Below are 56,950 nucleotides of genomic sequence, written 5' to 3' on the forward strand. Positions count from 1 at the left end.
GGCGTGCCCGAGCTCTCCGCGATGGGCGGGGCCAACAAGCTCGACCCGTGCCGCCTGCGCTTCGCGCGCATCGAGGACACCGTCAACTGCCCGCTCGCGCGCGTCATGCGGAAAGAGTGCCGCCGCCGCGGCATCCGGGGCCTGCGCGTGCTCTTCTCTGACGAGAAGCCCGTCCGCATGGAGCGCATCTCCGACGAGCGCTGGCGCGAGGAGGGGTCGCTCCTGGGCACGATGAGCTACCTGCCGCCCATCATGGGCCAGATGATCGCGAGCCGCGTGATCCGCGACCTTCTGGGCTGGGCGTAGCGCGGCGCGCGAGGTCGCCCTCGCCCGCGGGCCCTACTCGGCCGGATAGACCGTCCGGCCGAACTCGTATGCCTCCTCGAGGTGTGCGGTCTTATCGATCTGGGGGCCGCCGTCGGTGTCACCGCAGCCGCCGGCGAGTAGCATGCCCCTGTCGCGGTAGCCGATGTAGTTGACGACGCACTGGCGGTAGTAGCCAACGGCCAGCTCAAACGTCCAGAAGAAGTCGTCCGCGGCGGTCATGAGCAGGGCGCAGTCGCGCACGTCGTACTTCTCGTAGCGGCCGTGCGGCGGGTTGGGGTCGGGCTGTGCCAGGCAGTAGAAGCGCTCGATGAACGCCTTCATGCGCGCCGGGAGGGTCCAGTAGTAGAGCGGCGACGCAAGCACCAGCAGGTCCGCGGCGAGCACCTTGGGCGCGATGTCGTTGAAGGCGTCCCTCTGCACGCACGGCTTGCCGTAGCGGCACGCGTTGCAGCCCAGGCAGCCGCGGACCTCGTTCTTGACGAGCGAGACCACCTCGACCGCATGGCCCGCGTCGCGCGCGCCTGCGCAGAAGCGCTCCACGAGCTGGGAGGTGTTGCCGCGCGGGCGGCCGCCTCCCTGAATGACCAGGATGTTCTTCATATCCGACACCTCTCCCGCAATCTGCCGCACGTTCTTCTCGCCCCATGATACACAGCGCCATGCGGGCGGGATGCAGACGCTCTGGCGAGAAGGACCGTCCGCGAGCCGCCCTCGCACCGGATGTGGGCAGCTCGCGGTCGCTTTCCCGCCCGAGTTCATCCGGAACCCGCACCTATGTCAGGATGACGTGACGGCCAGAAGAGAGGAGCCCCCATGTCCGACGCCACAATCCGCCCCGTGACCGACCGTACGCCCGAGCTCGTGTCGCAGCTCGCACGGGTGTGGGAGCGCTCCGTGCGCTCCACGCACGCGTTTCTCACCGAGGAGGGCATCGCAGAGATCAGGCCCTTCGTCCCGCAGGCGATCCAGGGCGTGGGCGCGCTCGCCGTTGCCGAGAGGGACGGCGCTCTCATAGGCTTCATGGGCGTGGAGGACGGGCGCCTGGAAATGCTCTTCCTCGACCCGGACGCGCGCGGGCAGGGGCTCGGCCGCGCGCTTCTCTCCCACGGCATCGAGCGCCTGGGCGTCACCGAGCTCACCGTCAACGAGCAGAACCCCCAGGCCGTGGGCTTCTACGAGCACATGGGCTTCTCGACCTGCCACCGGGCGGAGACCGACGAGGAGGGCTGCCCCTGCCCGCTGCTCTACATGCGACTCGGGAGGTAGGACAGAGGGCGCAAGGCGACGCCGATGGCGGACGGCGAGCGCTACCCCTCCCTGACGACGAGCTCCAGCACGTCCGGCCGGGCGTAGTGCCCCACCGCGTCGTGCTCCATCTTGCACGCGGCCGGCAGGCTCATGTCCAGATCGGCGTAGGCGATCGTCTCCTCGTCCCAGACGGGCTCCGTCACGTAGTGCCCATAGGGGTCGATGACGCAGCTGCCCCCGCGGCACACCGTCTCTGGCAGCCGGGAGATCGCGTCCTCCTCGTGGAGGCCCGAGGGGTAGGAGGAGCGCCGGACGATCATGTCCGCGTTGATCACGTAGCACTTTCCCTCGATCGCGATGTGCTGGACGGTTGCCTGCCACTCGGGGTTGTCGTTGGTGTTGGGCGCCAGATAGATGGTGACGCCTCTCTGATAGAGCGCGACCCGGGCGAGGGGCATGTAGCTCTCCCAGCAGATCAGACCGCCCATGGGGCCCCACGGCGTCTCCGAGATGGGAAAGTAGCCGCGGTTGGCGTCTCCCCAGACGGTCCGCTCGGAGCCGGTGGGCTTCAGCTTGCGGTGGACCTTGTGGGAGCCGTCCGGCTCGAAGACCACGTTGCTGTTGTAGAGCGTCCCGCTGACCGCGTCGCGCTCGGAGAACCCCAGGCTGATGTAGGCACCGGTCCTTCTCGCCCGCTCGGCGAGCGCGTCGAACTCCGGCCCTCCCTCGATGACGGAGGCGTCGTAGTAGCGCTTCCAGTCCCTCCTCCCGTCCTCCGTCCGCTTGCCCATGCTGAAGCCGAAGCTCATCCCAATTGGGTAGCCGGGGATGAAGAGCTCGGGGAAGACGATGAGGTCCGGGCGCCGGGGCGCCGCCTCGTCGATGAGCCGCAGCGCCTTGGCGAGCGAGGCCTTCTTGTCGAACATGACCGGCTCCGCCTGCACCAGGGCGACCTTGCACGCTTCCTTGACGTCCTTCATGGGGATCCCTTCGACGTGGCTTCACCGCATTGTATGCCACCACGTCCTCGGGCGCAGAAGGGCCAGAAATCGGCGAGAAGAACCTCCGCCTGCCCGCTTGACACGACACAAAGAGCGCTCATAATGGGGGCAGAAAATCCAAGCGGATTTTTCCGGATGCCGCCATCATCTTTTCGCCGCTCACCTGCCTCGGGCAGATGGGCGGTTTTTCTATATTGGCGGGTCCGGCGGGAGAAGGGACATGGCATGGCAAGCGACCTCATCGACCTCATCAAGACGCGCAGGAGCGTGCGCAGCTACAAGGCGGACCCCGTCCCCCAGGAGCTGCTCGATACCGTACTTGAGGCGGGCACCTACGCGCCCACGGGCGGCGGGCACCAGTCTCCGGTGATCGTTGCGGTGACGAGCCCCGAGACCCGCGAGCGCCTGCGCGCACTCAACGCCGCCGTCATGGGCAAGGACACCGACCCGTACTACGGCGCGCCGGCCATCGTGGTGGTGCTCGCCGACGGCGAGCGCGGCACCTTCGTGGAGGACGGCTCCTGCGTGCTCGAGAACCTCATGCTCGCGGCGCACGCCGTGGGCCTCTCTAGCTGCTGGATCCACCGCGAGCGCGAGATCTTCGACAGCGAGGAGGGCAAGGAGCTCCTCAAGGAGTGGGGCCTGCCCGAGACGCTGCGCGGCGTAGGCTCCATCGCGCTGGGCTACGCCGACGGCCCCGAGCCCGCCGCCGCCCCGCGCAAGGACGGCTACGTGCTGCTCGTGTAGTACCTGGCCACCTGCACGATGCCGGGCGGCGCGTGAGCGAGGCGATGCGATTCCGCTCACGCGCCGCCCCCAACGGTTCTTCTCGACACCCCAGCTTACGGGTTGTAGAGAATCATGTGCAGGGACACCATCTCGTCGCCAGCGTTCCAGAGCGTTGAGAGCGTCGGGTTGCCCTCCCCGCGCTCGATCTGCGCGAGCATGCTCTTGCTCACGCCGCTCAGCTTGGACAGCCGCTCCAGGCTGAGCCCCTCGCGCTCGCGCAGGGCCCTGACGTTGTGGGCGACGATCTGGCTCATCGGATCCACGTTCTTCTCACCCACCCATTGACCTATATAGTGTACAAGCAGGACTTCGTCTCGCTGAACCTCGCGTGGATCGAGAAGTACTTCAAGGTCGAGCCGCAGGACGTGCACATGCTGGAGGACGTCGAGGACTTCCGGCGCCGCGGCGCCGAGGCGTTCTTTGCTGCGGAGGGAAACAAGGCCATCGCCACGTGCATGGTGACGCCGGTCGGCGATGGCGTGTGGGAGATATGCAAGCTCGCCTGCGACGAGCGCCACCAGGGGAAGGGCGTCGGTAGCGCCGTGCTCGAGGCCTGTCAGGCCTATGTCCGCGAACACGGTGCGCGCCGGCTCATGCTCGTGACGAACACGGTCCTTGCCGCCGCCGTGCATCTGTACCGCAAGCACGGCTTCCGTGAGGTACCCATCACCAACCCCGAGTACGAGCGCGTCAACATCCAGCTGGGGCGGGATGCCTAATGCCTCCTACTATATCGACGCCGCAGCCACATCGAGACGGGCAAGGTCTTCTGCCGTGAGGCCGATGTCGGCCGCACCGGCGTTCTCGCGGATGCGCTCCTCCTTGCGCGAGCCCGGGATGGGCACCACGCGCACGTCCTTGTCCATCATGTAGGCGAGCGAGACCTGCGCCCGCGTAGCGTCGTGCGCCCGCGCCACCTCTTCGACCGCCTGGATGAGCGGGGCGTACGTGCGGAAGCCCTCCTCGGTGAACTGCGGCATGTGGCTACGGAAGTCCTCCGCCTCGAACGTTGACGCCGCGCTGTATGCGCCGCTCAGCAGGCCTTTGGAGAGCGGACAGGCGGAGACGTAGGTGATGCCGAGCTCCTCAACCACGGGGAACAGGGCCTCGTCGTGAGTGTCCGTAAGGTTATAGAGGTTCTGCACCGCCGAGACGGGGCACACGGCGTGCGCGCGGCGCAACGCGTCCTCCCCCACCATGGAGAGGCCCCACGCCCGAACCTTCCCCTCTCGGATGAGGTCGGCGACGGTCTCGGCCACCACCTCCACGGGCACGCGCGGGTCGAGGCGATGCTGATAGTAGAGGTCGATGTGATCGGTGCGCAGGCGACGCAGGCTCGACTCCACCGACTCGCGGATCGTGGAGGGCGCGCTGTCGCAGGCGAGGCCGTCGCAGATGAACTGCACGCCAAACTTGGTGGCGATGACCGCCTGGTCGCGCACGGGCTCGAGGGCCTCGCCCACGACGTCCTCGTTGCAGGCGAGCGCACCGTCCCCGTACACCCCGTTGTAGCACTGCACCGTATCGAAGAAGGTGTACCCGGCGTCTACCGCCGCCCTGATGAGCCGGACGGCCTCGGCGCGCTCGACGGGCCTGCCCGCAGCGTGCGTGAGTCCCATGCAGCCGTACCCGATGGACGAGACGCTGATGCCGGTCTTTCCGAGCTCCTGGTAACGCATCAGTTGCCCTCCTTCGCCCAGCGTTCGATCTTCTCGCGAGACCGCGTCACCTCGCCGCCGATGATCGAGAGGCCCGCGCCGACCTCAGCGCCCGTGCAGAGCCGACGGATGTCCCCCTCGCTTCTGCCCATGCCGCTTCCCTCGTTGGTGCAGAGCGGGCGGATGGTCTTGCCGGTGAAGTCAAAGCGCTCGAGGAAGGTCCACACCGCCATGGGCATGGTGCCCCAGTAGTTGGGGTAGGCGAGATACACGGTGTCGTATGCGTCAAGGCCTTCGGGATAGGTGGCGAGCGCAGGGCGCGCGTCGGTCTCGAGGTTGCGCTTGGCCTCCTCGATACAGACCATGTGGTCGTCGGAATAGGGCTCCGCCTGCTCGATCTCGAAGACGTCCGCGCCGGTGAGCTCTTGGAGCATCTCCGCCGCCACCTTGGTGTTTCCCACCTCGATCCTACGAATCTCGCCACCCACGTAGTTCTCGCCCGCACGCGAGTAGAACGCGATCAGCTCATGTGCCATAGATCTCTTCCTTCCTTTCAGATGCCCGCCGAAACGCTAGCGCGCGGGGCATCGACCAGATACCAGGCCTTCTCGCGGCGTCTGAAGCAGTGGGTGACGCGCATGCGGTACACGCCGCGCGCGCCGTACGCCCGGACGTCGAGAGCCGCCACGTAGGAGACCTTTGCCTCATCGCCCGCAACATCGATTCTCGGGTGCTCCACACGGATGGCGTAGTAGGCGAGCGCGCCGCTCGTCACGTCTGCTATGAACTCATCGCGCGATTGCCTCAGGCCGCTCATGTGGGTGAACGTCGCGCCCGAATCGATGATCCGCTCCAAGGCGCCCCCATCGGCGTCAACCATCGCCTGGCAGTACTCGGCGACACGAGCGAGCAGCGCCCGCCCGTCGGCGTCAAGCTCGTCAAAACCCTCGTCGAGCACCTCGACATCCGGGTATGCCGCGAGATCGGACGGCGCAAGGCCGCCATGGTCGCCTCGCCTCGTCATTGGGCGCCCCCCTCGAAAAACGCGGTGCAGCGGCGCAGGTGGTCGATGACCTCGAGGTGCTGCGGGCAGGCGCGCTCGCACTGGCCGCAGGCCACGCAGTCGGATGCGCGACCGGCGCCCGGAGCGGAGACGGCGCGGTCGTAGGCGGCTCGGGCCTCCTCAGCCTGGCCGTTGCCCAACCGTAGGTTCATCGCCGAGAAGATCTCGGGGATGGGGATGTGGCGCGGGCAGCCCTCCGCGCAGTAGTGACACGCCGTGCACGGGATGGTGGAGGAGTTGCCCAAGATGCGCTGCGCCTGCTGAATCACGCGGCGCTCCTCCTCGTCGAGCGGCTGGAAGTCGCGCATGTAGGAGAGGTTGTCCTTCATCTGCGCCACGTTGGACATGCCGGAGAGCACCGTGAGCACACCCGGCAGCGACGCCACGAAGCGGATGGCCCACGACGCGTACGACATGCGCGGTCTGCAAGCGTCCATGAGACGGCGAACCTCCTCCGGCGGGTTCGCCAGGTTGCCGCCCTTGACGGGCTCCATGACCACGATGGGCTTGCCATGGGCGCGGGCCACCTCGTAGTTGGCGCGGCTCTTGACGCTCGGGTTCTCCCAGTCCGCGTAGTTCAGCTGCAGCTGCACGAAGTCCACGTCAGGGTGCTCGGTGAGCAGCCGCTCAAGCAGGTCGGGTCCGCCGTGGAACGAGAAGCCAAGGCGACGAATCAAGCCCTACCGCTTTTTCTCGGCCACGAAGTCCCAGAGGTGGAAGCGATCATACTTCTGATAGTTGTTGTCCATGAGCGCGTGGAGCAGGTAGTAGTCGAAGTAGCCCGTGCGCTCGAGCGAGGTGTCGAACTGCCGCTTCGCGGCCTTCTCGGTGGGTGCCATGAGAAACGCGTTGAGCTTGGTGGCCAGCGTGTAGGACGCGCGCGGGTAGCGCTCGACGAGCGCCTTGCGGATGGCGGCCTCGCTGCCCGCATACACGAACGCCGTGTCGAAGTAGGTGAAGCCCGCCTCCATGAACAGGTCGACCATCTGCTTGACCTGCTCGACGTCGGTCAGGGGTCCCTTGTGCGGCAGGCGCATGAGGCCAAAGCCCAGCTTGCCGGTCTTTTCCATGGGGGTGTGGCTCGCGTCCATGATCGACCTCCTGTGATTTGCCAACGTGACCGCCGGGACGGACGGCGCTCCCGCCTTCAGCCTCTCATCACAACCGGCATAGTTCAATGGTCGATATTCCCAGTTTGGGCGCATATGCCACGCTTTTCGGGAAACCGTCGCGTTTCATGGGCCAAAAGGTGCCATGGGTCAAAAGGTGCCTGACCCCTTTTGACCCACGCAGCGGCCGCAGTCGGAGCAGCCGTTGCAGATGAGGCGCTGCCCGCACGTCTCGCAGCGCTCGCGGAAGCTTGGCCGGTAGAGCTCCTCCTCCGGAATCGGCAGGCCGAGCGCGTCGTGCAGGCGCCACTCGATCGGACGGCCCGCGAAGCTCATGCCGGACTTGAACGCCTGCTCGGACTGGAGTCGGTGGCTGCGCAGGTGATAGGTCCGCCCGTCCTTCACAAAGACCGTGCCCGTCTCGGTGAACGCGAACGTCACGTCATGAGCGCGACACTGCGCAGCGAGCAGGCGCACCCAGTCGAAGTCGCACGGGCGCGCGCCGTCGTAGTTCTCGCCGCCGCAGATGACCTGCTCGATGCCGCAGCCGCGCACGTCGTCCCCGCCGTGCTCGCCAAGCCTCAGGTACTTCTCGATGTCCACCCGCCCGATGAGCGGCGCGCACATGATGCCCTTGTGCCTGGCCGGCGTGGCAAGCAGCAGCGCAGTCCGCTCGTCGGCGCGCCGCTGGTTCTCGCAGGTGACGTTGAGCATGACGTTGTCCCAACCCTCGCCCCAGTCGTCCGGCAGGCACGCGGCAAAGCGCTCCGGCCGCTTGGTGAGCAGCCAGAACCGCACGTCAGGACGCTGGCGCATGACGTCCCAGGCCTCGTCGCGCCAGGGGTCCGCCTCCTCCACGAAGAAGTCCGAGGTCATGCACACGCGAATGAGCTCGCCGGGGCGCACCTTGAGCGAACCGTTGCGCGAACGGGACAGCGGGTAGCGAAACCCCGCCTTGTTGCGCCGCACGACGGAGCCGTCGAGCCCGCGCCAGCGGTCCATCGTGAACATGTAGCAGTTGGCGCAGCCCTCGCTCGCCTTGCGGCACCCGTGCCACGGGTTCCAGATGTCGCGCACGCGCGCGGCCCCCTCTCGACGTTGCGTCCGCCGCAGCGAGGGTAGCATACACCCCTCGCGCGACAGAACAGGGCGGTACGGAGGCCGCGAGGCGCGTCCGAGCCTAGTAGAGTGCGGCGTCGCCGAGCTGCATCAGGTAGCGCAAAACGACCTGAGCTGCGGTCCTGCCGGGCGCCCGCGCCACCTCAACGAGCACCGGCTCCCTCATGATCTCGGCGTCACCGTGCCCAAAGGGATACCAGCCCTCCAGCGTCACGTCGCCCAGGCCGATGCGCCCGAGCTCCTGCCGCAGCTCGTGCTGGTTCCAATACGGGTTGAGCTCCACCTGCAGCACCGCGAGCCTGATGGTGGCCACGGCCATGATCTCCTCGATCTTGCGCACCGGGAAGTTGGAGAGGCCGATCGAGCGCACCTTGCCCGCACGCACGGCGCCCTCGAGCACGGGCCACGCCTCGACGTAGGCGCCATAGGGCTGGTGAAGCAGCAGCAGGTCAAGATAGTCGGTACCCAGGCGCTCAAGGGTCGCGTCGATGTCCGGACCGGTCTGCCCGGCGGGATAGCTCTGCGGAAAGAGCTTGGAGGTGATGAACAGGTCTGCGCGCGGAACGCCCGACGCGGCGAGCGCCCTGCCAAGCGTCACCTCGTTGAAGTAGGCGTTCGCCGTGTCGAAGTGGCGATACCCCGTCTCGATCGCCACGGGGACGAGGCGGCTCATCTCGTCCTCGTTCATCATGTACATGCCGCATCCGAGCTGCGGGATGACATGACCGTCGTTCATGGTAATCGTTGCCGAGAGGCCCGCAGAGCCCGATCTTCACGACCGACGCGCCCTACCTGGAGGCACGGGCGCCCGGCCGCGCCATCATTGGGCGCACTTCACGTTCTGGCTCGCCGCACGGGCCGATTCCTGCGGCGAGGCGCGCCAGCTCTTTTCGACTGGGCCCAGTCGCGGTAAGCCCGCGCGATGGGGCGTCAGGCCGTGTGCCCGCAAAGGACGGCGAGGTCCATGCGGTCGAAGGCAAGGGTATGATACTTACATTTTGGAAGGCGCTAAGGAGCCATCATGACCGACCGCTGCATATCCGACGAGTGCCTGGGCGAGACGGGCTTCTCGTACACCCTCTCGCTCATCAACGGCAAGTACAAGATGACCGTGCTCTACGCCCTCATGGAGTTTGGCGTGGTGCGCTTCAACGAGCTGCAGCGCTACATCGGCACCGTCTCGTACAAGACGCTTTCCTCCACACTCAAGCAGCTGGAGGCCGACGGGCTCATCCACCGCGAGGAGTACCCGCAGATCCCGCCAAAGGTGGAGTACAGTCTCACCGAGCGCGGCCGCTCGCTCGTACCGGTGCTCGACCTCATGTGCGAGTGGGGCGACGAGCATCGCGCGGGCGCGCCAGAGAGGGGCGTGGGGTGAGCCAGAGGTCGCCTCTATAACGAGGCCGCCCCGAAGTGACAGCGCCTGAGAGGAGGCATCGTGGGCTGTGGTTCCGTCGTTCGTCGCACGCTCATGTGCCGCGACCACGAGGACGTCGCGCTTCTCTCGCTTTCCACAGGGTAAGCACCTTACCTTACGGCCAGTACTAGCCATGGGCGAGCCGAAGTCGGATACTGCGCATAACGGCCCTACGACGAGAGGAGAGCACATGAAGAGGAGCCTGGGCGACGCGGGCGAGCTGTTCCCGCAGTCGGTGTTCATCATCGCTAGCTACGACGAGAGCGGCGTGCCCAACGCCATGAACGCGGCGTGGGCCGGCGAGTGCACCCGCCACGAGATCTGCTTCAACATCGGCGACCACAAGACCACGGAGAACATCGTCAGGAAGGGCGCCTTCACCGTAGCGCCGGCCGACGCCGACAACGTGGTGACGGCGGACTACTTCGGCATCGCCACCGGCAACGAGGTCAACAAGGCCGAGAAGAGCGGGCTCACCTTCACCCGCTCCGAGCACGTGGACGCGCCCGTGATCGAGGAGTACCCGCTCACGATGGAGTGCGAGGTCACCGCCATCGACGGCGACGAGCACGGCGCGCGCATCGTGGGTCGCGTGGTAAACGTGCTCGTGGACGAGGAAATCCTCGGCGTGGACGGCAAGGTCGACTTTGGGAAGTGGCGGCCACTCGTCTACGACGCCGCGCACATGACCTACCGCGTGGTGGGCGAGGAGGTCGGCCGCGCCTGGAACGTGGGCAAGCCGCTCGTGTAGGCAGTGAGACAGACGGTTCGCGCGGTAAGATGGAACAAGAGTACCCACCCTCTCGTCCCGCATTGTTTCGCGTCGTCTTCACGAACATGGACCTGGTTTTGTACCAGTGGGCCGCTCTCGACTGCCAGCAGCCCGACGCGCGAGGAGGAGCTCCCAGGCACCCGCCACGTCAACGCAGGGCACCGGGGAGCGGCGCGCAAGCTGTGCGTCATAGGTGACCACGTAATCCACGTCCGCGCGATAGGCCGACCCAAGCAGCAGGTCGTCCTCAAGGTTGTCGTGGACGGGCTTAAGCGTGAACGCCTGCAGAACCTCGGGGTGTTCCGTCGGAACGATGAACGAGCTCTCGAGCACCATCCTCACGCAGTCCCAGGCGGTCTCGCGCGCCGGCATCATGCTCGTCATCCGCAGCCAACCTGTCACCCGCATCAAGCTCCTCCTGCCCGTGCATACGCTCAAGAACATCGGGAACCCGCCCCTGAACGCTCAGGCACTCCCAAAGCGCGCGAACTATTCGCGAGGGCGTGCAGCCGCACGCCTCCAGCACGGCGTCACCGGCGCGCTTGACCGAACGGTCGAGGCGCACGTTCATCTGCGTCGCTTCCGTGGCACCCCCTCGCTATACGGTTTAAAATCGTATACAGCGTAATGCGAGAGCCATCATCGCAGCGTACGGGCGAGAAGGACCACGAGCAGCGCGGCGCACGCGAGCGCGGGAGCCGTGCCCAGAAGCGACGCCAGCCCCACGACAACGAGCGCGAGCACGGAGAACGCAAAGCCGGTCACGAGCACCGATCCCAGCCGCACGGGCGCCGCAGGATCGTCGAGCCCACACGACAGGGCAAGAAGGACGTCGAGCGCGCAGCAAAGAAGGACCACGGTCACCGGGTCAGCCCCCACCGCGGCCGCCGTGACCCCGCCAACAGCCCCGCTCGCCGCGAGCGTCACCACGAGCGCGGGCAGCGCATCGAGCACCAGCAGCTCAAGACGGCCGAACGGCAGCAGGGAGCGCACGAGGCGATTGCGACAGTCCTCCCGGAAGACATGCCCAAGCTCGAGCGGCTCGCACAGGGAGAGGCACGCGCAGACGAGCCAGCAGAGCGTCACGCCCGCGCCAGGTCGCAGCGTCATGACGAGCGCACCCATGGGCACCAGGAAACCGCCCACCGAGAACAGCCCCAGGAGCGCCGAGGGGCGCCGCGCGAGCGACGCGAGCGCGTGGGAGACGGGCGCCAGGCGTCCGGGCCGGAAGCGCCAGGTCCTTCTCGGCCGGCGGTGCCTCTGCGCGCGGCGACGGCGGCACGCCTCCTTGTAGGCGCCGGCGTCCGCGAGGGCGAGGAAGCGCATCGACCGACGCGCGGCGTAGAGCTCGTTGTCATCGATGACGAAGGCCATGTCGGCGTAGCAGGACTTGTTGCCGGCCATGCCCAGAAGCAGCAGGTCGGCGAGAAGGACGACGACCACGGAATAGACGCCAAGGGACAGTGCCCGGGGCAGCAGCGCGGCGAGCGGCGCGGCTGCGAGCAGAAGCGCCAGGCCCGAGGCCGCCACGATCACGTAAGCCACGACGGTGGCCGCACGGCGACGGTGCGGCTCGGCAACCGAGCGGGACAGCGCGGTGTCGAGCGCAAAGAGCCGCGCGGCCAGCATGAGGGCGGCACACATGGCGGCCCAGAGACCCAGGTGGGCGGAGGCAATCTCGCCGAGCAGGGCCCCACCGAGCGCGGAGACCAGCGCGATGACCGGCAGGTCGCGCAGGAGCCGCACGACGAAGAGCTCCTCGGGGCGCACGACGCGCGCGAGCCAGGTGATGTCCGGAGCGGTCAGGCGCAGCGGGGTCTCGCGCAGGTCGGAGACGCCCCACGCCACGAGGCCCGCCGCGGGCGCGAGCACGAGCAGGAGGTGCGCCAGCCGCGCGGAGACCGCGACGCCCAGGCCCTCGCGCAGCTGCCCTGCCAGGTCAAGGATCTGCGCGAACGAGAGCACGAGCGACACGGCAACGAAAATGAGCAGGTAGAGCTGGTAGGCGCGGTCGAGAAGGTCGCGCTCCTCGTCTATGTCCGCCCCGGCGGCAAAGAGCAGAAAGCGAGCGCTCGCACGCACGTGGCGCCGCTCCAGGCGGACGAGCGCGCGCAGGCCGCCGCTGCGGGCACCGCCGCCCACCTCAGGACTCCCTCGTGAGCGCACCGTCACGCAGCGCGAACGAGACGTCCGGCGCGAGCCCCGGCACGTCGTGATGGCAGCTCAGGAGCACCGCCGTGCCCATGTGCGCCGCGGCGGCAAGCTCCTGGGAGAGCGTGAGCGAGGCCTCGTGATCGAGCGGGCCGTGCGGCTCGTCGAGCAGCAGCACGCGCGGGCGCAGCGTGAGGGCGAGCACCAGGGCAAGCTTCTCGCGCATGCCGCGGGAGTATGCCGAGGGCGGCAGGCGCTCCTGACCAGCAAGCCCAAAGCGCTCGAGCAGACGCTCGGCGCGCGGCTGGGCGTCCTCAGCGTGGTTGGCCGCGAAAACGAGCTCCAGGTGCTCGATGGCAGTAAGGTCGTCGTAGAAGGCGGGGACGTCGGGCACGAAGGAGAGCGTCCCGGGTACCAGGCGCGTGCGCCCCGTGAAGGGCTCGCCGGCCACCAGAATCTCCCCCGCGTCCGGCTCGAGCCAGCCCGCAAGACAGCGGAAGAGCGTGGACTTGCCCGCGCCATTGGGGCCGGTCAGAAAGGCCACCTGCCCCGCCGCGAGGGAGAAGGACACGCCCTCCCACACCGGCACGTCACCGTACCCAAAGCAGAGGTCCCGCACCTCGAGCGCCGCGTCCTCCACGTGAGCCCCCCTCTCGTCAGATGCGGAGATGATACTCCCTCGCCACCCGACGTCAAGCCGACATGCCTCCAGCGTCATCCCCTCGGTCCGAGCGAGAGCCGACATGCGGCGACCCCCAGGCTCTTCTCGCCCAGCGACTTCTGCGCGCAGCGCAGTGAGCTGGGGAGAAGCGCCTGGGGGTCGCCCCGGCGCAGGAGGGCCTACGCGAAGTCCGCGATCTGCGCCTTCAGCTGCTCGATCGTGGCCGTGAGCTCGGCGGCCTGCGCGCGCTTCTTCTCGATGACCGCGGGCGCCGCCTTGGCGACGAAGCCCTCGTTGGCGAGGGTCCGCTCCACGCCCGCGAGGTCCTTCTCGGCCTTGGCGAGCTCCTTGGCGAGGCGCGCGGACTCGGCGGCCAGGTCAACGAGGTCGCCCACGTGGACGAAGATCTCCAGCCCGCCGTCGGCCACGGAGACGCAGCCCGCGGGCTTCTCGGCGCCGTCCCCGGCCGCGAAGGCGCCCACGTGGCCCACGGAGCGCACGAAGCCCTCCTGGCCGGCGAGCACCGCGGCCTCGTCGGCGCCGCAGCGCACGGTGACGTCGAGCTCGGCGCGGGGCGACAGGCGGTAGCGGGCGCGCGTGGAGCGCACGCAGGAGATGACGCGCTTGGCAAGCTCGAAGTCCTTCTCGGCGCGCTCGTTCACGAACTCGGCGAAGCGCTCGGGCTCCGGCCAGGCGGCCACCATGAGGAACTCGGCGGAGTGGTCGTCCAGGCCGGACGCGGGCAGGGCGTCCCACACGCTCTCGGTCACGAACGGCATCACGGGGTGGAGCAGCCTCATGCAGGTGTCGAGCACAAAGACGAGGTTGCGCTGGACCTGCAGGCGCTCCTCAGGCGCGCCGTCAAGCAGGCGGCTCTTGCAGAGCTCGATGTACCAGTCGCAGACGTCGCCCCAGAAGAAGCTCTGGATCTCGCGCGCGTAGTCGCCGAAGGCGTAGGTCTCCAGCTGCTCGGTCGCGTGCGCGACGGCGCGCGCCAGACGGCTGAGCATCCACGCGTCCTCGGGCGTCACGGCGGCCGGGGCGCCCGGCTCATAGCCCTCGAGGTTCATCTGCACGAAGCGGCTCGCGTTCCAGATCTTGGTCACGAAGCCGCGGGCCTGCTCGGTGCGCGGGCTGTCGATCAGCTTGTGGGTCTTCTTGTCGATGTTGGCGTCGAACTTGACGTCCTGGTTGTTGGTGATGAGCGTGAGGAGGTTGTAGCGCATGGCGTCCGCGCCGTACTTCTCCATGAGCTCCATCGGGTCCACGCCGTTGCCCTTGGACTTGGACATGCGGCTGCCGTCCTTGGCAAGGATCGTGGCGTAGATGTAGACGTCGTGGAAGGGCACCTCGTCGGTGAAGTAGAGCGAGCTCATGATCATGCGCGCCACCCAGAGGGCGATGATGTCGCGCGCGGTCACGAGGACCTTGGTGGGGTGGTGGCCCTCCATCTGATCGGGGTGGTCCGGCCAGCCCTGCGTGGCGAAGGTCCACAGCTGGCTCGAGAACCAGGTGTCCAGCACGTCCTCGTCCTGGCGCACGTGGTGCCCGCCGCACGTGGGGCACACGTCGGTGTCCTCCATGAGGGCGTCCTCCCAGCCGCAGTCCTCGCAGTAGAAGACCGGGATGCGGTGGCCCCACCAGAGCTGGCGGGAGATGCACCAGTCCTTGAGGTTGTCCATCCAGGTGAGGTAGGTCTGGGTCCAGCGCTCGGGGTGGAACGTGACCTCGCCCGACTTCACGACTTCGGTCGCGCGGTCCTTGAGCTTGTCCACGGCCACGAACCACTGCTCGGAGAGCCAGGGCTCGAGCGCGGTGTTGCAGCGGTAGCAGTGCATGACGGAGTGGTCGAGCTCCTCGACCTTCTCGAGCAGGCCGTGCTCCTCGAACCACGCCACCACGGCCTCGCGGCACTGGTCGCGGCTCATGCCGGAGAACTCGCCGTAGCCCTCGACCACGACCGCGTGCTCGTCGAAGATGTTGATCTGCTCGAGGTCGTGGGCCTGGCCCATCGCGTAGTCGTTGGGGTCGTGCGCGGGCGTGACCTTGACGAAGCCCGTGCCAAAGCCGGCGTCCACGTGCCAGTCGGAGAAAATCGGGATCTCGCGGTCCACGATGGGCAGGCGCACCATCTTGCCCACGAGCCGGGCCTTCTCGGGGTCCTGCGGGGAGACGGCCACGCCCGTGTCGCCGAGCATGGTCTCGGGGCGCGTGGTGGCCACCGTGATGTGGTCGATGCCGTCCACGGGCTCCACGAGCGGGTACTGGAGGTACCAGAGGTGGCCCTTCTCGTCCTGGTACTCGGCCTCGTCGTCCGAGATGGCGGTGCAGCAGGAGGGGCACCAGTTGACGATGCGCTTGCCGCGATAGATGAGGCCGTCGTGGTACCAGTCGCAGAAGACCTTGCGCACGGCGCGGCTGAACTCGGGGCTCATGGTGAACTTCTCGTCGGAGAAGTCGATCGAGCAGCCCATGCGCTTGATCTGGCTGACGATGGTTCCGCCGTACTCACGCGTCCAGTCCCAGCAGGCGTCGAGGAACTTCTCGCGCCCGATCTCCAGGCGGGAGACGCCCTCGCTCTTGAGCTTCTTGTCCACCTTGGTCTGCGTGGCGATGCCCGCGTGGTCGGTGCCCAGAATCCAGCGCGTGGAGCGGCCGCGCATGCGGCTGTAGCGCACGTAGGTGTCCTGGATGGAGTCGTCCATTGCATGGCCCATGTGCAGGATGCCCGTCACGTTGGGCGGCGGGATGACGACGGTGCAGTCCCCCACCCCCTTGGAGCGCTGGTAGCAGCCGGCGCTCATCCAGCGCTCGATGAGCTCGGGCTCGGCGGTTGCGGGGTCGTAGTTCTTGGGCATCTCTTCCACGGGGCGTCCTCTCCCGGTCGCGTGCATATCAGCCTTACAGGATAGCACGCGGGGGTGCGCCCGGGCGACGGCGGGCGCGCGGCGGGTGCCCTGCGCTGCGGGGACGCCCGCCCGACGCTTGCGCGGTCGGGCGCGGGAGGTATCATCGCGAGGAGGAGGGCGCGCATGTGGACTGACGCACACTGCCATCTGGGATGGTTTTCCGACCCCGCCGCCGTGGCGCGCGAGGCGGCCGAGAAGGACCTCACGCTTCTCGCCGTCACGGTGACGCCGGCGGAGTACCTCGCGCGCCGGGGCGCGCTCGCGGGCGAGAAGAACGTGGCGCTCGCGGCGGGCCTCCACCCGTGGTGGGTGCGCGCCGCCTCCGACGCCGACGCGCTCTGCGAGCTGCTGCCGGAAACGCGCTGGGTCGGCGAGGTGGGGCTCGACCGCACGCCGCGCCATGCGGCGACGTGGGAGGCGCAGCTCGCGGCCTTCGAGCGCGTCTGCCGGGCCTGCGCCGAGACGAGCGCTCCCGATGCCCCCAAGGTCCTCTCGGTGCACGCGGTCCGCTCGGCCGGGGAGGTGCTGGACGCGCTCGAGCGGACGGGCGCGGCCGAGGGCTGCCGCTGCGTGCTGCACTGGTTCTCCGGCTCGTCGGACGAGCTCTGGCGCGCGGTGCGCCTGGGCTGCCTCTTCTCGCTCGGCGAGCGGGCGCTCGCGACGCGCCGCGGGCGCGAGTACGCCCGGGTCCTGCCCGCGGAGCGCCTGCTCGTGGAGACGGACCTCCCCGAGGCCGCCGGATCTTTCGCGGGCGCCCCCGACATCGTGGCCTCGCTCGGGCGCACCGTCGCCGCCATGGCCGCGGTACGCGGCATGGACCCCTGCGACCTGCGCGTTCTTCTCGCCTCGAACGCCGCCGCCCTGGGCGTGCCGCCCGAGCCCTGACAAACGACCCGGACACCTTTGTCAGGTCATGGTAGAGTTGACGGAGCGAACCAGCCGACCTGACGGGAAGGCCCATGAGACCACTCCGCAAGACGACGCGCGTGAGGAACCCGCACGTCAAGAACCCCATTTCCTCGACCATGCTTGCGAGCACGTCGGGGGAGCTCGACCTGCCGCTGACCGACGTCGTCATCGTCTTCGCGTGCAGCGAGAACTTCGTCCCCTACCTCTCCGTCGCGACGCAGTCGATCATCGAGAACGCGAGCCCGGAGCGCCGCTATGACATCGTGGTGCTCACGAGAAACATCTCCCCGGCGAGCATGATCACGCTCACGCGCCAGGCGACCTCGGAGAACGTGGGCATCGGCTTTCTTGACGTCGACGCCGCGCTCGGCGACATCAAGCTCCCCCATCACGGCCACTTCAGGCCCGAGACCTACTTCCGCCTGCTCGCCCCGCAGCTCCTTCCCAATGTGGACAAGGCCATCTACCTGGACTCCGACCTCATCGTCGACGACGACGTCGCCAAGCTCTTCGACACTGACGTCACCGGCTACCCGCTCGCCGCCACGCGCGACGCGGACACGATCGGCCAGATCGAGGGCTACGACGCATCCGTGGGGCCCTACCTGAGAGACGAGCTCGGCATGGACGACCCGCACGACTACTTCCAGGCGGGCGTCATCCTGATGAACCTCGCGGAGCTGCGCCGCACCGTCCCGCCCGAGCGCTTCCTCGCGCTCTCGACCGATCGCATGTGGCGCTGGCTCGACCAGGACGTGCTCAACAAGGTGGTGAACGGCCACTACGTGCGCGTGCACATGCGCTGGAACTACCTCATGGACTGGCAGCACCTGCGCCGCACCCACATCGTGGCCAACGCGCCTGCCGACGTGCGCGCGGAGTATGCCGAGGCGGCCGCGGACCCCGCGATCGTCCACTTTGCCGGGCCGGACAACCGCCCCTGGCTCTACCCCGACGCGGACGGCGCCGACCTCTTCTGGCGCTACGCGATGCACTCCCCCTACCTCGACGAGATACGCGGGCAGCTCGAGGAGTCGCGCGCCTCGGCGGCGGGCCTCGCCAAGCGGCTGCAGGTCATCCTGCTCTACAAGGGCATCATGCCGGCCTTTGACAAGACGTGCCCCGCCGGGTCCAAGCGTCGCAGCGCCATCATCAAGACCTACATGCGCCTCGGCGGCGCCAATCTGTAAGTTGGGGACAGTCCCCAACTTACAGAAACTATTTATGTGAATTGGGGACTGTTCCCAACTTACAGGCGGGCCCGGAGGTTGCTCCGGGCCCGCCTTGTTTGAGTCTGTGGGGAGTGGGCTTACGCCACGCGGTGCTTGCCGTGGGCGGTGGTCACGATCCTCGGTGACTCCCCGCCGCCGACGGACTCCTTGGTGACGATCACCTTGGTGATGTCGAGGTCGCTCGGCAGGTCGAACATCGTGTCCTGGAGCGTCGCCTCGCAGATGGCGCGCAGGCCGCGGGCGCCCGTGCCGCGGGCGATGGCCTGGCGGGCGATCTCCTCGAGCGCCTCGTCCTCGAAGACCAGCTCCACGCCCTCGAGCTCGAACATGCGGCGATACTGCTTGACGAGGGCGTTTCGGGGCTGCGTGAGGATGCTCACGAGGTCGGACTCGGTGAGCTCGCGCGTGGCGGTAATCACGGGGATGCGGCCGAGGAACTCGGGGATCATGCCGAACTTGTGCAGGTCCTGCGGCATGACCTGCTCCATCAGGTAGTCCTCGTCCTTCTCGGCGTTGCGGCCGACCTCGGCGGCAAAGCCGATGCCCTTCTTGCCGATGCGGTCGGCCACGATCTTGTCGAGTCCCACGAAGGCGCCGCCGCAGATGAAGAGGATGTTCGTGGTGTCGATGCGGATGAGCTCCTGCTGGGGGTGCTTGCGGCCGCCCTGCGGGGGCACGCTCGCCTCGGTCCCCTCGAGAATCTTGAGGAGGGCCTGCTGGACGCCCTCGCCGGAGACGTCGCGCGTGATGGAGAGGTTCTCGGCCTTGCGGGCGATCTTGTCGATCTCGTCCACGTAGACGATGCCCACCTGCGCGCGCTCCACGTCGCCGTCGGCGGCGGTGATGAGCTTGAGCAGGATGTTCTCCACGTCCTCGCCCACGTAGCCGGCCTCGGTGAGGGTGGTGGCGTCGGCGATGGCGAAGGGCACCTCGAGGAAGCGCGCGAGCGTCTGCGCGAGCAGCGTCTTGCCCGTGCCCGTGGGGCCCAGCAGCAAGATGTTGCTCTTGGCGATCTCGACCTCCTCCTCGCCCTCGGCTACCTCGTCGTTGCCGGAGAGGATGCGGCGGTAGTGGTTGTAGACGGCCACGCTCATGGCGCGCTTGGCCTGCTCCTGGCCCATGACGTACTGGGAGAGCTCGTCGTAGATCTCGTGCGGGGTGGGGAGGTTCTTGATCGGCGCCTGCTCGGGCGCCTCCTCGACGGCATCGGCCGCCTCGACGTCCACCTCGTCGATCATCTCGGTGCAGGCGTGCACGCACTCGTCGCAGATGAAGACGCCGCCCGGGCCGGCGATGAGCTTGCTCACCTGGCTGCGGCTCTTCCCGCAGAACGAGCAGTGCATCTCGTTGGAGAAGCCGGGGCCTCCCTGATCAAAGCTAGGCATCGAGCTACTCCTGGGTCTGGTCGGCGCGGGACGTGATGACCTTGTCGACGAGGCCGTAGGCGCAGGCCTCGGCGGCGCGCATGTAGTTGTCGCGCTCGGTGTCGGCGTTGATCTTCTCGATGGGCTGGCCCGTCGCCTCGGAGAGGATCTCGTTCAGGCGCTGGCGGATCCAGCGGGTCTCGTCGGCCACGATCTGGATGTCGGTCTGCTGGCCGGAGACGCCGGAGCTCGGCTGGTGGATGAGCACCATCGAGTTGGGGAGCGCAAGACGCTTGCCCTTGGCGCCGCACGCGAGGATGGCGGCGCCCATGGAGGCGGCCATGCCCACGCAGATGGTGGAGACGTCGGGCTTGATGAAGTTCATCGTGTCGATGATGCCCAGGCCTGCGTAGACGTCGCCGCCCGGGGAATCCACGTAGAGGGCGATGTCCTTGTCAGGGTCCTGGCTCTCGAGGTGCAGGAGCTGCGCGATCACGAGGTTCGCCGAGTCGCGCGTGACCTCCTCGCCGAGAAACACGATGCGGTCGTTGAGCAGGCGGGAGTAAATGTCGTAGCTGCGCTCGCCGCGCGGGGTCTGCTCGACCACGTACGGGATGAGCGGGATGTTGGTGGGATGGTGCATGCGGTCTCCGTTTCTTGTAGAAGGCCCCGGACGAGGCGCGCTCGCCCGGGGCACTTCGGTGCCTGATGAGCGGGACTACTCGGCGTCGGCGGCCTCGTCGTCCTTCTCGCCCGCGGCAGCGCGCTCGGCGACCTCGTCCACGACGTTCACCTTGGCGTTCTCGACGAGCCAGTCGAGGGCCTTGGTGCGGCGAATGGAGTCGCGGATGGCCGGGAGGCGGCCCTCCTCGCGCCACTGCTTGACGGAGGCGTCGACGTCCTCCACGCCGGCGCGCTCGAACTCGGCGCGGACGTCGTCCTCGGTGGCCTCGAGGCCGAGCTTGGCGGCCACGGCGTCGAGGGCGAGCGACTGGCGGGCGCGCTCCTCGGCCTGGACGCGCAGATCGGCGATGAAGTCGTCGGACTTCAGGCCGCGGGCGCGCAGGAACATGTCGAGGGAGACGTTCTGGCGCTGGAGCTGGGAGAGGAACTCGGAGGCGAGCTCGTTGAAGATCTCGTTCTGGTAGGCCTCGGGCACGGTCTCGAGCTTGAGCAGCTTGCCCATGGCCTCGACGACGCGGTCCTCCTTGAGGTTGGGGATCGTGGTCTTCTTGTCGCCCTCGATCTCCTCCTTGACGGCGGCGCGGAACGCCGCGACGTCGTCGAAGCCGAACTTCTTGGCGACCTCGTCGTCGAGCTCGGGGGTGACGGCCTTCTTGATGCCGTTGAGCTTCACCTTGACGGAGAAGGTGTGGGAGTGCTCCTCGCCCTCGTGGACGTGGGTGTGCGTCCACTCGATGGCCTTCTCCTCGCCCTTCTTCATCCCGACGATGCCCTCCTGGAGCTGCTCGGGGACCTGCTGGCCGTCGAGCGAGAGCAGGCGGTTGGTGCCGGCGAGGTGGCCGGCGCCCTCGACGTTCTCGATGTCAACGGAGACCACGTCGCCGGGCTCGACGGCGCGGTCCTCCTCGACGTCCTCGTAGGTCACCTGGTAGGTGAGGAGCTGGTTGATCTGCCAGTCGATCTCGGCCTCGGTGGCCTCCTCGGGCGGAAGGTTGATCTCGGGGGCGTCATAGCTCTCGAGCTCGCAGGCCGGGCGCACGCCGATGGTAGCGGAGACGACGTAGTCGGTGCCCTGGGCGGCGAGCTCGGGGTCGGCGCCCTCCGGGCCAAAGCTCACGCGGCCGACGGGGGTGACGTCGAGCTCCTCGAGCATCATGGGCTCGACGGCGCCGAGCAGGTCGTTGGTCGCCTGGGCGAGCACGGCCTCGCGGCCGATGATGCCGTCGATCACCGGGCGCGGCGCGTGACCGCGGCGGAAGCCCTGGAAGTTGTACTTCTTGGCGATGTCCTTGTAGGTCTTGGCGATGGCCTTGTCGACATCGGCAGCCGGGACGGTGACCGTGGCGGCCATCTTGTCGTCGATCGGCTTCTCAGCGGTGACGGTGATCTTCAACGTTCCTCCAGTGTCTCGTGCGGGCGGGCTTGCCCCGCCGTGCGTGCCGTTTGTGCTGGTGCGGGCGAAAGGACTCGAACCTTCACGGGGTCTCCCCCACTGGAACCTAAATCCAGCGTGTCTACCAGTTCCACCACGCCCGCAGCTTGCACAGCCTTATGAATATACCAAACTTCTAGAGGATACCCACGTCTTGGCAGATATTTCACGTCAGGCCTGCGGGTTGCCGTGCGAGGAACCGTGCGAAGGGGACAGTCACTTTTGCACACGCGCCTGTGCAAAAGTGACTGTCCCCTTCGCACGCCAACGCGGGGCCGTCAGCCCTTCTCGCCGTCCACGTAGTAGCTGGCCTGGGCGTTCCACAGGCTCGCATAGAGACCGCCGGCTGCAAGAAGGTCCTCGTGGGAGCCCGCTTCCGCGATCCGCCCGCCGTCGAAGACGACGATTCGGTCGCAGAAGCGGCAGCTGCTCATGCGGTGCGAGATGTAGACGGCCGTGCGGCCCTCGACCATGCGGTCGAACCCCTCGTAGACCTCGGCCTCGCTGATGGGGTCGAGCGCGGCCGTCGGCTCGTCCAGGATGACGAGCGGCGCGTCCTTGTAGAGCGCGCGGGCGAGCGCAAGCTTCTGCGCCTCGCCGCCGGAGATCATCACGCCGTCGCCGAGGTCCTTGTAGAGGAGGGTGTCGAGCCCCTGCGGCAAGGCCCGCACCAGCTCGGCCGCCCCCGCCTGCGCAAGCGCCGCCCACATCCGCTCGTCGTCGCGCGCGTAGCCCGCCGCCAGGTTCTCCCACACCGGGAAGGCGAAGAGCCTGAAGTCCTGGAAGACCACGGCAAAGAGGTCGCGGTACTCGTCCTCGTCGTACTTGCGGATGTCCACGCCGTTCAGCGTGATCCGCCCCTCCGTGGGGTCGTAGAGGCGAACAAGCAGCTTGATGAAGGTGGTCTTGCCCGCGCCGTTGGGCCCCACCACGGCCAGCCTGTGCAGGGTGTCCAGCTTGAGGCTCACGTCGCGCAGCGCCCAGGAGCTCGTGCCCGGGTAGCGGAAGCTCACGTGCTCGAAGGCAAGCTCGAAGAGCCCGTCGTCGCGCTTCTCCACCGGGATGGTCCCGTGCGGGCGCGGGTCCTCCATGTCCATGAGGTCGAGAAAGACGCCCAGGTATCCGCAGCACTCCCGCAGGCGGGCGCTCTTCTCGCAGAGCGTCGCGTAGGCCCCTCCGAACTGCGCGAGCGCGCCCGCGTAGGTGGTGAACGACCCCACGGTGATGGCCCCGGCCAGCACCTTCACCGCGACGATCGCGTATGAGGCCACCACGAAGACCGCGCTCAGCGCGCCCGTCCCCACGTCGAGGCGACGCGTGGAGGTGAACCAGCGGTCGTAGAAGCCGATCGAGGCGCGGGTGTTCTCCTCGAGGTTGCGCATGAGCATGCCGCGCATGTCGTAGATGCGCGCGACCTTGGGCACGCGCCGGTCCTCAAGCACCAGGCCGAGCAGGTACGTGAGGCGGTTCTCGACCGAGGCGTAGTCTTTCGTGAAGCCCCGCATGACGCGCCCGCGCAGCCGCCCCAGCGCGCCGTTGCCCGCGACCGCCCACCCGAGCGCGGCCAAGAGGAGCAGCGCGGAGACCGCCGGCGAGGCCGCTGCCGAGAGCGACGCGCCGGCGCGGCCCGGGGCCAGACAGAGCGCCACCACCAGGCCCACGCACGCGAGCATGTTGAGCAGCGCGCACAGGGCGTCGCGGTAGAACCCGGCCACCGCCCCGAGGTTGCCCTGCATGGACGCCGTGCGCTCCACGTAGGCGATACGCTCGGAGATCTTGGGGTCCTCCATCGTCTCGTAGCTCAGGCTCATGGCCTTCTCGCGCAGCATCACGGTGAACTCGCGCATGACGCGCATGGAGCCCACGGTGGCGCGCCGCTCGCACCGGGCGCGCACGCACGAGGCGAGAAACGCGCAGGCCACGATGCATGCCGCCATGACCGCGCTCACGCGCGCGCTTCCTGCCGCGAGTGCGTCGACGAGGCGGGCCGTGAGGATGAGGGAGGCGTAGAGGGCCCCCACCCGCACCGTCGCGTCCACGAGCATGACGGGGATGAGCGCGCGGTCGATCCGGTGCACCACGCCGAGCAGGCGAAGGCCCGTGCGATGGAACGCCAGGGGCTCGCGGATCCTATCGAGCATCGCGCTCGCCTCCCTTCTCGCCGTGCGCCGCGTCCTTCTCGCCAAGCGCCGCGCCCAACTCGCCGTCCTCGTAGTAGCGGGCCTGGGTCTCGAACATGCGGGCGTAGGCGCCGCCCGCGGCCATGAGCTCGTCGTGCGTGCCCTCCTCCACCACGCGCCCTCCCTCCATGAACACCACGCGCTCGCAGAAGCGCGTGGACGAGAGGCGGTGTGAGATGAAGACGCTCGTCTTGCCGTGGGTGAGCTCGTCGTAGCGCTCGTACATCTGGCGCTCGGCGAGCGGGTCCAGGGCGGCGGTCGGCTCGTCGAGAAGGACCACCGGCGCGTCCTTGTAGAGCGCGCGGGCGAGCATGAGCCGCTGGGTCTCGCCGCCGGAGAGGCTCACCCCCTCGGGGTCCACGTCCTGCCCGAGGCGGGTGTCCGCGCCGTGGGGCAGGCCGTCGACCTTCTCGGCCAGGTCGGCGCGCTCGAGGCTCTCCGCGAGGCGCCCCTCGTCCACGGAGGCGGGGTCGTCCGCGCAGGTCACGTTGTCCGCAACGGAAAACGAGAACGGGAAGCAGTCCTGGAAGACGACCGAGAGCTCCCGCCAGAGCGCGCGCCGCTCGATCGCCGAGACGTCCTGACCGTCCAGGTAGACCGCACCCGAGCTCGGCCGGTACAGTCCGCACGCGAGCTTCACGAGCGTGGTCTTGCCCGCGCCGTTGACGCCCACCAGCGCGACCTTCTCGCCCGCGCGGATGGTGAGGGTCAGGTCGTGTACGGCGTCGGTCCTCCCGTCGTAGGAGAAGCAGACGTGGTCGAAGCGGATCTCGTGCGCGTGGCCGGGGCGGGCGACGCCCTCGCCGCCGCGGCTCGGCTCGCAGTCCGCGTGGAAGTCGCGGTAGGCCCCCACGTGGCGGGCGTTCTGCGTGAGCGACGTCAGGCCCTCGAACGCCGCCTGCATCCAGGTGCCAAAGCCGCTCACCATGCCCACCATGAGCAGGAACGCCGGGAGGTCGAGCGCGCCCGAGAGGAGCCGCGCGATGAGCAGCGCGTAGGCCGCGGCGTCGCGCGCGAGGGCGAGCGCGACCGCGAGGTAGCCCGAGCGCTCGAAGGCGCGGTACTCCACGTCGCGCAGGGCGAGGTCGCGCTCGATCACGTCGGCGAAGGCGCGGGAGAACCACGCGGCCATGCGATAGAGGCGGATGTCCTTGCCGTTCTCGGGCGAGATGGTCTGCCGGCGCAGGTAGGAGAACTCCTCGCTCGTCTGGAACTCGGGGCCCATGACCTCGAAGCTCCTGTTGGAGGCCCAGGCGTTGCCCGCGACGGCGCCTGCCGTGAGCAGCGTGATGAGGGCGAGAAGCCCGGGCGCCCCCGAGCCGATGACCGCCCCGTAGGCCACCATGCCGGCCGCGCCCGTGACGAGGCCGCGCAGGCTGAGCAGCACCTGGCCGACGCCTATGCTCATGTCCTGGAAGAAGGCCATATCGGCGGCCTGCATCTTCTTGTTCGCCTCGTCGCTCTCTATGAAACGGTAGTCGGCGGCGAGGGCGTCGCGGCACATGTCGAGCCCGCCCCAGATGCGCGCGAGCGAGTCGTTCCAGGAGGCGCGGCGGTCGGCCCAGGTCCTGAGCACGCCGAGCGCCTGGATGAGGGCCGCGGAGACGGCCACGAGCGCAAGCGACGCGAGCGGGTCCCAGCCGGACGTGAGCGCGGCCACAACGACGCTCGGCAGGGCGGCCGCCAGGAACGGCTGCGCCACCCCGAGCGCCACGTCGAGCACAAAGACCCCCACGGCGCGGGCGCCGGCGTGGCGCCTCATCAGGCGCAGGGCGAAGAGGGCGTTGCTCGCCGCGGACCAGCGCCGCGTCGGCTCCACCGCGTTGACGTCAGTCATCTGCACAACGAATCAAATCCCCTCTGTACGATCGCCACGCTAGCCCGAGCCGGGCGCACGGAACCCGCCGCCAAAGCGTGCGCGCAGCTCGGGACGGGCGAGAAGAACCGGCGGGCCGTCAGCCCTTCTCGCCGCCCACGTAGTAGCTGGCCTGGGCGTTCCACAGGCTCGCGTAGAGGCCGCCCGCGGCGAGAAGCCCCTCGTGGCCGCCGCGCTCCACCACGCGCCCGCCGTCGAAGACGATGATGTCGTCGCAGAAGCGGCAGCTGCTCATGCGGTGCGAGATGTAGATCGCGGTCTTGCCGGCAACCATCCGGTCGAACCCGGCGTAGACCTCGGCCTCGCTGATGGGGTCGAGCGCGGCGGTTGGCTCGTCCAGGATCACGAGCGGCGCGTCCTTGTAGAGCGCGCGGGCGAGCGCGAGCTTCTGAGCCTGGCCGCCGGAAGGCGCGATGCCCGGGCCCAGGTCGTTGTAGAGGCGGGTCTCGAGCCCCTCCGGCCATGCGCGCACGAAGCCGGCGTCGACCCGCTCGAGCGCCTCCCAGAGCCGCACGTCGTCGCGCGGGTAGCCCGCCGCCAGGTTCTCCCACACCGGGAAGGCGAAGAGCCTGAAGTCCTGGAAGACTACCGCCATGAGGTCGCGGTACTCGTCCTCATCGTACTTCTCGATGTCGATGCCGTTGAGCGTGATGCGCCCGAACGTGGGTCGATACAGGCGGCACAGCAGCTTGATGAAGGTGCTCTTGCCCGCGCCATTGGGGCCCACCACGGCCATCTTGCGCCTCATGCCCAGCTTGAGCGTGACGTCATGCAGAATCTCCTCGGAGCTGCCGGGATACGAGAAGCTCACGTGCTCGAAGGCGAGCTCGTACTCGCCGTCGTCGCGCTTCTCGGGCGGGATGGAGCCGCGCTCGCTTGCCTCGGGCATGTCGAGAATGGCCAGGAACTCCTCGAGGTAGCTGCAGTGCTCGCGCAGGTCGTTGTTGCGGCTCACGAGGTTGGACCAGGCGGTCCCCAGTTGCGCGAGGGCGCCCGCGTACTGCGTGAACGCGCCGATGGAGATGGCGCCGGCGAGCACCTTCACGGCGACGATCAGGTAGGACGCCACGATGAAGGCGCCGTTGATGCCCGTGGACGCCACAGCCACGCGGCGGTTGCCCGCGCGCCAGCGGTCGTAGAAGCCCACGCTCGCGCGGTTGGTCTGGTCGAAGGCACCCATGAGCATGTCGCGCATGCCGAAGACGCGCTCCACCTTGCCGTCGGCGCGCTCGCCCGCGACGAGGTCCATGAAGTAGACCATCCGGCGCTCCCACGCCCCATCCTGCGCCGAGAAGCGCTCGGTGATGCGGCGGCTGAGCGCGGAGACGGCGGCCTGGCCGCGCACGAGCAGCGCCACCGCGCAGGCGAGAAGGACCGCGGATGCCGCCGGGCTCGCCAGCGCTGCGAGCACGCCCTCTCCGCCCGCGGCCGGGGCGGCCGCGACGAGGCCCACCATGAGCGCGAGGCAGGCCACGAGCGACAGCGCGCTCTCGAGCAGGGCGCGGTAAGCGGCCGGGATCATGGAGAGGCCGCCCTTGATGCGCACCGTCTGGTCGAGCGCGGCGACGCGGCCCTGGAAGGCGGGGCTCGAGAGGGTCTCGTAGTCCAGGCGCAGCGCCTTCTTGCGCGTGAGCAGCTGGAAGGCCAGCCAGCTCACCCAGGCGCCGTCGTTGCGGTGGTACTCGCAGACGCGCTCCACCACGCCGGCCGCGGCCGACACCGCCACGATGGCCGCCGCCGACGCCACGCTCGCGCGCCAGTCGAGCGCGATGAGCGAGTTCACGAGAAGCGCCGTGAGGAAGAGGTTGGCGTAGATCGCCGCCACGCGGGTCACGGCGTCAACCACGAGCGCGGGCACGAGCGCCCGGTCGAGCCCGTGCAGGATCTTGAGCAGGCGAAGCCCCGTCCGGTGGAACGCCAGGGGCTCGCGGGTCCTATCGAGCATCGCCGTCTCCCTCCCCGGCGTGCAAAAGTGCCTGTCCCTTTTGAACGCCGTCCTCGTAGTAGCGGGCCTGGGTCTCGAACATGCGGGCGTAGGCGCCGCCCGCGGCCATGAGCTCGTCGTGGGTGCCGTCCTCGGCGAGCCGTCCGCCCTCCAGGTACAGCACGCGCCCGCAGAAGCGCGTGGACGCGAGGCGGTGCGAGATGAAGACGCTCGTGCAGCCCTCGGTGAGCTCGTCGTAGCGCTCGTACATGCGCGCCTCGGCGATGGGGTCGAGCGCGGCAGTGGGCTCGTCCAGAATCACGACCGGGGCGCCCTTGTAGAGCGCGCGGGCCAGCATGAGGCGCTGGGTCTCGCCGCCGGAGAGCGTCACGCCCTCGTCGTCAATGTCCTGGCCCAGGTAGGTGGCCAGGCCCTGCGGCAGCGAGCGCGCCTTGTCGAGCAGGTCGGCCTGCGAGAGCGCCGCCACCAGGCGCCCGTCGTCGCCACCCGCGGCGTCCCAGGCGCAGGCCACGTTGTCGGCCAGCGGTATCGACAAGACCGCGGGGTCCTGGAACACCACGGCGAGCTCGGCGAACAGGGCTCGCCGGTCGAGCTCGCGCACGTCCACGCCGTCGATCGTGACTCGCCCGGAGGTGGGTTCGATCAGGCCGCACGCAAGCTTCACGAGCGTGGTCTTGCCCGCACCGTTAGGCCCCACGAGCGCGACCTTCTCGCCCGCGCGGATCGTGAGGGTGAGGTCGGAGAGCGCGCTCCTCTCGCCGTCGTAGGAGAAGCTCACGTGGTCGAAGGCGATCTCGTGGGCGCGCCCCGCCGTGGGCAGCGCGGCCACGGGACGCGGCCTCGGCTCGCAGGCGCGCTGGAAGGCGCGGAACCCGCCCACCTGCGCGCTCTTCTGCACCAGCAGGGCGAGCGCGCCGAAGAGCCCTCCCATCCAGGTGCCAAAGCCGGCGACCATCCCCACGAGCAGAAGGAAGGCGGGCAGGTCGATCGCGCCCGAGAAGAGCTGGGCCACGAGCACCGCGTAGGCCACGGCGTCGCGCACGAGCGAGGAGGCCACGGACACGAGGCCCGCCACCTCCTGGTCGCGCCACTCCCCGCCCCAGGCGGCACGCACGCGCGCGGCCGCGGCGTCAAGCTCGGCGGACATGATGCCGCGCATGCGGTAGATCTTCACGTCCTTGGCGCTTCTCGGCGAGAGGGCCTCGCCGATGAGGTGGTCGTACTGCTCCAGCGAGCGCATCTCCGCCTCCTGGCGCGCCGGGGCGCGGCGCTGCAGGACCACCGTGGCCGCCACGGCCGGCACCGACACCGCCACGAGGAAGGCAAGGAGCGCCGGGCGGCCCCAGCCGATGACGCATGCGTAGACCACCACGCCGCCGAGGTTGGTGGCCAGGTCAAAGAGCGCGGTGAGCGTCGCCTGCGAGCCGCTGTCCGGGCCGTTGAAGAAGCAGGCCTGCGCCACGCCCTTGCCCTGCCTGGCGTCCTCGGTCTGCAGGTAGTCGTAGTCCGCGGCGAGAAGCGCGTCGAGGTAGGCGCTGTAGAGCGCAGATCGGGTGTTGCTGCACGCGCCTGAGCGCTGGTTGGCCGTCCACGCCTGAAGGACGCGTGCGAGCTGATAGGCCGCCACGTAGGCGGCGAGAAGCCCGAGCGCGGCCGGCGCGGGCATGCCGCTCGCCAGGACGCCCACCACGAAGCTCGGCAGCGCCGCCCCCAGGAAGGGCAGCGCCACGCCGAGCGCGACGTCGGCCGCACACGCCGCCACCGCGCCCCAGCCAAGGCCGCGGCGCATGGCGCGCAGCACGTAGGCGACGTTTGACGCCGTAGAGAAGCTCTTGCTCATGTGCACTCACATCCTTTCGTCCGAGAATGTGATACCGCGCCGCGGGCGGCCGCGGGGAGCATCCGCACGAGTTGCGCGATTTTTCGCGCGAGTTGTCACGGGCGGCTGGGCGGGGAGCTTCGAGTTTTCGTCGCGCCCGACGCGGCAGCGCACCGCCCCGGACGCAGAGCTCGTGCCAGACAGCTGCGCTATACTGCCGCCAGCCCGGCGAGGGCCGAAGGCGAGGAGGTCGGAATGGACGTGCCACACTGGCCGTACTGGCGGCAGAACGCTCAGGGTGGGGTGCAGATCTGGTACACGGACATGCCCGAGCGCCCCTTCGTCGCGCCCGACGCGGACGAGCGCGTGGAGCGCGCCACCACCGAGATGAGGGACCTCGCCAAGAGGCTCGCCCCGCGCGGCGAGAAGCCCCTCGCTCTTCTCGAAATAGCCCCTGACCTGCGGCTTGTTCAACTTACGCGCATCCCGGAGCAGGCGCTCTCCTGGTACCAGGACCCCGAGACGCTCTGGATGGTCGACGGCAGGCGCGACCCGTACACGCCAGAGCGCCTCGCGCAGATGTACTCGTGGCTCTCCGAGCACGGCGAGCTGTGGTTCATCGAGGTCATGGCTCGCGAAGGCTGGCGCGTCGTCGGCGACGTCACGCTCTGCCCCGACGACCTCCCCATCGTCATCGGCGAGAAGGGCCTGCGAGGGCGCCACATAGGCCGCCGCGTGATCGCCGCCCTGTGCAAGCGCGCCCGCGAGCTGGGGCGCGACGAGGTCCGCGTCGCAGAGATCTACGACTGGAACGAGGCCTCCCAGCGCTGCTTCGCCGCCGCGGGCTTCTCGCCCTACGAGCGCACCGAGCACGGGGCCCGCTGGCGCCGCGCGCTGTAAAGGAGCCGGCGGCTGCCCTGCGCCGCGCCCCGCACTCGATGCCCGCACCTGAGAAGTGCGGTCCTTACGCACCCCTCGCGCCCTCACTTCTCGCCAAAGCACGAGCGGGCGCCCGCACTCCCGGCCCCGCACGCCCGCAATCGCCCGCACTCGATGCCCGCACTCGCGAGTGCGGGCCGACAAAGCCCTTCTCGCCCAGCCGACGTGCTACAATCCCCCCAGCAACCGGCTGATGCAAAGGAGGCCGCAATGAGGCAGACGAACGAGGAGACCCGCTAGGGAGACCCGTTTTCCGAGGTAGCGCCGCCGCCCGCATGACGGACGGGTTTTTGTCGTGCGCCTCGAAGCTGCCGCATCACGCCCGTGCAGACGCCGAACGCCTCTCCCCCGCGAGTCCACGCAGACCCGCACGCCTCTAGGGAAAGGCACCCTCTCTTGCATGTCGACATCCGCCGCCAGACGCGGCTCTACTACGCCTACGTGGCGCTCTCCAACCTGTCCATGATCTCCGTGGTCATGAATCTCTACCTCGCCCACCTGGGCTTCTCGCTCTACCAGATCGGCATCCTGCTGGGTATCCTGCAGGTGGCAAACACCGTCCTCGAGATCCCGACCGGCTTTGTGGCCGACCGCTTCGGCAACCGGGCGAGCCTGATCTTTGCCCTCGCGCTGCAGATGGCGGCCTACGCGCTCATACCGCTTGCGGGGGCGCTGCCCGCCATGGCGGCCGTGATGGTGCTGCTCGCGCTCGCCAACACGCTCACCACGGGGTGCGCCTCGGCCATCGTCACCAACGCGCTTCTCGCCGAGGGGCGCTCCGACCAGCTCACCGACCTCTCCGCACGCTCCGGCGTCATCTTCTACCTCTGCTACGGCGTGGCCGCGCTGGCCTCGGGCTGGCTCAGCGAGCAGAGCTACGAGCTCGTGATCGCCCTCAGCGTGGGCTGCCTCGCGGGGGCGCTCACGGCCGTGGCGCTCATGCGAGAAGTGCGGGCCGGGGGCGAGAAGGACGGCGGAGACCGACCGATTCGCGTCCGCGAGGCCGCGCGCTACGTGGTCTCCAACCGGCCGGCGCTCTACTATGCGCTCGTGGAGGGCGCCGTGGCGTGGTCGATGGTCCCGGTGGACGACTTCTACAACAACTACCTGCACGACTTCCTGGGCATCCCGCTACCGCTCGTGGGCGTGGTCGTGGCCGCGCAGTTTGTGGCGGCGAGCCTCGCCGGGCTTGCGAGCTCGCGGCTTGCGCGCCATGTGCCCGAGGGGCTCGTCGCGCGCGTGGGGCCGGCGGTGACGGTGGCGGTCTTCCTGTGCTTTGCGCTCGCCCCGGACCCGCGCGCGGCCATCGCGCTCTACCTGCTAGGACTTGCGACGTTTCGGCTCACCAACCCGGTGCGCTCCAAGCTGCTGAGCCTCGGGGTCGACGCGCGTTTCCGCGTGACCGTGGCCTCGTTCAGCTCCATCGCGATCTCGCTTCTGTCCGCGGTCTCGCAGCCGATCTTCGGCTGGCTATCGGGGGCGCTCGGCATGCGCGCCGCGATGGTGGTCCTCATGGCGATCACGCTGGCTCTTCTCGCCGCGATCAACCTCGCGTTTCCGGACGCGACGTCCGCGGACGCGGTCGAAGGGGGCAACTGACATGCGCGCTGATCCGCAGCACATCAGTTGGGACCAGACCTCAACATACATACCGCAAGAGAAGGGCGTGAACATGCTTCAGATACGAGAAATGCGGGGGCACGATATTCCCGAGAAGGCCGTCGTCCATGCGCAGACGTGGCGGGAAACCTATGCGGGAATGCTCCCCGACGAGCTTAACGCGCACATTACGCCGCAGTTCGCCGAGCGCCTCGCACATGAGCAGGCCGATTGGCTCACGACGCTCGTGGCGCTCTGGGACGGCCACATAGTAGGATACGCAAGCTTCTCCGCGGCACGCGAGCAGCTTGGGCGGGCCGACGCGACAGAGCTCTGCAACCTCTATGTGCTTCGCTCGCATCAGGGGCTCGGCGTAGGCTGGGCACTTGTCGATGCAGTCCGGGAGCGCATTGGCGAGAGCGACCTCGTGCTCACCGTGTTTGCAAGAAACGAGCAAGCGCAGGGGTTCTACCAGCACGTTGGTTTCAGGCTGACGGGACGGATGTTCCACGATGACGAGGCGGGCGACGAGCTCGAGATGCTGCTCGCTCAGTCGCCCGCGCGACCCTAGGCGAGCCGACGCGCGCGGGCGAGTCCAATCTCGGGACGCACTTGAGGCAGGCGCTCGAGAAGTGCGGTCCTTACACACCCCTCGCGCCCGCACTTCTCGCCAAAGCACGAGCGGGCGCCCGCACTCCCGGCCCCGCACGCCCGCAATCGCCCGCACTCGATGCCCGCACTCGCGAGTGCGGGCCAGCGGGCGCCGCGGCGGCCTACCCAGCGGGCACAAGGCGCACGTAGGCCACGCACCCCAGGCGCTCGGCGCGCGTGAAGCCGAGCGACTCGTAGAACGCACAGGTCCCGGGGCCATCATCGGCGAGAAGCTCCGTCTGGTAGACGCCGCCGAAGCGCTCGAGCACCGCGCGCACGAGGGCCCCTCCGATGCCGCGGCGGTGAAGCTCGGGCGCCACGACCACGTCCTGGAGAAAGACGATCGAGGCCCCGTCGCCCACGACGCGCGCGAACCCCACGAGCCTCTCGCCCGCAAAGGCGCCCCACACCGCAAGCGAGCCGGCAAGCGCGGCGCGGACCATCTCCGGGCGGCTCGTGTAGTTGACCCAGCCGACGGCCTGGTAGAGGTCGAGGATCTCGGCGATGCGCGCCTCGCGCTCGGCGGTCCCGAGCTCGCGAACCTCATACGTCATGACAGCCCCCTCCGCGACGCGGCACTACAATGGCAGCATAGCGGAGAAGGGAGTTGCCATGTGGCACGCTGACAGCCGCCCCCTGCCGGAGGACCGGCACGTGTGCGTCATCTACCTCTCGCGCGCGGGCAAGGCGCTCGACGACGAGGGTCACCTCATGGAGGCGGAGCCCTCCCCCGCCTCGGAGGCCGCCGAAGCGCTCGAGCGGCTGCTCTGCGAGCGGCTCTTCTCGCATCGCGCTGACGCACCGCACGGGCAGAGCCTCGTTATGGTCAACGAGGTGGTCGAGAAGGGCGGCGCACTCGTCATCCAGCCCCACCTGCCGAGCATCCTCGAGCGCTACGAGACCATCGTCGTCTGCGCGCCCGTCCGGGACGGGCATCTCGCCCAGCCGGTCGAGGCGGCGCTCGCGCAGCGCGGCCCCCACGACTTCACCGGCCACGCCGTCCGGCCCGTCTGCACGCTCGCGGACAGCATGGGAACGGCTGCGGACATGGCACGCGACCTGCGGCGCGTTTGCCCGGGAGCCACCGTGGGCGAGCCGCTGGCCCTTCTCGGCGAGAAGGGCGCGGACTTCGAGCCCCAGCTCGCGGCGCACCTCGACGACTGGCTCCGCTGACGCCGTCGCTCGCCGCGCGCCGTCGTACCGTGCAAAAGTGCCTGTCCCTTTTGCACGCTAGTTGCTCACCGTGAAGAGGGAGTAGAAGTAGCCGCGGGCCGCCATGAGCTCGTCGAAGGTCCCGCGCTCCACCACGCGCCCATCGCGCAGGGCAACGACCTCGTCGTAGCGCTCGAGCAGCGGCGCCTCCAGACGGTGCGTCACCACCACGCGCGTGAGCCCCTCGAGCCCCAAGATCTCCTCGCCCACCGCGCGAGCCGTCTGGTTGTCGAGCGCCGCCGTGGCCTCGTCAACCAGCAGCACCGGCGTGCGCCGCAGGAGAGCCCGCGCGATCGAGACGCGCTGCCGCTCGCCGCCGGAGAGCGCGGAGCCGTTCTCGCCGCAGCGGAAGCCCTCGCCCTTCTCGGCCACCAGAGCCGCCAGGCCGGCGCGGCGCACGGCGTCGTCCACCGCCTCGTCGGGGAAGTCGCGAAACATCGTCACGTTGGCGCGGATCGTGTCGTCGAAGAGGAAGACGCTCTGGTCGATGAGGCTCACCAGGTCGTAGAGGCTGCCGGCCTCCACGTCGCGCAGCTCGTGGCCGTCCAGCGTAATAGAGCCCTCGTAGCCGTCGTAGCCGCCCATGAGGAGGTTGAGCAGCGTGGACTTGCCGGAACCGGAGGCGCCCACCACCGCGTAGCTGCGCCCGGCCGCAAGCTCAAGCGAGACGTCGCGCAGCACCGGCGCGCCCGGCTCGTAGCCAAAGCTCACGCCCGAGACCTCGATGCCGCGCTCGAGCCGCGAATCGATCCTCTCGCCGGCGCGCTCCGCGTTCTCGCGCGTGGCCGCGGCGAGCTTCTCCACCAGGCCCGCGGCGGCCCGTCGGCTCGCCCAGTACTGCGGCACGATGCTAATCGGCTGCATGAGGTAGTTGCACAGGTTCACAAAGATGAGCACCGTGCCGGCCGTGATCTGCCCGTCGATGGCGAGCCACGCCCCAATGAAGAACACGCCAAACTGAAGCAGCACCGAGCACAGGTCGCCGGAAACCGCGGTGATCAGGCAGTCCCACCAGTAGCGGGCGCGCTTTGCCTCCTCGGCCGCCCCGCTCGCCGCGTCGAAGAGGCCGCGCGCCTGCGCCTCGGCCTTGAAGCTCTTGATGACGGAGAAGCCGGCCAAGAGGTCGCGCAGCTCGGAGACGAAGGCCTCGTTGCGGTCGGACACGGCGCGCTCGCGGACGGCGAGCTCGCGGCCCATGAGCACGGAGGCCGCAAGCGGCAGCAGCGAGAGCGCCACAGCGGCCAGCGTCAGCGGCACGCTGTAGAAGAGCATCATCGCGAGCGTGCCCACGAAGAGCAGCGCGTGATAGACGAGCAGGAACGACCGCTTGAGGTAGCCCTCCTCGACTGAGGCCACGTCGTTGGTGAGCAGGCTGAGGTAGCTGCCCGTGTTCTCGCGCGAGAAGGCGCGGATGCTCTTCTCGGAGAGGCGCCTGAACGCCAGCGACTTGTAGCTCACCAGCGCCCGGAACACGAAGTCCGACTTGGCGCGGTACATCCCCACGCTAATCGCAAACGACGCCACCATGAAGACGGCGCAGAGGGCGAGAAGAGCCTGGAGCCGCCCGAGGTCGCCGGCGGCGATGACGTCGATGATCTCCCCGAGCAGCCAGGAGCCGATGAGGGCCGACGGGATGTCGAGCACCGTGAGCGCGAGCGCCGCCGCGAAGCGGGCACGGTTGTGGTCGAAGAAGGCACGGAAGTACTCCCGCGCGGCAGGCGTGATGGATGTCATGTCTCTCCCCTGTTCAAACGAAACCAGTATGTCAGGAGAGACCTAGAGCATGACGACCTTTCGCCGGGAACAGGACGGCTCCATCATAGGGCGCGGGCGCCGCGCGGACCCACAGCTTTCGGCGAGCGGCGCCGGCCGACCGCGCCGTGCAAAAGTGACTGTCCCCTTTGCACGCTACAGCGGCAGGCTGACCTCGGCGGCAAAGACGCCCGGCTCGTTGGCGAGGTTCAGGAAGCCCTCGTACTTCTCGACCACCGCGGCCACGCGCTTCATGCCCAGGCCGTGGTTGCCGCGCTTCTCGCTGATGTAGTTGCGCTGGTTGAAGCTCGGGTCCTCCACGGCGGAGTTCTGGATGGACGCGTAGAGCTGGCTGCCGCGCGCGGCCACGTAGACGCGCAGCCACCGGCCGTCCGCGGGCAGCGCCGCGCAGGCCTCGATCGCGTTGTCGAGCAGGTTGCCCAGGATCACGCAGAGGTCCACGTCGTCCACCGTGAGCGCGTCGGGCACGCGCGCCTTGCATGTCACGGCCACGCCGTCGCGCTCGGCAAGGCTGAGCTTGGAGTTCAGGATGGCGTCCACCATGAGGTTGCCGGACTTGACGTAGGTGTCCACGCGGTCGAGGTCGGCCTCGAGCTCGTCGAGGTAGGCGGAGAGCTCCGCGAGCTGCCCGGCGGCGAGCTCGGCCTTCATGACCTGAAGGTGGTTGTGGTAGTCGTGGCGCCAGCCGCGCATGTCCAGGTAGATGGCGCGGATCTCGTCGTACTGGCGGGAGAGCACCTCCTGCTGGAAGCGCTCGGCCGAGCTCTCGAAGCCGCGGCGCAGGCGCGCGTAGCCCCCGGTGACGAGCGCGTAGGAGCCAAAGGCGGCGAGAAGCGCGAGCGCCGCGGAGGCGGGCGGCCCCGCGACCGTGAGCGTCCCGAGCGCGGCCATGACGCAGGCGAGAAGGGCCACGTCGCGGCGAGAGAGCGTGCCGCGGCGCCGCATGGCGAGCACGAACGCGAGCGCGAGCGGCGCCACTGTGAGCGCGGCAACGACCCGCCCGGGCGCGCGCCCCCCGAACGCGACGCACGCCAGGCCCACAAGGGCCGCCTCGGCGAGCCCGGGCGCCACGGCGGCGCGCCAGGTCAGCGCGAGCGGTTCCTCGTCGAAGAACGCGTCGAGAAGGACGAGGGCGAACGTGACCGCGAGCCATGCAGCGGCGACGCCCCAGGGCGCCCCGGCGCGCGCCGCGCCCGAGAGGGCCCCGGTGAGCGCCCAGGTAGCCAGGTCCTCCCCGAGCCAGCCCGCGGCGAGCGCGAGCGCGCAGGTCCCGAGCGTCACCGCCCACGCGCCGCGGCTCGCGCGCAGCCGCCCGAGCGACGCGACGTGCAGGACGTAGGCGACGAGCCAGGCCGCCTGGGACCCCAGGGCCACCGCGAGCTCCGCCCCGCTCATCCGAGGGTCCCCCGGCACCACGCGAGCCACGCCTGGTTGAGCGGCTCCCAGCGCCCGCGCGCGATCGGCAGGCTCGCGCCGTCGTCCATCTCCACGTCGCGGCGGGTGATGCGCCGCACGTGCGCGAGGTTCACCAGGCAGGAGCGGTGGCACTTCGTAAAGAGCGTCGACTCCTCAGCGAGCTCGGCCTCCACGCGCGCGAGCCCCTCCTTGCTGCGCAGGCACGTCCCGTCCGCCAGGTGCACGAGCGCGTCGTGGCCCGACCCCTCCACGTAGCAGACGCGCGAGACTACGACGCGGCTCGTCTCGCCCGCGGACTCCACCACGAGCACGGGCTCGGCGCGCCCCAGGCGCTCCCGCGCGCGGTCGAGCGCCAAGAAGAGCCTGTCGGCGCGCGCCGGCTTGAGTAGGTAGGAGACCGCGTCCACGTCATAGCCGTCGAAGACGTGGTCGATGATGCCGGTCACGAAGACGACCTGCGTGCGCTCGCCGCGCTCGCGCAGGAGCCGCGCGAGCTCCATGCCGCTCGCGCCGGGCATCTCTATGTCGAGCAGCGCCACGTCCGGGGCGCCGTCGTCGAGCGAGAAGAACAGCGCGTCGGCGGAGACGAACGTGTCCACGCGCGCCTCGACGCCGCGCCCGCGCGCCCAGTCGCGCGCGAGGCCCGCGATGAGGTCCGCGGCGGCCCGCTCGTCGTCGCACACGGCAATCTGCAGCACGCCCTTCTCGCCTCCTCTCTGACCTAGCCATGATAGCGCTCGGAGCGCCGGGGGCGCGACGGGGGGGTCGCGCAATCCCCGCGTAAGAGAACGCACAGACTTGCGTAAGCCGCCGGCACGGCGAGGTCAGCGAGACGTAATGGAGCGTCAGCTTTTCGAAAGCGCGGGTCGAACGGGCGACACGGCGCGCTGAGCGTCCCATAGACTCACGCCGTGAGCAAGCCGTGCGACTGGCGCGCGGCTGACCGTTTCCCATGGCACGACCCGAAGGGAGCACCTGTGAAGAAGAGCACCACCCACCTCGTCGGCATGCGCGCGCTCTCGCGCCGCAACTTCCTCGGCATGGTCGGCATGGCCAGCCTCGCCTGCGCCGCCGGCCTCGGCCTCACCGGCTGCGATGACGGCGGCTCGGCACAGCCGGCCGTGGACTACAACTCGATGAGCCTCGAGGACCTCGTCGCCCAGGCGCAGGAGGAGGGCGAGATCGCCTCCGTCGGCATGCCGGACACCTGGGCCAACTGGGTCGAGACCTGGGAGGACATCGAGGCCGAGTACGGCATCACGCACGCCGACCAGGACATGTCCTCCTCCGAGGAGCTGGCGATGTTCCGCGAGGAGGGCGTCGACGGCACCAAGGACATCGGCGACGTGGGCCAGTCCTGGGGTCCCACTGCCGAGGAGCAGGAGCTCACGCTCAAGTACAAGACGAGCTACTGGGACGAGATCCCTGACTGGGCCAAGGACGACGACGGCGACTGGGTCGTGGGCTACTACGGCACCATCTCCCTCATGTCCAACGACTCCACCGTGCCCAGCGCTCCGACGAGCTTCCAGGACCTCCTCGACGGCGACTACAACGTCTGCGTGGGCGACGTCACGGCGGCGGCCGTGGCGCAGTACGCGGTGCTCGCCGCGGCCTACGCGCTCGGCGGCGGCATCGACGACATGCAGCCCGGCTACGACTTCCTGAAGCAGCTCGCCGAGCAGGGCCGCCTCGACGTCTCCGACGCCTCGCTCGCGCGCATCGAGTCCGGCGAGATCGACGTCTGCATCAACTGGGACTACAACTCCCTCAACTACCGCGACCAGATCCTCGAGAACAACCCCAACGCGCAGTTCTCGGTCAGCATCCCGTCGGACGCCTCCGTCCAGTCCGGCTACTGCACGATCATCAACAAGAACGCGCCGCACCCGGCGGCCGCCTGCCTCGCCCGCGAGTTCATCCTCTCCGACGAGGGCCAGATCAACCTCGCGCGCGGCTACGCCACCCCGATCCGCGACGTTGAGCTGCCCGAGGACGTGGCGGCCCTGCGCCTGCCCGACGAGCAGTACGGCGACCACGTCCAGACCGTCGACGAGTCCGTCTGGAGCGGCGTGTGCCAGGACATGATCACCTGGTACCAGGAGAACATCATCCCGATCCTCGGCTAGTCACAAGAAGGAGGCAGGGCCGGGTGCCGCGCGCGCCCGGCCCGCGCGTATGGAAAACACCGTCACCATCGGCGAGAAGGACGCGGGCGCCCGGGGTGCGACCGCCGCGTCGGGCTCCGGGACCGGGACCCGCGCGCAGGGCCGCGCAGGGTCCCGCAGGCGCCTCGGCTGGGTCGCCATCGTCCCGTTCTTCGTCATCGTCGCACTCTTCGAGATCATGCCGCTCCTGCAGCTGGCGCTCAACAGCGTCATCGGGCGCGACTCCGAGACGCTCGGCCTCGAGAACTACGTCCGCGTCTTCACCACCCCGCTCTACCAGCAGTCCATCTGGAACAGCGTCTGGATCAGCCTGCTTTCCGCCGTGGTCGGCATCGTCGTGGCGTTTCTCGCCGCGCGCTTCGCCCACGAGGCGAGTCCTCGCGTGCGCAACGCCTTCACGATGATCCTCAACATGATGTCGAACTTCTCCGGCGTGCCCCTGGCCTTCGCCTTCATGATCCTCATGGGCAACGCCGGCGTGCTCACGCTCATCGGCCAGCGCTTCGGCATCCCGCTTCTCGCCAACTTCGACCTCTACGGGGCCGACGGCCTCGTGATCATGTACATCTACTTCCAGATCCCGCTGGCCACGCTGCTGCTCATCCCCGCCTTCGCGGGCATCAGGAAGTCCTGGCGCGAGGCCGCCACGATCCTGCAGGCGTCGACCTTCGACTACTGGTTCAGGATCGTCATCCCCAACCTCATGCCGTCGATCCTCGGCACCCTCTCGGTGCTCTTCTCCAACGCGCTCGCGGCCTACGCCACCGCCTACGCGCTCGTGATGAACAACTATGCGCTTCTCGCCCTGCAGATCACCTCGCGCTTCAAGGGCGACGTCCAGACCGACGCGGCCACCGGCGGCGCGCTGGCCGTGGTGCTCATCGCGCTCATGGTCGTGTGCACGCTCGTGAACAACTACTTCACGCGCCGCGCCGCCAAGGGAAGGGAGCTCGTCTGATGGCCGAGAAGAACCTGCGCGCCGCGCACGCACCCGCCCAGAAGACCTCGCTCGCCGGCAAGATCTTCCTCGGCGTCGTTGCCGCCTACCTGCTCGTCCCCTTCCTGGCGACGCTCGTGTACTCGCTGTTCGTGGAGTGGACCGACATCCTTCCGTCCGGCTTCACCCTGCGCAACTACCAGGAGCTCTTCACCAACACCGTGTTCTGGGCCTCCATCGGGCGCACGCTCGTCCTGTGCCTGGTGAGCGTCGCCATCACGATCGTGCTCATCCTGCTCGCGATGTACGTCGTCGTGGCCGTCAACCGCAAGGTCGCGCCGGTGATGCAGTTCCTCTGCATGATCCCGTACGCCCTGCAGGGCGTGATCCTCTCGATCGGCATCATCTCGCTCTACACCGGGACGGGCACGATCCTCTCCAACCGCATGTTCATGCTCTTCGGCGCCTACACGATCCTGGTGCTCCCCTACATCTACCAGGGCATCCGCAACGCGCTCAACTCCATCGACGCGGGCATGCTCATCCAGGCGGCCGAGATGCTCGGGTGCGGGCGCTTCCGCGCCTACGTGCAGGTGGTCCTGCCCAACATCCTCTCCGGCATCCTCGTCTCGAGCCTGCTCGCCGAGAGCATCATCTTCGGCGACTTCGTGCTCGCCAACAACATCGCCGGCACCAACTACCAGAACATCCAGGTGTTCCTCCAGGCGAACATGGACGTCTCGAGCGGTCTTTCGAGCGCCGTCGTCGTCATCATCTTCGTGGTGGTCGCGCTCGTAACCGCGCTCGTCCTGAAGCTTCAGGGCGCCGCCCAGAACAACGCTAAGGAGCAGGCATAACATGGCTTACATCGAGTTTAGGGACGTCGTTAAGCGCTTCGGCGACAACACCGTCCTCGACCACATCAACTTCGGCATCCAGCAGGGCGACCTCGTGACGCTGCTCGGCCCCTCCGGCTGCGGCAAGTCCACGCTGCTGCGCTGCCTCTCGGGCCTCGAGAGCGTCAGCGAGGGCCAGATCGTGCTCGACGGCCGCGACGTCACCAACGTGCCCGCGTCCAAGCGCAACATCGGCATGGTCTTCCAGCAGTACAGCCTCTTCCCCAACATGACCGTCGAGCAGAACGTCGCCTTCGGCCTCAAGATGAAGAAGGTGCCGAAGGACCAAATCGAGAAGAAGGTCGCGGACGCCATCGAGATGGTCGAGCTCAAGGGCAAGGAGCGCGCCTACCCGGCCAACCTCTCCGGCGGCCAGCAGCAGCGCGCGGCCCTCGCCCGCTCCATCGTGACCGAGCCCTCGGTGCTCCTGCTCGACGAGCCCCTCTCGGCCATCGACGCCAAGCTCCGCAAGGCGCTGCAGTCCCGCATCCGCGAGATCCACAAGGAGCTCGGCCTCACCACCATCTTCGTCACGCACGACCAGGACGAGGCCATGGTCATGTCCGACGTGATCCAGCTCTTCCACTCCGGCCGCATCGAGCAGGCCGGCAGCCCCGTCGAGGTCTACACGAGCCCCGTCTCGGAGTTCGCCGCGAGCTTCATCGGGAGCTACAACCAGCTCAGCGCCGGCGAGTTCTCCCGCCTGACCGGCGTTGCCGTCCCGGCCGGCAACGTGGTCGCCGTGCGCCCCGAGACCATCGGCATCTCCCTCGAGAGGCCCGAGGCCGCCGAGGGCGCCTACGTGGTGCGCGGCACCGTCGTCGACAGCACCCCGCGCGGCAACGTTTTGCGCTACACCGTCAACGTGGGCGAGACCACGCTGCGCGTCGACGTCCTCTTCCGCAGCTTCCACATGTTCGACGACCTCGACACCGTCTGGCTCACCCTCCCCGAGCACGACTGCCTCTGCATCCCCGCCGAGAGCGCCGCGTAACGGGGGCGCCGGCGAGAGGGACGTCAGTCCGTCCCCTTTGCACGCCTCCCCTTCGCCCCACCGACAGCAAGGAGCGCACCATGCCCTTCTCAGACCAGGCCTTCCTCGCCCCCGGCGGCAGCCGCTACAAGGGCAACCTGCACAGCCACACCACCAACTCCGACGGCCGCCTCACCCCCGCGGAGTCCGTCGCGGCCTTCCGCGCGCACGGCTACGACTTCCTGTGCCTCTCCGAGCACGACCTCTACACCGACTACTCGGACGCCTTCGACGACGAGGGCTTCGTCATCCTCCCCGGCCTCGAGGCCTCGGCCTACCTGTACGCGGACGAGTCCGAGTCCGTGCGCCTGCGCTGCCATCACATGCACGGCATCCTCGGGACCGACGAGATGGTCGGCGCGGCGCCGCGGCTCTTCTCGCACATGGAGCGCCTCGAGCCGATCCGCTGCCACGGGAGCTGGGACGGCGAGGCCGTGGCCGGCGAGCTGGCGCGGCGCCTTGCCGAGCGCGGCTGCGTCGTGACGTACAACCACCCCATCTGGAGCCGCGTGGAACCAGACGAGTTCTGCGGGGCCGAGGGGTACTTCGCGCTCGAGATCTTCAACTACGATACGGTGAACGAGTCCGGGACCGGCTATGACGTCACCTACTGGGACCTCATGCTGCGCCGCGGGCGTCGCGTGCTCGGCTTTGCCTCCGACGACAACCATAACGAGGGCCTGTTCGACGACGCCTTCGGCGGCTGGGTCGTCGTGCGAGCTCCCGAGCTCTCGAGGGACGCTATCGTCCGCGCGCTTCTCGCAGGCGACTACTACTCCTCGAGCGGCCCCGAGCTCCTCTCCTGGGGAGTCGAGGCCGGGCGGGTGTGGGTCGAGTGCTCGCCGTGCGAGCGCGTGAACCTCGTGGCGGGAGGCCCCGTCAACGCGGGCGGCACCGTCATCGCGCAGGCCGGCACCGAGGGCCTCACGCACGCGGAGTTCGAGCTGCGTGGCGGCGAGACCTACCTTCGCGTCGAGTGCGTCGACGCGCGCGGGCGGACGGCCTGGTCAAACCCCGCCTTCGCGGACGAGGCATAGGCGGGCGCACGTCCTTCTCGCCCGGCGGCGAGCACATGGCCCACGCGAAAGGCACGCCCCAGGCCTACGGAGCGTGCCTTTTGCCTAAATCGGGGTACGACGAGAAGGGCGGCCGCCCCGGTGCCCTACCGCAGCGGCATGGACTCCCAGGAGCCGTCCGCGCGCGGGACCTCGGCCGTGCGGTAGCCCACCTCCCAGGCGTGCGCGTAGGCGGCGCGGATCCCGTCGCATATGTCTTCCGGCCGGTGGCCGTCCGAGCCAACGGTGATGGGCACCCGCGCGCGTCGGAAGCGCTCGAGCAGGCCGCGGGCGGGGTAGTAGTCCCCCACCCCCTTGCGCCAGCCGGCCGTGGAGAGCTCCACGCGCCGCCCCGTGTCGCGCGCACAGGACGCCATCTGGTCCCAGAGGGGCACGAGGTCGATCGTAGGGGCAAAGCCCGCGTTCGCGAAGCGCATGGCGAGGTCGGGGTGCGCCATCGTGGAGAAGGGAAGCGGGCTCTCGCAGGCGCGGCACCACGTGGCGGCGTAGCGGCGCCACACCTCGTCGGGGCCGAGCTCGCGCCAGATGCGCTGGTCGGAGGGGTCGTCGATCCAGGCCCCGTCGTCCTGCTCGCCCAGCCAGTGGACACTTCCCAGGAGAACCTGTGCGTCGGCCGCCCAGCGCTCGACGTTGCCCTCGCAGCCGGGGTACCAGTCGCACTCGAACCCGTAGATCATCTCGAGGCCGGGGTGGGCGTCGCGGGCGGCCTCCCACGCGGCGCGGTGCTCGGGGAGCTCGGCCTCCACGACCTGCACCTCCCCCGCCGGGTCCATGACGGCAGGCAGCGTGAGGTGGTCCGTCGAGACGAGCACGCGGCAGCCGGCGGCCTCCGCGGCGTGCGCGTTCTCCTCGAAGGTCCCCGCCCCGTCCGAGAAGTGCGTGTGGGTGTGGGTGTCAACGATAGATCCGGGAGCGAGCGGACGTGCCACGGGGTTCTCCTTGCTTCTGCGGGCTGCACTCACACCGATGATATCCCAGCCCCGTTCGCGTCGTGTAAGCGGCCCATAAGGCGGGCCGCCGGGCGTGAAGCCCGACGGCCCGCCGCACGGGGGTCGAAAGCGTGCGGAAGCGTGCAAAAGTGCCTGTCCCTTTTACACGCTTACAGGTCCTGGAGGGCGTAGACGGAGAGCGGCCCCTCGCGCAGGGCGGCGATGGCCTGGACAAGCGCCACCGCGCCGGACATGGTGGTGGCCATGTCGATGCCGCGGCTCACGGCCTCGCTCCTCATCTTGGTGCCGTCGCCGCGGGAGCTGTGCCCCTTGGGCGTGTTGATGAGGAAGGCGATCTCGCCCGCTGCCATGAGGTCGAGGACGTTGGGGTGCCCCTCGGAGATGGGCTTCACGACCTCGCACGGGATGCCCGCGGCGCGCAGCGTCTTGGCGGTGCCGCGCGTGGCCAGAAGGTCGTACCCGAGGTTGCGCAGCGACAGCGCCACCGGCGCCACCGAGCGCTTGTCGCGGTCGCAGACCGAGATGAAGACGTTGCCGGACTGCGGCACGTCGTACTCGATGGCCTCGCGCGTCTTGGCGTAGGCCTTGGGGAAGGTGACGTCGAGCCCCATGACCTCGCCGGTGGACTTCATCTCGGGGCCGAGCGTGACGTCGGCGCCCGGGAAGCGACTCCACGGCATGACGGCCTCCTTGACCGCGTAGTAGCCGAGGTCGCGGCCCTCCGGCGGGAGCCCAAGCTCACAGATCTTCTCGCCGCTCATGATGCGCGCGGCGCACTTGGCGAGCGGAACGCCGGTGGCCTTGGACGAGAAGGGCACGGTGCGGCTCGCGCGCGGGTTGAGCTCGATCACGAAGACCTGCTCGTCGCGGACGGCGTACTGCACGTTGAGGAGGCCCCTGATGTGGCAGGAAAGCGCCAGGCGCCTCGTGGTCTCGCGGACCTTCTCGACCAGGCGGTCGGAGAGCGAGAAGGGCGGGAAGCAGCAGGCGGAGTCGCCGGAGTGGATGCCGCACTCCTCGATGTGCTCGAGGACCGCGCCCACGTAGCACTCCTCGGTGTCGCAGAGGGCGTCCACGTCGAGCTCGATGGCGTCCTCGAGGAAGGCGTCCAGGTAGACGGGGTGGTCCGGGGAGACCTTGGTGGCCTCCTCCATGTAGCTCACGAGGTCCTCGTCATCGTAGACGATGCCCATTCCGCGGCCGCCGAGCACGTAGCTCGGGCGAACGAGCAGCGGGTAGCCCACGCGGCGCGCCACGGACTTGGCCTCGTCGACGGTCTCGGCCGTGCTCGAGGGCGGGTAGGCTATCTCGAGGCGGTCGAGCAGGCTCGCGAAGCGGTCGCGGTCCTCGGCGAGGTCGATGGCCTCGGGCTGGGTGCCCATGATGGGGACGCCGGCGGCCTTGAGGCGCTTGGCGAGGTTGATCGGGGTCTGTCCGCCGAGCGTGACGATCACGCCCACCGGCTTCTCTACCTCGATGACGTTCATGACGTCCTCGAAGGTGAGCGGCTCGAAGTAGAGGCGGTCGGAGGTGTCGTAGTCCGTGGAGACGGTCTCGGGGTTGCAGTTCACCATGACGGTCTCGTAGCCCTTGGCCGCGAGGGCGTAGGCCGCGTGCACGCAGCAGTAGTCGAACTCGATGCCCTGGCCAATGCGGTTGGGGCCGGCCGAGAGGATGACCACGCGGGGCTTCTCGGCCTCGTGGAACTCGGTCACGCCGCCCTTCTCGTAGGCGAGGTAGTGGTAGCTCGTGCGGGCCGCGAACTCGCCGGCGCAGGTGTCGACGGTCTTGATGCACGGGCGCACGCCGAGGACCTCGCGCACCGCGCGCACGGTGTCCTCGCGCTGGTTGGTGAGGTGGGCGAGCTGGGCGTCCGAGAAGCCCAGCTGCTTGGCGGCCATCATGGTGTCCGCGTCGAGGCCGGCAAGGCCGCGCTCGCGGATGACGCCCTCGGCGCGCACGATGTCGGCGATGCGGTTCAGGAACCAGTGGTCGATCTTGGTGAGCTCGAAGACGCGCTCGACGCCCCAGCCGCGGCGCAGCGCCTCGGTCACGTAGAGGATGCGGTCCGGCGTGGGCGTTGCCACGCGGCGCTCGAACTCCTCCTCGGAGACGCCCGCGAAGTCGTCCGAGCCGTCCGCGCCGAGGCCGGCGTGGCCCTGCTCCAGCGAGCGCATGGCCTTCTGCATGGCCTCCTCGAAGGTGGCGCCGATAGACATGACCTCGCCCACGGCCTTCATGCGCGTGGTGAGCGTGTCGTCGGTGCCCTTGAACTTCTCGAAGGCAAAGCGCGGGACCTTGACCACGCAGTAGTCGATCGAGGGCTCGAAGCAGGCCGGCGTCTCGCGCGTGATGTCGTTCTCGATCTCGTCGAGCGTGTAGCCCACGGAGAGCAGGGCCGCCATCTTGGCGATCGGGAAGCCGGTTGCCTTGGAGGCGAGCGCCGAGGAGCGGGAGACGCGCGGGTTCATCTCGATGACGATGACGCGGCCGTCGTCGGGGTTCACGGCAAACTGCACGTTGGAGCCGCCGCAGGCCACGCCCACGCGCTCGAGGATGGCGAGCGAGTAGTCGCGCAGGCGCTGGAGCTCGAAGTCGTTCAAGGTCTGGCACGGGGCCACGGTGATGGAGTCGCCGGTGTGGACGCCCATGGGGTCGAGGTTCTCGATGGAGCAGATGACGACGCCGTTGCCCGCGGAGTCGCGCATCACCTCCATCTCGATCTCCTTCCAGCCCTCGACGGACTGCTCGACGAGCACCTCGCTCTCGGGCGAGAGCGCGAGGCCCTGTTCGGCGATGTGCACGAGGTCGTCGTGGTCATAGGCCATGCCGCCGCCGGCGCCGCCGAGGGTGAAGGCCGGGCGCAGGACCACCGGGTAGCCGAGCTCGTCGGCGATCTTCTCGCACTCCTCCACCGTGTGCGCGATGCCGGACTTGGCGACCTCGAGGCCGATGTCGCGCATGGCGTTGGCAAAGAGCTCGCGGTCCTCGCCGGTCTCGATGGAGTCGACGTCGCAGCCGATGACCTCGACGCCGTACTTGTCGAGGATGCCGGCCTTGCCGAGGGCCACGGCGCAGTTGAGGCCCGTCTGGCCGCCCATGTTGGGGAGAAGCGCGTCCGGGCGCTCCTTCTCGATGACCTTGGTCACGGACTCCACCGTGATGGGCTCGATGTAGGTGCGGTCGGCGGTCTCCGGGTCCGTCATGATGGTGGCCGGGTTGGAGTTCACGAGCACAACCTCGTAGCCCTCCGAGCGCAGGGCCTTGCAGGCCTGGGTGCCGGAGTAGTCGAACTCGCAGGCCTGGCCGATGACGATGGGGCCGGAGCCGATGATCAGGATCTTCTTGATGTCGGTGCGCTTGGGCATCTAGAAGCGCCTCCCCTCGCGGACGTCGATGGCGAGGTAGTCGTCCTCGCCGCGCATGAGCTTGGCAAACGCCGCAAAGGCGTACGTGGAGTCGTTGGGGCCGGGCTTGGCCTCGGGGTGGTACTGCATGGAGAAGGCCGGGATGTCGAGGAACTGGATGCCCTCGGGCGTGCCGTCGTTGAGGTTGACGTGCGTGAGGCGGATGCGGCCGTACTTCTCGCTCTGGACCACCGGCGCCACGTGGCGGCGGCTCCAGAAGCGCAGGTCCTCGTCCGCGGGGTGCTCCGCCACGCCGCCCGAGAGCTCCGGCACGAGCGGGCCGAAGGACGAGAAGACCGGGCCGTAGTTGTGGTTCTGCGCGGTGATCTCCACCTTGCCGGTGAGCAGGTTCATCACGGGCTCGTTGCCGCCGTGGTGGCCGTACGGGAGCTTCTCAATCTGGCCGCCGGCCGCCATGGAGATGACCTGGTTGCCGAGGCAGATGCCAAAGACCGGGAGCTTGCCGAGGCACGCGCGCACGGCCTCGACCACGGGCGGGACGGAAATGGGGTCGCCGGGGCCGTTGGAGAAGAACACGCCGTCGGGCGCCATCTCGAGGACCTTCTCAGCCGGCGTGTCCCACGGCACGACGGTGACCTCGCAGCCGGCGGCCGAGAGGCGCTTGGCGATGCCCTTCTTCTCGCCGCAGTCGTAGGCCACGACGCGCAGGCGCGGCTGGCCGTCGGCGTCCTGGCCGGGCACGACGTAGGGCTCGTCCGTGGAGACGTCGGCCACGTAGTTGTGGTCGGCGATGGCCGGGGAAGCCTTGACGCGGGCGACGAGGCTCTCCGGGTCGAGGTCCGTGGTGGAGATGGCCGCCCGCATGGCGCCGCCCTCGCGGATGGCAAGCGTCAGGGCTCGGGTGTCCACGTCCTCGATGGCAACGACGCCGCGCTGCTCGAGGAAGGCGGGCAGGGACTCCACGGACTGCCAGTTGCTCGGCGTGTAGCACATGTCGTGGACCACGAGACCGGAGAGGTGCAGCGGGTCGCCCTGCATGTCCTTCTCGTTGATCCCGTAGTTGCCGATCTGGGGGTAGGTGAGCGTCACGATCTGGCCCGCGTAGGACGGGTCGGAGACGATCTCCTGGTAGCCGACCATCGAGGTGTTGAACACAATCTCGCCGAAGGTCTCGCCCTCTGCGCCTGCAGAGCGCCCAAAGAAGTGCATCCCGTTCTCGAGCGCGAGCAGCGCCCTCGGATGCCTGCCGTCGTCAACCAGTAGGTTCACATCAACACCGCCCTTTCGTCGTGCGCCCAGGGGCAAACCCGCAGCTACAAAAAACGGAGCAACCGCCGCGCGGCGGAGACTCCGAATAAGGCAGCTGCAGTTAGGTTGTGGACGCCTTTTCGGTCTCTCGTACCGTCTTAAAGGTCTTAGACAGTATAGCCGGTCGGCCGTTGCTTGTGGGACGACATAACGCCTTCGCAAAAAAACATGAGCGGCTTGGGGACGGGTTATTCGCCGCAGCCTCTTTGGGACAGGCCGGCCTGTCCCAAAGCCTCTGAGAGAGACAACCCGTCCCCAAACCGCTGCCGTTCACCACGAATATGATGCCGCTGGCGGATGGTGACCCAGGTTCTCGCCTGCTCAGCATAACTCTATATATAGTTATATATACATAGTAGGCAGCCGCAAGGAGAGAGGAAGAGAAATGATTGGAGCACTGCAGATCCTGCTGTTGTCGCTCGTGGCTGCGTTCACCGTCGTGTGTGGGCAGAACTGGTGGCAGACGGCCAACCAGCCCGTGTTCGTTGGCCTCGCGGCCGGCGTCATCATGGGCGATCCGGCCACTGGCATGTTCATCGGCGGCAGCATGCAGCTCACGGTCCTGGGCATCGGCACCTTCGGAGGGTCGAGCCACATTGACGCCAACACGGGCTCTATCATCGCGACGGCCTTCTCCGTCGCCCTCGGCATGGACCCGTCCCAGGCGCTCGCGGCCATCGCCGTGCCCGTAGCGGCCATCCTCACCGTGGTCGACGTGCTCGGCCGATTCTGCAACACGTTCTTCCAGCACCGGATCGACACCATGATCGAGCGAGAGGACTACGCCGGCATCGAGCGCAACTTCCTCTACGGCATCATCCCCTGGGCGCTCTCCCGCGCACTCCCCGCGGCGCTCGCGCTTGCCTTTGGCCAGGGCGTCGTCCAGTCGCTCATGGACATCCTGAACGGCCCTCTCGCCTGGCTCGGCACCGGCCTGGGCGTCGCCGGGGCGGTCCTGCCCGCGGTGGGCTTTGCCATCCTGCTTCGCTACCTGCCCGTCAGGGAGAACTGGCACTACCTCGTCTTTGGCTTCGTGGTCACCATCTTCTTCAACTACCTCTTCACCAACGTGAAGTCGATGGGCACCGCCGTGGCCGGGGCCGTCGAGGGCTTCTCCGGCAACTTCATCGGCCTGCCGATGCTCGGCATCGCGCTCGTGGGCCTGTTCCTCGCCGTGAGCCACTACAAGACCACGTCCGGGCGCACCGCCTCGCAGGACACTGCCCAGGAGGGGGATGACGACGATGAGCTCTAACGAGAAGAGCACGACGCGCTACGCCGTTACCAAGGCCGACATCAACCAGATCAACCGCCGCAGCATCTTTGGCTTCCAGCTCGGGTGGAACTACGAGCGCATGCAGGGCTCCGGCTACCTGTTCACGATGCTGCCCGTCATGCGCAGGATCTACGGGGACCACACGCCCGAGCTCAAGCGCATGATGCAGACCGAGAACCAGTTCTTCAACACCTCGAACTTCCTGAACAACCTCGTCATCGGCATCGACCTGGCCGTCCAGGAGGAGGAGGGCGCCGCCGCCGAGGACACGATTATCGGCATCAAGACCGGCCTCATGGGCCCCTTCGCCTCGGTCGGGGACGCCATCTTCGGATCGCTCGTGCCCACGATCTTTGGCGCGCTCGCGGCCTCGATGGCCGTGACCGGCAACCCGCTCGGCATCATCCTCTGGACCATCGAGTGCGTCGTCACCTTCGCGCTGCGCTGGTGGGAGACCGGCTTTGCCTACAAGACCGGGAGCAACCTCATCTCCACCATGCACAACAAGCTCAACGCCATCACGGCCTCCGCGAGCGTGCTCGGCATCTTCATGGTGGGATCGCTCGTGGCCTCGAACATCGGCGTCGTGTTCACCGTCAACCCGAGCGTCGCGGGCGCCTCGATCAACCTCCAGAACACGCTCAACACCGTGCTCCCCGGGCTGCTGCCCGCCGGCATCGTGGCCCTCATCTACTGGGGCCTCGGCCGCAAGGGCATGACCTCCACCAAGATGATCTTCATCACCCTCGTGGCGGCCGTGGCACTCTCCGCCCTCGGCATCATCGCCAAGGGCTAGCAAGGCCCGCCCCCCTGCGGCGCGCCCCGCTCCTCCTGCGGGACGCGCCATGTCCCTCCCGGCCGGGGCGCGGTATAACGAGTAGTACGGAGCGAAAGGAGCAGAGCATGCCCGGACCAGAGATCCCGGCGCCCGTCGGGCGACCCAACGTCCTTCTCATCATGTGCGACCAGCTCAGGGGCGACTGCCTCGGCTTTGCCGGGCACCCCGACGTCAAGACGCCCTACCTCGACTCTCTCGCGGCGCAGTCGACATTCTTCGAGCGGGCCTACTCGGCGTGTCCCACGTGCCTCCCGGCGCGCGTCTCCCTCTTCACGGGCCAGACGCCCGCGCATCACGGCCGCGTTGGCTACGAGGACGGCGTGAGCTGGGACTTCCCCCACATGCTCCCCCAGGTCTTCTCCGACGCCGGCTACCAGACCGCCTGCGCCGGCAAGCTCCACGTGCACCCGCCGCGCCTGGCATGCGGGTTCCAGACGCTGCGCCTGCACGACGGCTATCTGGGGTGCTACCAGGGCGTCGACATCCCCTACTGGATGCACCAGGACGTCCATGACGACTACCTGCGCTTCCTTCGGCGCGAGCTCGGTCCCGACGCCGACGTGGACAGCACGGGGCCCGAGTGCAACTCCTGGGTCTACCACCCCTGGGTCTACGAGGAGCGCCTGCACCCCACCAACTGGGTTGCGGACGAGACGATCCGCCTGCTTGAGACACGCGACCGGACGCGCCCGTTCTTCCTCATGGCGAGCTTCGTGCGCCCGCACCCGCCGCTCGACGCCCCGGCCTCCTACTACGAGCGCTACGAGCGGCGCGAGCTGCGCGAGCCCGCCCGCGGGGACTGGGACGACCTCGCCGCCACCGAGCGCGACGGCATGGTGCCCAACAGTGTGCACGGCTGCCGCGACGCCACGCTGCGCCACGAGGCCATGGCCGGCTACTACGCCGCGGTCACCCACGTGGACCACCAGGTGGGCAGGCTCATCTCCGCCCTCAAGCGCGACGGATCCTTTAACGACACGATTATCGTGTTTCTCGCCGACCACGGCGAGATGCTCTTCGACCACTCGCTCTGGCGCAAGCTCCTCCCCTACGAGGGCAGCGCGCGCATCCCGCTGTTCTTCCGCGTGGGCACCCACCTCGCCAAGGCGCCGGCACACCGCTCCCAGAGCGTTGTCGAGCTCATGGACGTCATGCCCACGCTGCTCGACCTCTGCGGCATCGAGGCCCCCGAGGGCGTGGACGGCTCCTCGCTCGCCGGCGACATCCTGCGCGCGGAGGAGCTCGAGCGGCCCTACGTCCACGGCGAGCACGCCTTCACGCCGGAGCAGTCCCACCACTACATCGTGACCCCGCGCGACAAGTACGTCTGGTTCAGCCAGACCGGGCGGGAGCAGTACTTCGACCTCTCCGAGGACCGCAGCGAGGCGCACGACCTCATCGACGAGCCCGCCTACCGGGAGCGCGTCGCGCAGATGCGCGCCTGGCTCGTGTCCGAGCTCGAGGGCCGCGAGGAGGGCTTCGTCGAGAGCGGCCACCTCATCGCGGGACGGCCGCTCGTGAACGTGCTCGAGCGCCCGCTGGCATAGCGCCGGCGCAGGCGGGCCCGCCCGCCCAGGACGTCCCTCCTTCTGGCGACGGCCCACCCCCTCGGGGGCGGGCCGTCGTTTTGCGACTCGCGGCGCGAGGGCCTTCTCGGCGGCGCTAGCGCGCGACCTCCTCGATCATCATCTCGAAGTAGTCCCAGCGCTTGTACATCTCTATGTACTCGGCCACCTCGCCGCTGGGAAGCGTGGTGGTGTGGTTCTTGTGCACGCAGGGCGTCCCCGGCTCGATCCCGAGGCACGAGCGGACGCGCTCGGGCACGTCCAGGCACACCCGCACGAACTCCTGCGAGGCCTCCCGCGAGAGGCGGATGCCAAAGTCCTCGCGGAAGCGCCGGTAGATTGAGGCATAGTAGGAGGGCTCGACGTCCTGCCGGATGAAGCGCGCCGGGATGTATGACGTCTGGAACTGGAAGGGCACGCCGCGGAAGCTGCGCACGCGCTCGATCACACAGTAGCCTCCCCCCTCGTCGAGGCCGAGCGTGGAGACCACGCCCTCGTCTCGCGCGGGGCCCGAGACGCGCTCGAGGGACAGGACCGTGGTGCGCTCCCCCTCGTCCTGACCGCTGTAGACCTCTATCTCGCTCATAAGCACGGGACGGCGGCGGCGCGAGCGGGAGTGCGACACGAAGGTCCCCTTGCCCTGCTGGCGCACGAGCAGCCCCTCGGAAACGAGGTCGCCAACCGCGCGGATCACGGTGATCGAGCTCACGCCAAAGCGCTCGATCAGCTCGGCGTTGCTGTAGAAGCGGTCTCCCGGCTCGAAGGATCCCCCCTCGATCTCGTCTCTCAGGAGGTTCTCGATCTGATAGTACTTGGGGGTCCCCACCAAGCCTCCTTCCTCATAGCTGGACCGTCTCATCATAGCAAGGTGGTGGTCTGCGGTTTGGGGACGGGTTATTCACCGCAGCCCCTTTGGGGCAGGCCGGCCTGCCCCAAAGCCTCTGAGAGAAATAACCCGTCCCCAAACCGCTACAGCGCGGCGAGCGCCTCCGGGAAGGGGGAGAGGCTGCGGCGCAAGATCCCGTGCATGTGGGCGATCGCGACACCGTAGTTGGTCATCGGGACCCCCTGCGCCTCGGCGCGCGCCTGACGGGCGCGCATCTCGCGCGCGGTGAGCGTGCAGCCGCCACAGTGGACGACGGCCGAGAAGGGTGTGAGGTCCTCGGGAAAGTCCGCGCCGCTCGTGAAGGCAAGCTCGAGCTTCGCCTTCGTGTGCGCGGAGAGCCAGGCGGGCAGCTTGACGGTGCCGATGTCCTCGCACTGCCGGTGGTGCGTGCACCCCTCGCTCACGAGCACGCGGTCACCGTCGCGCAGGCGGTCGAGCGCAGCGGCGCCGGCGACGGCGGACACGAGGTCCCCCTTGTAGCGCAGCATGAGGATCGAGAAGGACGTCAGCGGTACGTCGGCGGGCACGACGCGCGAGACGGGGCCAAACACCTGCGAGTCCGTCACCACGAGCGCGGGAGGCCCGACAAGCGCGTCGAGCGCGCGGGAGAGCTCGGTCTCTCGGCAGGTCACGGGCACGCATCCGGCGTCGAGGAGGTCGCGGATCACAAGCTGCTGCGGGAGGATGAGGCGGCCCCGGGGCGCGGAGGCGTCGATCGGGCAGACAAGCACCACGGCGCTTCCGGCGGGCACGAGGTCGGCGACAACGCGCCGCGGCGTCCCGACCGGCACGACCCGGGCGAGGCGCTCCTTGAGCTCGCGCACGCCCTCCCCCGTCCGCGCGCTCACCGCGACCGTACGCGCGGCAAGCGCGGGACCCTTCTCGGCAAGCGCCGCGAGAGCCGCGCGGGCGGCCGGCAGGTCGCACTTGTTCCAGGCCACGACATACGGGACGCCGCGACCCTCGATGACGGAGAGCAGCGCGCGGTCAGCCTCCGAGAGGCCACGCGCGCCGTCCACGACGAGCACCGCGACGTCACAGGTCGCGAGCGCCCGCCGCGCTCGCTCCACGCGCCGGGCGCCGAGCGCGCCCTCGTCGTCCACCCCGGGCGTGTCGACGATGACGACCGGGCCCAGCGGCAGGAGCTCCATCGCCTTGCGCACCGGGTCCGTCGTGGTGCCGCGTACCTCGGAGACCACGGACAGCTCCTGGCCGGTCACCGCGTTCACCACGCTTGACTTGCCGGCGTTGCGCACGCCAAAGAACCCGATGTGCGTGCGCTCGCCCGACGGCGTCTCGTTAAGTCCCATCTCTCCTCCATTTGGGGACGGGTCATTTCTCTCAGAGTTTTTGGGACAGGTTCGGACGGGCCGCCCGCGGGACCTGTCCCAAATTCTCTGAGAGAAATGACCCGTCCCCCTTTGCTACTACCTGTCTTATGCCGAGAGCAGGCTCGGGTCGATGTAGTCGGAGATGAGCGTGTCGGCCATCCACGACGAGTTGTACGAGCGGCCTTGGAGCGCCGGATCGTCCTGGGCGAGCATCATGTACTCGTCGGTCGAGGCGGTGTTGGACTGGTCGCCCGGGTCGTTCCAGGTCGGGTCGACCACGACCCAGCTGCCGTCGATGTTCACGAGGTTCCAGGCATGGTCGGTCGCGTAGACGCCGGGCTGGGGCGGCACGTTGCCGGTGGCGTACACCGACTCGAGGCCTGCGCGGTCGGCGAGGAGCTTGAAGGACTGCGCGTAGCCGGAGCAGATCGAGCCGCCGTCGAGAATGAGCGTGCGCACGGTGGACGGGTCCTGCGTCGCCGCGTCCATCGAGAAGCTCCCGGAGCTGATGGCGTCGTAGTTGTACCACAGGTTCTCAGCGATGTAGCCGTTGATGGCGCGCACCTTGTCGGCGTCGGACATGCCGTCGGTGATGATCTCGCCGATGATCTCGTCGGCCTTGTCGCTCACCTGCTGGCGCTGCTCGTTCAGGACGTCCTGGTCGTTGACCTGCTTCCACGGGGTCAGGCTGGTGACGGTGAGGAGCATCCTGCCGTCGCGGCGCGTCACCTGGTAGGTGGGGTTCCCGTTGAAGATGAGCGGGTTCTGGGCGCACGCCTCGAAGAGCGCGTCCGCGACGTTCGCGGTGTTCGCGGTGCCCGCGGCGTTCGCGTAGTCGGTGACGTCGAGGTAGGTGTTGCCCGCGAGCAGGTTGGCCGCGATGAAGCGCACGAGGTCGGACGAGGCGTTGATCTCATAGGGCACGTCGGGCATCGCGGTCGAGGGCTGCTGGCTCGCCTGGACGGCGTCCCAGTCGATGCCGTCCTCGGCGTCGATGCGCGTGGGCATGCCTGACGGCGGGTTCTCGCGCTGGAGCTCGTCGAGTGCCTGCGTGGCCGCCTGCTTGACCGACTCGATACCGCCCGGCCAGTACGGCGCGAGCACGCCCAGCTCGCCGGAGAGCGCGGTGCCCGGCACCGTGTAGGGGATCACGTACATGTCGACGTTGCCCGTGGTGAGATGCTGCTCGTCCGGACCGTACGTGAGGTACTCGTTGTCGGTCCGCGCGTTGTCGTAGTCGAGCTGGAGACGCTGGATGCCCACCGTGCCGTCTGCCATGGAGACGTACTCGAACAGGCGCCACTTCATGTAACCGACCGGATCGGTGGCCTGATCGGGCTCGGTGTCCGATCCCTGGTAGATGAGCGCGCTGTAGGTCGCAGATTCGAGCGGCATCTTGCCCAGGAGGTCGTTGATGTTCTGGAAGTCGAAGGGCGACTGGGTGTCCCCGTCCGCCCCGACCGCGATCACCGAGATGGACGCGTCCTTGACATGGTCGGTATTGGGAACGTAGTCGGCAACCTCGAGGCCCTGCTGTCCGGAGGCGGCGTCCTGGCGATTCTCAAGAATCTCGTCCTCGGACTCCCCGACGAGAAGCTCGTCGAAGCGGCCGTTCTGCTGGAAGGTTCCGGCCACCCCGTCATCCTGCATCATCTGGTTGAACTCAGCGGCATCGGTGTCGTAGTCGGCGGTGTCGATCGAGGTATCCTGCGTCGAGGCGAGCAGGTCATAGGTATAGCGGTCTAAGACAGCAGCTGCCGTCTCATTGACGGCGGAAAGGTATACCTCGTAGTGGTCTGCACCCTCAACCGGATCCCATGAGATTGAAAGCGTGCCGGTGTCGGTAACGTTGACCTGGACGTTGTCTGGCTCGGCGAGCGCGTTCTCGTCCTTGTCGATATCGTTGGCAACCGTGAAATAGGTGACCTCGGGCTTGTCGAGCTTCTTTCCGTCCGAGCCGATGTAGCGCACCAGGTAGTAGCCGCCAGAGCCGTACCAACGCCCTAACGGAACAAACTCGTCTGACTCGGCGTCATCAAGATGGAAGAGATCGATCTCGTCGG

The 56,950-nt window shown here is 68.5% G+C and carries 50 protein-coding genes, 1 tRNA gene and 1 pseudogene (2 of these 52 cut by a window edge); 20 read left to right on the forward strand and 32 right to left on the reverse strand.

What is annotated here, in order from left to right; all coding sequences use genetic code 11:
* On the forward strand, positions 1-306 hold the 3' end of the coding sequence (locus tag H6A23_RS04595) for a tRNA threonylcarbamoyladenosine dehydratase (protein WP_075280284.1). The gene continues 420 nt to the left of window position 1, outside the view; the window shows 306 of its 726 coding nt (coding positions 421-726); the start codon falls outside the window, past its left edge; the stop codon is at positions 304-306.
* Positions 307-339: 33 nt separating this feature from the next.
* On the opposite strand, the gene H6A23_RS04600 is transcribed toward H6A23_RS04595, so the two are convergent.
* Positions 340-927 (reverse strand): flavodoxin family protein, encoded by a 588-nt coding sequence (locus tag H6A23_RS04600; protein ID WP_075280285.1) that lies wholly within the window; start codon positions 925-927, stop codon positions 340-342.
* A 213-nt stretch (positions 928-1,140) separates the two neighbouring features.
* On the opposite strand from H6A23_RS04600, the gene H6A23_RS04605 reads away from it, so the two are divergent.
* Positions 1,141-1,593: a GNAT family N-acetyltransferase gene (locus H6A23_RS04605; protein ID WP_204831024.1), complete on the forward strand. Its 453-nt coding sequence runs from the start codon at positions 1,141-1,143 to the stop codon at positions 1,591-1,593.
* A gap of 41 nt (positions 1,594-1,634) precedes the next feature.
* Here the strand turns inward: H6A23_RS04605 and H6A23_RS04610 are convergent, their stop codons facing one another.
* Complete coding sequence (locus H6A23_RS04610) at positions 1,635-2,555, reverse strand: carbon-nitrogen hydrolase family protein (RefSeq protein WP_204831025.1); 921 nt, start codon at positions 2,553-2,555, stop codon at positions 1,635-1,637.
* Between the two features lie 246 nt (positions 2,556-2,801).
* On the opposite strand from H6A23_RS04610, the gene H6A23_RS04615 reads away from it, so the two are divergent.
* The gene (locus tag H6A23_RS04615; RefSeq protein ID WP_204831026.1) at positions 2,802-3,323 is read left to right on the forward strand and encodes a nitroreductase; all 522 of its coding nucleotides are present in this window, start codon (positions 2,802-2,804) and stop codon (positions 3,321-3,323) included.
* A gap of 95 nt (positions 3,324-3,418) precedes the next feature.
* Here the strand turns inward: H6A23_RS04615 and H6A23_RS04620 are convergent, their stop codons facing one another.
* Positions 3,419-3,643, reverse strand: coding sequence for a helix-turn-helix domain-containing protein (locus tag H6A23_RS04620; protein WP_204831027.1), 225 nt, complete (start codon positions 3,641-3,643; stop codon positions 3,419-3,421).
* Between the two features lie 15 nt (positions 3,644-3,658).
* On the opposite strand from H6A23_RS04620, the gene H6A23_RS04625 reads away from it, so the two are divergent.
* Entirely contained in the window at positions 3,659-4,084 is a 426-nt protein-coding gene (locus H6A23_RS04625; protein ID WP_204831028.1) for a GNAT family N-acetyltransferase, read from the forward strand.
* A 9-nt stretch (positions 4,085-4,093) separates the two neighbouring features.
* Here the strand turns inward: H6A23_RS04625 and H6A23_RS04630 are convergent, their stop codons facing one another.
* From H6A23_RS04630 to H6A23_RS04660, 7 genes and pseudogenes are all read right to left on the reverse strand, one after another.
* A complete protein-coding gene (locus tag H6A23_RS04630) occupies positions 4,094-5,044 on the reverse strand; it encodes an aldo/keto reductase (RefSeq protein ID WP_204831029.1) in 951 nt (316 codons plus the stop codon).
* Positions 5,044-5,559, reverse strand: a complete 516-nt coding sequence (locus H6A23_RS04635) for a flavodoxin (protein WP_204831030.1) — start codon at positions 5,557-5,559, stop codon at positions 5,044-5,046. The genes H6A23_RS04630 and H6A23_RS04635 overlap by 1 nt, the downstream gene beginning before the upstream one ends.
* Before the next feature lie 17 nt (positions 5,560-5,576).
* Positions 5,577-6,047: a nuclear transport factor 2 family protein gene (locus H6A23_RS04640; protein WP_204831031.1), complete on the reverse strand. Its 471-nt coding sequence runs from the start codon at positions 6,045-6,047 to the stop codon at positions 5,577-5,579.
* Positions 6,044-6,355: a 4Fe-4S dicluster domain-containing protein gene (locus tag H6A23_RS11465; protein WP_353653018.1), complete on the reverse strand. Its 312-nt coding sequence runs from the start codon at positions 6,353-6,355 to the stop codon at positions 6,044-6,046. Before H6A23_RS11465 ends, H6A23_RS04640 begins: the two co-directional genes overlap by 4 nt.
* Positions 6,353-7,291: pseudogene (locus tag H6A23_RS11470) on the reverse strand (aldo/keto reductase); the annotation flags it as partial. The pseudogene H6A23_RS11470 and the gene H6A23_RS11465, both read right to left, overlap by 3 nt.
* A 54-nt stretch (positions 7,292-7,345) precedes the next feature.
* Positions 7,346-8,272, reverse strand: coding sequence for a DUF5131 family protein (locus H6A23_RS04655; protein WP_204831034.1), 927 nt, complete (start codon positions 8,270-8,272; stop codon positions 7,346-7,348).
* 103 nt (positions 8,273-8,375) lie between these two features.
* On the reverse strand, positions 8,376-9,050 hold the full coding sequence (locus tag H6A23_RS04660) for an aldo/keto reductase (RefSeq protein WP_204831035.1): 675 nt from the start codon (positions 9,048-9,050) through the stop codon (positions 8,376-8,378).
* A gap of 285 nt (positions 9,051-9,335) precedes the next feature.
* Between H6A23_RS04660 and H6A23_RS04665 the strand changes: the two genes are divergently transcribed.
* Positions 9,336-9,692: a winged helix-turn-helix transcriptional regulator gene (locus H6A23_RS04665; RefSeq protein ID WP_204831036.1), complete on the forward strand. Its 357-nt coding sequence runs from the start codon at positions 9,336-9,338 to the stop codon at positions 9,690-9,692.
* A 229-nt stretch (positions 9,693-9,921) separates the two neighbouring features.
* Entirely contained in the window at positions 9,922-10,482 is a 561-nt protein-coding gene (locus H6A23_RS04670; RefSeq protein WP_204831037.1) for a flavin reductase family protein, read from the forward strand.
* A 78-nt stretch (positions 10,483-10,560) separates the two neighbouring features.
* On the opposite strand, the gene H6A23_RS04675 is transcribed toward H6A23_RS04670, so the two are convergent.
* From H6A23_RS04675 to H6A23_RS04690, 4 genes are all read right to left on the reverse strand, one after another.
* Positions 10,561-10,911 carry a hypothetical protein gene (locus H6A23_RS04675; RefSeq protein WP_204831038.1) on the reverse strand — a complete coding sequence of 117 codons (351 nt, stop codon included), beginning with the start codon at positions 10,909-10,911 and terminating at the stop codon, positions 10,561-10,563.
* Between the two features lie 231 nt (positions 10,912-11,142).
* Positions 11,143-12,645: a hypothetical protein gene (locus tag H6A23_RS04680; protein ID WP_204831039.1), complete on the reverse strand. Its 1,503-nt coding sequence runs from the start codon at positions 12,643-12,645 to the stop codon at positions 11,143-11,145.
* A 1-nt stretch (position 12,646) separates the two neighbouring features.
* Positions 12,647-13,294, reverse strand: a complete 648-nt coding sequence (locus H6A23_RS04685; protein WP_353653013.1) for an ABC transporter ATP-binding protein — start codon at positions 13,292-13,294, stop codon at positions 12,647-12,649.
* Positions 13,295-13,494: 200 nt separating this feature from the next.
* Entirely contained in the window at positions 13,495-16,182 is a 2,688-nt protein-coding gene (locus H6A23_RS04690) for a valine--tRNA ligase (RefSeq protein WP_204831040.1), read from the reverse strand.
* 165 nt (positions 16,183-16,347) lie between these two features.
* Here H6A23_RS04690 and H6A23_RS04695 point away from each other — a divergent pair, with 165 nt between their 5' ends.
* Complete coding sequence (locus H6A23_RS04695) at positions 16,348-17,109, forward strand: TatD family hydrolase (RefSeq protein WP_204831041.1); 762 nt, start codon at positions 16,348-16,350, stop codon at positions 17,107-17,109.
* Between the two features lie 74 nt (positions 17,110-17,183).
* Positions 17,184-18,323: a glycosyltransferase family 8 protein gene (locus tag H6A23_RS04700; RefSeq protein WP_286165807.1), complete on the forward strand. Its 1,140-nt coding sequence runs from the start codon at positions 17,184-17,186 to the stop codon at positions 18,321-18,323.
* 119 nt (positions 18,324-18,442) lie between these two features.
* On the opposite strand, the gene clpX is transcribed toward H6A23_RS04700, so the two are convergent.
* The 8 genes from clpX to H6A23_RS04740 all read right to left on the reverse strand — a co-directional run bounded on the left by clpX (position 18,443) and on the right by H6A23_RS04740 (position 29,686).
* Positions 18,443-19,750: an ATP-dependent Clp protease ATP-binding subunit ClpX gene (clpX, locus tag H6A23_RS04705; protein WP_204831042.1), complete on the reverse strand. Its 1,308-nt coding sequence runs from the start codon at positions 19,748-19,750 to the stop codon at positions 18,443-18,445.
* Between the two features lie 4 nt (positions 19,751-19,754).
* Positions 19,755-20,372: an ATP-dependent Clp protease proteolytic subunit gene (locus H6A23_RS04710; protein WP_204831043.1), complete on the reverse strand. Its 618-nt coding sequence runs from the start codon at positions 20,370-20,372 to the stop codon at positions 19,755-19,757.
* A 75-nt stretch (positions 20,373-20,447) separates the two neighbouring features.
* On the reverse strand, positions 20,448-21,806 hold the full coding sequence (gene tig, locus H6A23_RS04715) for a trigger factor (protein ID WP_204831044.1): 1,359 nt from the start codon (positions 21,804-21,806) through the stop codon (positions 20,448-20,450).
* A gap of 56 nt (positions 21,807-21,862) precedes the next feature.
* Positions 21,863-21,949, reverse strand: a tRNA-Leu gene (locus tag H6A23_RS04720).
* Between the two features lie 174 nt (positions 21,950-22,123).
* Positions 22,124-23,986 (reverse strand): ABC transporter ATP-binding protein, encoded by a 1,863-nt coding sequence (locus H6A23_RS04725; RefSeq protein ID WP_204831045.1) that lies wholly within the window; start codon positions 23,984-23,986, stop codon positions 22,124-22,126.
* Entirely contained in the window at positions 23,976-25,862 is a 1,887-nt protein-coding gene (locus H6A23_RS04730) for an ABC transporter ATP-binding protein (protein ID WP_286165819.1), read from the reverse strand. Before H6A23_RS04730 ends, H6A23_RS04725 begins: the two co-directional genes overlap by 11 nt.
* A gap of 118 nt (positions 25,863-25,980) precedes the next feature.
* Entirely contained in the window at positions 25,981-27,846 is a 1,866-nt protein-coding gene (locus H6A23_RS04735; RefSeq protein WP_204831047.1) for an ABC transporter ATP-binding protein, read from the reverse strand.
* Entirely contained in the window at positions 27,836-29,686 is a 1,851-nt protein-coding gene (locus H6A23_RS04740) for an ABC transporter ATP-binding protein (protein ID WP_204831048.1), read from the reverse strand. The genes H6A23_RS04735 and H6A23_RS04740 overlap by 11 nt, the downstream gene beginning before the upstream one ends.
* A gap of 234 nt (positions 29,687-29,920) precedes the next feature.
* Here H6A23_RS04740 and H6A23_RS04745 point away from each other — a divergent pair, with 234 nt between their 5' ends.
* The 3 genes from H6A23_RS04745 to H6A23_RS04755 all read left to right on the forward strand — a co-directional run bounded on the left by H6A23_RS04745 (position 29,921) and on the right by H6A23_RS04755 (position 32,774).
* Positions 29,921-30,565 (forward strand): GNAT family N-acetyltransferase, encoded by a 645-nt coding sequence (locus H6A23_RS04745; protein ID WP_204831049.1) that lies wholly within the window; start codon positions 29,921-29,923, stop codon positions 30,563-30,565.
* A gap of 435 nt (positions 30,566-31,000) precedes the next feature.
* Complete coding sequence (locus H6A23_RS04750; RefSeq protein ID WP_204831050.1) at positions 31,001-32,203, forward strand: MFS transporter; 1,203 nt, start codon at positions 31,001-31,003, stop codon at positions 32,201-32,203.
* A gap of 1 nt (position 32,204) precedes the next feature.
* Positions 32,205-32,774: a GNAT family N-acetyltransferase gene (locus tag H6A23_RS04755; protein WP_204831051.1), complete on the forward strand. Its 570-nt coding sequence runs from the start codon at positions 32,205-32,207 to the stop codon at positions 32,772-32,774.
* Positions 32,775-32,976: 202 nt separating this feature from the next.
* Here the strand turns inward: H6A23_RS04755 and H6A23_RS04760 are convergent, their stop codons facing one another.
* Positions 32,977-33,408 (reverse strand): GNAT family N-acetyltransferase, encoded by a 432-nt coding sequence (locus H6A23_RS04760; protein ID WP_204831052.1) that lies wholly within the window; start codon positions 33,406-33,408, stop codon positions 32,977-32,979.
* A gap of 58 nt (positions 33,409-33,466) precedes the next feature.
* On the opposite strand from H6A23_RS04760, the gene H6A23_RS04765 reads away from it, so the two are divergent.
* Positions 33,467-34,027, forward strand: coding sequence for a hypothetical protein (locus tag H6A23_RS04765; RefSeq protein ID WP_204831053.1), 561 nt, complete (start codon positions 33,467-33,469; stop codon positions 34,025-34,027).
* Between the two features lie 57 nt (positions 34,028-34,084).
* On the opposite strand, the gene H6A23_RS04770 is transcribed toward H6A23_RS04765, so the two are convergent.
* The 3 genes from H6A23_RS04770 to H6A23_RS04780 form a co-directional block, all read right to left on the reverse strand.
* Entirely contained in the window at positions 34,085-35,800 is a 1,716-nt protein-coding gene (locus H6A23_RS04770) for an ABC transporter ATP-binding protein (protein ID WP_204831054.1), read from the reverse strand.
* A gap of 174 nt (positions 35,801-35,974) precedes the next feature.
* The gene (locus H6A23_RS04775; protein WP_204831055.1) at positions 35,975-37,234 is read right to left on the reverse strand and encodes a sensor histidine kinase; all 1,260 of its coding nucleotides are present in this window, start codon (positions 37,232-37,234) and stop codon (positions 35,975-35,977) included.
* Positions 37,231-37,953 carry a LytR/AlgR family response regulator transcription factor gene (locus H6A23_RS04780; protein ID WP_204831056.1) on the reverse strand — a complete coding sequence of 241 codons (723 nt, stop codon included), beginning with the start codon at positions 37,951-37,953 and terminating at the stop codon, positions 37,231-37,233. The genes H6A23_RS04775 and H6A23_RS04780 overlap by 4 nt, the downstream gene beginning before the upstream one ends.
* Before the next feature lie 279 nt (positions 37,954-38,232).
* On the opposite strand from H6A23_RS04780, the gene H6A23_RS04785 reads away from it, so the two are divergent.
* From H6A23_RS04785 to H6A23_RS04805, 5 genes are all read left to right on the forward strand, one after another.
* Positions 38,233-39,384, forward strand: coding sequence for an ABC transporter substrate-binding protein (locus H6A23_RS04785; protein ID WP_353653014.1), 1,152 nt, complete (start codon positions 38,233-38,235; stop codon positions 39,382-39,384).
* Positions 39,385-39,433: 49 nt separating this feature from the next.
* Positions 39,434-40,381 carry an ABC transporter permease gene (locus tag H6A23_RS04790; RefSeq protein WP_204831057.1) on the forward strand — a complete coding sequence of 316 codons (948 nt, stop codon included), beginning with the start codon at positions 39,434-39,436 and terminating at the stop codon, positions 40,379-40,381.
* A complete protein-coding gene (locus tag H6A23_RS04795; protein ID WP_204831058.1) occupies positions 40,381-41,217 on the forward strand; it encodes an ABC transporter permease in 837 nt (278 codons plus the stop codon). The genes H6A23_RS04790 and H6A23_RS04795 overlap by 1 nt, the downstream gene beginning before the upstream one ends.
* Position 41,218: 1 nt before the next feature.
* Positions 41,219-42,250, forward strand: coding sequence for an ABC transporter ATP-binding protein (locus H6A23_RS04800; RefSeq protein WP_204831059.1), 1,032 nt, complete (start codon positions 41,219-41,221; stop codon positions 42,248-42,250).
* Positions 42,251-42,330: 80 nt separating this feature from the next.
* On the forward strand, positions 42,331-43,326 hold the full coding sequence (locus H6A23_RS04805) for a hypothetical protein (RefSeq protein ID WP_204831060.1): 996 nt from the start codon (positions 42,331-42,333) through the stop codon (positions 43,324-43,326).
* Between the two features lie 125 nt (positions 43,327-43,451).
* On the opposite strand, the gene H6A23_RS04810 is transcribed toward H6A23_RS04805, so the two are convergent.
* The 3 genes from H6A23_RS04810 to carA form a co-directional block, all read right to left on the reverse strand.
* On the reverse strand, positions 43,452-44,294 hold the full coding sequence (locus H6A23_RS04810) for a PHP domain-containing protein (protein WP_353653015.1): 843 nt from the start codon (positions 44,292-44,294) through the stop codon (positions 43,452-43,454).
* Between the two features lie 170 nt (positions 44,295-44,464).
* Entirely contained in the window at positions 44,465-47,683 is a 3,219-nt protein-coding gene (gene carB, locus H6A23_RS04815) for a carbamoyl-phosphate synthase large subunit (RefSeq protein WP_204831061.1), read from the reverse strand.
* Positions 47,684-48,952 (reverse strand): glutamine-hydrolyzing carbamoyl-phosphate synthase small subunit, encoded by a 1,269-nt coding sequence (carA, locus tag H6A23_RS04820; protein WP_204831062.1) that lies wholly within the window; start codon positions 48,950-48,952, stop codon positions 47,684-47,686.
* 424 nt (positions 48,953-49,376) lie between these two features.
* Between carA and H6A23_RS04825 the strand changes: the two genes are divergently transcribed.
* From H6A23_RS04825 to H6A23_RS04835, 3 genes are all read left to right on the forward strand, one after another.
* Complete coding sequence (locus H6A23_RS04825) at positions 49,377-50,246, forward strand: PTS mannose/fructose/sorbose/N-acetylgalactosamine transporter subunit IIC (protein ID WP_204831063.1); 870 nt, start codon at positions 49,377-49,379, stop codon at positions 50,244-50,246.
* Positions 50,236-51,063, forward strand: coding sequence for a PTS system mannose/fructose/sorbose family transporter subunit IID (locus H6A23_RS04830; RefSeq protein WP_286165809.1), 828 nt, complete (start codon positions 50,236-50,238; stop codon positions 51,061-51,063). Before H6A23_RS04825 ends, H6A23_RS04830 begins: the two co-directional genes overlap by 11 nt.
* 107 nt (positions 51,064-51,170) lie before the next feature.
* Positions 51,171-52,652, forward strand: a complete 1,482-nt coding sequence (locus H6A23_RS04835) for an arylsulfatase (RefSeq protein WP_204831065.1) — start codon at positions 51,171-51,173, stop codon at positions 52,650-52,652.
* A 115-nt stretch (positions 52,653-52,767) separates the two neighbouring features.
* Here the strand turns inward: H6A23_RS04835 and H6A23_RS04840 are convergent, their stop codons facing one another.
* The 3 genes from H6A23_RS04840 to H6A23_RS11670 all read right to left on the reverse strand — a co-directional run.
* The gene (locus tag H6A23_RS04840) at positions 52,768-53,496 is read right to left on the reverse strand and encodes a GntR family transcriptional regulator (RefSeq protein WP_321051147.1); all 729 of its coding nucleotides are present in this window, start codon (positions 53,494-53,496) and stop codon (positions 52,768-52,770) included.
* 143 nt (positions 53,497-53,639) lie between these two features.
* Positions 53,640-54,866, reverse strand: coding sequence for a [FeFe] hydrogenase H-cluster maturation GTPase HydF (hydF, locus tag H6A23_RS04845; protein WP_204831067.1), 1,227 nt, complete (start codon positions 54,864-54,866; stop codon positions 53,640-53,642).
* Positions 54,867-54,992: 126 nt separating this feature from the next.
* Positions 54,993-56,950 carry the 3' portion of a transglutaminase domain-containing protein gene (locus H6A23_RS11670; RefSeq protein ID WP_204831068.1) on the reverse strand. It continues 601 nt past the right edge of the window, so only the last 1,958 of its 2,559 coding nucleotides appear in the window; the start codon falls outside the window, past its right edge; the stop codon is at positions 54,993-54,995.

This window comes from Olsenella uli (assembly GCF_016900775.1).
Lineage (GTDB): Bacteria > Actinomycetota > Coriobacteriia > Coriobacteriales > Atopobiaceae > Thermophilibacter > Thermophilibacter uli_A.

Coding starts and splice junctions, on each gene's coding strand:
- H6A23_RS04600 (WP_075280285.1), bottom strand. CDS start 927: ATGAAGAACATCCTGGTCATTCAGGGAGGCGGCCGCCCGCGCGGCAAC.
- H6A23_RS04605 (WP_204831024.1), top strand. CDS start 1,141: ATGTCCGACGCCACAATCCGCCCCGTGACCGACCGTACGCCCGAGCTC.
- H6A23_RS04610 (WP_204831025.1), bottom strand. CDS start 2,555: ATGAAGGACGTCAAGGAAGCGTGCAAGGTCGCCCTGGTGCAGGCGGAG.
- H6A23_RS04615 (WP_204831026.1), top strand. CDS start 2,802: ATGGCAAGCGACCTCATCGACCTCATCAAGACGCGCAGGAGCGTGCGC.
- H6A23_RS04630 (WP_204831029.1), bottom strand. CDS start 5,044: ATGCGTTACCAGGAGCTCGGAAAGACCGGCATCAGCGTCTCGTCCATC.
- H6A23_RS04635 (WP_204831030.1), bottom strand. CDS start 5,559: ATGGCACATGAGCTGATCGCGTTCTACTCGCGTGCGGGCGAGAACTAC.
- H6A23_RS04640 (WP_204831031.1), bottom strand. CDS start 6,047: ATGACGAGGCGAGGCGACCATGGCGGCCTTGCGCCGTCCGATCTCGCG.
- H6A23_RS04660 (WP_204831035.1), bottom strand. CDS start 9,050: ATGAACGACGGTCATGTCATCCCGCAGCTCGGATGCGGCATGTACATG.
- H6A23_RS04665 (WP_204831036.1), top strand. CDS start 9,336: ATGACCGACCGCTGCATATCCGACGAGTGCCTGGGCGAGACGGGCTTC.
- H6A23_RS04670 (WP_204831037.1), top strand. CDS start 9,922: ATGAAGAGGAGCCTGGGCGACGCGGGCGAGCTGTTCCCGCAGTCGGTG.
- H6A23_RS04675 (WP_204831038.1), bottom strand. CDS start 10,911: ATGCGGGTGACAGGTTGGCTGCGGATGACGAGCATGATGCCGGCGCGC.
- H6A23_RS04695 (WP_204831041.1), top strand. CDS start 16,348: ATGTGGACTGACGCACACTGCCATCTGGGATGGTTTTCCGACCCCGCC.
- H6A23_RS04700 (WP_286165807.1), top strand. CDS start 17,184: ATGAGACCACTCCGCAAGACGACGCGCGTGAGGAACCCGCACGTCAAG.
- clpX (WP_204831042.1), bottom strand. CDS start 19,750: ATGCCTAGCTTTGATCAGGGAGGCCCCGGCTTCTCCAACGAGATGCAC.
- H6A23_RS04710 (WP_204831043.1), bottom strand. CDS start 20,372: ATGCACCATCCCACCAACATCCCGCTCATCCCGTACGTGGTCGAGCAG.
- H6A23_RS04725 (WP_204831045.1), bottom strand. CDS start 23,986: ATGCTCGATAGGATCCGCGAGCCCCTGGCGTTCCATCGCACGGGCCTT.
- H6A23_RS04730 (WP_286165819.1), bottom strand. CDS start 25,862: ATGACTGACGTCAACGCGGTGGAGCCGACGCGGCGCTGGTCCGCGGCG.
- H6A23_RS04735 (WP_204831047.1), bottom strand. CDS start 27,846: ATGCTCGATAGGACCCGCGAGCCCCTGGCGTTCCACCGGACGGGGCTT.
- H6A23_RS04740 (WP_204831048.1), bottom strand. CDS start 29,686: ATGAGCAAGAGCTTCTCTACGGCGTCAAACGTCGCCTACGTGCTGCGC.
- H6A23_RS04745 (WP_204831049.1), top strand. CDS start 29,921: ATGGACGTGCCACACTGGCCGTACTGGCGGCAGAACGCTCAGGGTGGG.
- H6A23_RS04755 (WP_204831051.1), top strand. CDS start 32,205: ATGCGCGCTGATCCGCAGCACATCAGTTGGGACCAGACCTCAACATAC.
- H6A23_RS04760 (WP_204831052.1), bottom strand. CDS start 33,408: ATGACGTATGAGGTTCGCGAGCTCGGGACCGCCGAGCGCGAGGCGCGC.
- H6A23_RS04765 (WP_204831053.1), top strand. CDS start 33,467: ATGTGGCACGCTGACAGCCGCCCCCTGCCGGAGGACCGGCACGTGTGC.
- H6A23_RS04770 (WP_204831054.1), bottom strand. CDS start 35,800: ATGACATCCATCACGCCTGCCGCGCGGGAGTACTTCCGTGCCTTCTTC.
- H6A23_RS04775 (WP_204831055.1), bottom strand. CDS start 37,234: ATGAGCGGGGCGGAGCTCGCGGTGGCCCTGGGGTCCCAGGCGGCCTGG.
- H6A23_RS04790 (WP_204831057.1), top strand. CDS start 39,434: ATGGAAAACACCGTCACCATCGGCGAGAAGGACGCGGGCGCCCGGGGT.
- H6A23_RS04795 (WP_204831058.1), top strand. CDS start 40,381: ATGGCCGAGAAGAACCTGCGCGCCGCGCACGCACCCGCCCAGAAGACC.
- H6A23_RS04800 (WP_204831059.1), top strand. CDS start 41,219: ATGGCTTACATCGAGTTTAGGGACGTCGTTAAGCGCTTCGGCGACAAC.
- H6A23_RS04805 (WP_204831060.1), top strand. CDS start 42,331: ATGCCCTTCTCAGACCAGGCCTTCCTCGCCCCCGGCGGCAGCCGCTAC.
- carB (WP_204831061.1), bottom strand. CDS start 47,683: ATGCCCAAGCGCACCGACATCAAGAAGATCCTGATCATCGGCTCCGGC.
- H6A23_RS04825 (WP_204831063.1), top strand. CDS start 49,377: ATGATTGGAGCACTGCAGATCCTGCTGTTGTCGCTCGTGGCTGCGTTC.
- H6A23_RS04830 (WP_286165809.1), top strand. CDS start 50,236: ATGAGCTCTAACGAGAAGAGCACGACGCGCTACGCCGTTACCAAGGCC.
- H6A23_RS04835 (WP_204831065.1), top strand. CDS start 51,171: ATGCCCGGACCAGAGATCCCGGCGCCCGTCGGGCGACCCAACGTCCTT.
- hydF (WP_204831067.1), bottom strand. CDS start 54,866: ATGGGACTTAACGAGACGCCGTCGGGCGAGCGCACGCACATCGGGTTC.